Consider the following 57,671-nt stretch of genomic DNA (forward strand, 5'->3'; position numbering starts at 1 on the left):
GGCGACGGCCGGGTCGTAGTAGCGGGCGCCCAGGTAGGTGAGGTCGGTGGAGGCGTCCTCGGTCTTGCCGAGGAAGCCCCGGTCGGTGAAGGGCAGGTCGTCGCCGCCGCGTCGCTGGCCGAAGGGCAGATATCGTTCACGACTGACCGCGCCGGTGGTGTCGTTGACGCCCAGTTGGGTGCTGCCGTGCGCACCGGCGAGCAACCAGGTGGCCCCGGCGGGCTCGCGCATCGCGATCAGCGATCCATCGGCTGCGTTGTAGTAGCGCTTGCCGGTGGCCTGGCCGCCGGCCAGGCGAAGTTCCATCACACCGAGGTAGAGTGTCGCGCTGCCGTCAGGGTCGCGCCGGATCAGACGTTGACCGCCGGCGTCGTACACCATGGCGGTCTGCTTGCCGTCGATGGTGGCCTGGGCGAGCTCGCCGAGTTCGGTCCAGGTGAAGGTGCCCTGCTTGCCGGCGACGGTGCGGTTGGTGAGTTGCCCGACGGCGTCGTAGGCGTAGGTGTCGCTGCCGCCGGGGCGGGCGATGCTGGTGACGGCGTTCGGGCGGACCGCGGTGGGACCGGGGGTGGGATAGGTGTAGGTGGCGTCCTGGCCGTTGTCGGTGAGGGTGGTGATGTTACCGACCCGGTCATAGGCGTAGGCCTGGTTGTAGGCGTCGATGCCCGCACCGTCGCTCTGCCCGGTACATGAGCTCGCGGTGGTGGTGTAGGCGCTTTTGAGCCGGCGCAGCCCGTCGTAGGCGAAGCATTCGGACTGGCCGCCGGTGGCGCCGGGGACGGCCGAGGCGGCGTCCAGGACGCGGGTGAGGCTCCCCGCGACGTCATAGCTGTAGCGGTCGTCTTGGACCGTGTCCGGCGTCGGCGTGTCCGCCTTGGTCTGGGTCGTGGTCCGGCTGAGCCAGTCGGTGGTGGCGTCACGTTCGAGCCGGCGCTTGATCTTGCCGTTGCTCCCGAGCAGTTGGGTGTCCAGCTTCCCGGTCCGGGTGAAGACGGTGTCGTCGACGTAGCCGAACCCGCCGGCCAGATCGGAGGACATGCTCGAGGCGAAACCGAGATCGGTGTAGTCGAAGGTGAGCATCTCGGCAGGCAGGTTCCCCGCGGCGGGCATCCCTTGCCGTCGCAAGTTGCCTGCCGCGTCGAACGCGGCGGTGAAGGTGTAGTCACCGGCCAGGGCATCCTCGACGGCGGGGATGGTGACCTTGGAGGTGGTGGGCCGGTAGTCGCTGTCGTAACCCGTGACGGCCTGGGTGTAGGCATGACCGTTGACGTAGCGGGTGGAGGAGGCCGGGTAGCCCTTGGCCACAGCATCGAAGTCCCACTGGGCGAGCTTGGTGCCGGTGGTGGGGTCACCAGCCCACTGGATGGTCTGCCGGCCGAGGTCGTCGTAGGTGTTGGAGATCTTCTGGCCCTTGCCGTCGATGGCCCAGGTGAGCTGACCGGCGAGGTCGTAGCCGAAGCTGGAGGTGCCTGCGTCGGGGTCGGTGGAGGCGGTGCTGCGGCCGAGCCAGTCGAAGGCGTAGGCGCGGACGTTGCCGTTGGCGTCCGTCATCTTGGTCAGGTTGTCGTTCAGGTCGTAGACGTAGGTGGTGTCGTGGTGGGTGGTGGCATCCGCCCACTCCTCGACTTTGACCGTGCGGCCCAGGGCGTCGGTGACGGAGGCGGACTTCGCACCGATTGGCGGGGTAACCTCGGTGCGTTCCAGCCCGGGGTACGCGGTGGTGCTGCGCCGCAGCTCGGTACCCAGGTGGTAGGCGATCTCGGCGACCGGCCTCTCCTGGCCGTCGTACACGGTTCTGGTCCACTGCGGGAGGCTGGTGAGTGCGGGGTTGAGCAGGCCGCTGCCGGCATCGCCGGCGTTGTGCACCGGCTGGGAGGCCGTCGTGGTCAGGCCCCGCGCGTCGTAGCCGGTGATCGCGACGATCCGGCCTCCGGCAGGTGAGTGGATCTGCGCCTCTCGCGTCCGGCCCAGCCCGTCGTAGTAGCTGTGGCTGGTCAGCCACTTGGCACTGGTGCCGGTGCCGGTCAGTAACCGGCGGATGGTGGTTTTCAGTGCCGCAGTCGGCTGGGTCAGCCCGCCTGCCGAGGGGATGTCGTAGGAGAGGGTGGCGCTGGCCGTACCGCCGGAACGTGGCTGGCCGGGTCCCCAGGAGGTGGTGGTGCGTCCGAGGGCGTCGTAGTCCACCTCGGAGGTCTTGCCGTTGACGTCCACCTGGCTCAGCGTTTCGCCGTGCTGATTGGAGGCGCGGACGGTCTGCGTGTGACCGAGCGCGTTGGTGATCGTGACGCCGGTGGCCGGCCAGCCCAGGGCGGGAGTGTAGGTCGTCCTGGTGGTCTTGTTCAGCGGGTCGGTCATGGTCAGCGACCTGCCGTAGTCGTCGAACGTCGCCTTGACCGTGGAGAACGTGCTCGCGGCGGCGTAAGAGCGCACCTCGGTGACGTTGCCGTCAGTGGGCTTGTTCGTCGCCGGATCGGTACCCGAGTCGTACAAGGAGATGACCTTGCCGATCAGCGTGCCCGCCGTACAGTCGTCACCGGCGCGCTTCTCCACTACGGAGGGGAGTTCGAGTATCCAGCGCCCGGTGTCGGTGTTGCGGGCGTAGGTGGTGCTGGTACAGGTGTTGTCGGCAGCGGTGGTGGTGTCGCCGTAGTCGTTGACCTTGGTCGGGAGGCCGTAGGAGTCGTAGGTGGTGCGCTCATCGGTGTAGCGCCAGCCGGTGGTGACGGCCTCGCGGGAGACTTCGCGGCTGTTGTTGATCATCAACGGGTCGTAGATGCCAGGGCCGGTGCCGGTGGAGGTGCTGACGTACTCGTATCGGGTGGATTCCACCTCGGCGTAGCCGCCGGGTCCCGGGCCGGGTGGAGTGGTCGGTGGCGTGGTCGGCGTGGGGGTAGGTGTCGGCGTGGGGGTGGGAGTGCTGCCACCTGAGCAGAGGCCGAGGTCTTTCCAGGTGGCGTCGGCGCCGGGCTCGGAGAGGGTGGACGCGGTGGCTTCCCAGTGGTGGCTCTTCCAGGTGACCCGCTGGCCCTTGGCATAGACGAAGAGGTTGAGCCATTCGGGGTGCGTGCAGGCCAGCATGCGTGCCGCCGGTCGGCCACTGCCGTGGCCGCTAGCCGCTCGGGTGATGGGTCGTCCGGCGGCGGGCTCGGGTTCGGCGGCGGGTGGAGCCTGAGACGCGGGTGCGGGGGCTGCGGCGGGGGCGGGGTTGGTGATGGTGGTGGCGCGCCAGGTCTGCTCTTGCAGGGTGCGGCCGGCCAGGACGCGGAGGTCGTTGTAGGTGTTGCCGTCGAAGTCGGTGACCTGGGTGTGTTTGGCGGTGCCGTCCGCGCGGGGGTCGTCGTACATGCCGCGGTAGAAGGTGCTGCTGGTGACGCTGAAGTCCTCGGGTGCGGGGCCGCTGCCGGTGATGGTGCGGACCGTCTCATAGCCGCGGAAGTCGTCCCAGTCCTCGACCAGTACCTTGCAGTACTCGTTGGTGGGGCGTCCGCAGACGATCCCGTTCTGGGTCTCGGCCTGGAGGTAGTTGAACGGGCGGGCCCACGCGGGGGTGCCGACGTACTCATACCGGGTCACCACGTCGGGGGATCCGCCGACCTGGTCCTTGTCGGTGACCTGGGTGGTCAGCCACTTCAGGTAGACCGCGCGGGCGGTGCGGGCGATGCCGCCCTCGTCGTAGTAGGTGCCCAGGGTGGCCAGGTAGCAGTCGCGGGCGTTGGCGTCCCAACCGGAGGTGGGGTAGCCGGAGGGGAAGGGGCAGGGTTTGGCCTGGCCGTAGGAGATGTCGGTGCGGCCACCGAGTCCGTTGTAGACGGCGGACATCCGCGGGAAACGGACGCGGGCCTTGCCCTGGGCGTCGTTGTAGTCGGCGCGGTTGTCCAGCAGGGTCGCCTCGAAGTCGACCGGCGGCAACGGATTGTCGGGGCCGGTGCCGGCCAGGCCGACCGGGCGGATGGTGTCCAGCCACAGCACCGGACCGGCCGGCGGCAGCGGGTCCAGGATCTGGGTGTACACCCACTTGTAGCCGAACTCCAGGCGAGTTACCTCGTCCCAGCCGCCGGTGGTGTTGGCGGTGGAGGTGACGATGGTGTTCAGCCGTTTGGTGATGAAGAACGTCGGCCCCAGTCCCGAGCACGTTTCGATCTCGCCGGGCGTCCCGGAGGGGCAGTCCAGCTCATCAGGGGTGTCGTTGTCCCAGGGGACGCCGGAGCTGGGCGGGGTGCCGCGATCCACCGCGTTGTAGACGACCTTCGCGATCGGGGTGGTGCCGGTGATCTGCTTGTTGTGGCCGTATTCGGCCTGCTGCAGGTAGCCGCCCCGGTCATAGGCCAGCCGGGCGTCCATCGGGTCCCACGGGAAACCGGGCTCGCACAACGCCCCGTGGATCATGCAGTACCAGTTCTCCTCCCGCTGGTAGCGGTAGTCGACCAGGTTGCCGTTGGTGTCGAGTTCCTGGTCCAGGTTCCACCGCCACGGCGCGAAGCAGAATCCGGGCAGTTCGCTGCTGCTGTACTTGTCCCGGCACGGTTCCCCGGCGTCGTCGCCGATGAACGGGGTCTGCCACATCGCGTCCCGCCGGTACCCGAACCGGAACGACGTGCCGTCGGCGGTCGTGACCAGCCAGAACGGCTGCTGGGTGACGCCGGAGGTGAGACGTTCGATCTTCCAGCCGTAGTCTTCGGCCGTCTTGTATCCGCCGGTCGCTTTGTCCTTCACGATCGCCGAGGACTTGCCCTCCAAAGAGAGCACCAGGTCGGAGGTGGTGTAGTCGGTGGTCGCCGCGTCGCCGTCGTTCTCATCGGGGGACTCCCAGCACAGGTGCTTCCAGTCCCGCTGCCCGGGGTTCTTCCTGGTCTCGTAGACGTCGTCGGCGCACGGCCGGAACTTCTGCTCGATGAATCCGACGCCGGCGTCCCAGCCCATCCCGGCGACGGAGGCCTGGTTGTTGGTGTAGTTGGTGAGGCTGTCCACCCCGGAGGAGGAATACGAGATCGCCAGGTCGGGGCCGGGCCCGTTGACCGACGGCGGGACCGCGATCGGGTAGGAGTAGGAGAACCCGCCGCCGGACAGCCCGACCTGCCAGGTGCCCGCCGGCTTCAGGTCGGTCGCGGCGAAGTTGGTGGTCCCCGACCCGGGGTCCTCCGCGGCGGCCGCTGCCGCGAGCACGTACACCGACTCCGCTACGCCGGTACCGGCCTCGGCCACCGCCGCGATCCGGCTGTTGCCGGTGTCGTTGCGGACCGGGATCGTCGCAGCCGACCTCGCGGCCTTCGCACACGCCGCGTCCGGCTGCTCTCCCAGCACACACGCCGGCATCCGGATCAACGTCAACCTTGAGGCGGCGTCCCCGGGGAGGCCGCTGCGGAACCCGGCGTAGTCCACCCCGATCGTGACCTTGCCCGTTTTGCTGTCGCCGTCGGTGCGGGCCAGCCGGACCGCCAGCCCCATGCCGCCGAGCCGCTTGGCGACATCCGCGCCGAAGGTCTCCACCCGCGCCTTGGCGGGGGTGTCCGGCCCGGCGGCGGCGAGGGTCACCGGCGAGTTCGCCACCCGCACCGCCGCAGCTCCCAAGTTCACGTCCGCAGCGGCGGCCTTCGGCCATACCGGCGCCGCAGCCTCCCGCTCCGTCAGCGGCGCGTCCTCCGCACCCGTGGTGGCCGCGACCTTCTCGATCTCCCGCCCGTCAACCGACCGCTCCTGCGCGGCCGAGCCGGATAAATCGGGTTGCAGGATGTCGCTCACCACGCCCACGCCGGCCATCGCCACTACCAGCACCAGAGCACAGATCAGCCAAATTCGGACACGCCAAACGTCCACGCCGCAGCCTCCCAATAGCTAAGAAACCCGCGACGCAACGCGTGGCCGTCGCCCAACTCATAAGATCGCGATAAAGACGATCACCTGGACTATTGATCAACGACAGCCGACTGGTCAATGCGATCATCGCGATGCGATGACAACGAAGGGTGACGATACCTAGACGAACTGGTGCGAATGAGACACATCGCCCCAGGTCATCGCCGAGTCAACCGTCATGTCAGTCAAGAACCGCCGTTGATAACGATTCGACCTCGGGGCGGCGCTCGTCGACGCCACCTGCCTCGAACTCACCGCCAAGGCAGGAAGACGGCGGAAGGCACTGGTCCGCACGGAGTCTGGTGGTGGCACTTACGACTTTGTCCTGGCTCACCCGCCCAAGGCGACGGTTGACATACTCCGTCGAGGGTTCACCATCACTGACGACATCGGCGCCGCGATCTTGCGCCTGCGCAGACAGCGCCTGCGCCAACATCACCTGCTGACCGGCGCGGCCAGCCACGTGGCCACTCCAAGTCTCCGCTGCAGGCCCCGATCCTGACACGGGTCGCCTGGCTCCTGGTGACCGGCAGTTATGGCGGCGAGCTCATAGTGCAGCCCTCGTAGCTGTGCTCCCCGCCGTACCGTCCACGACGGCGCAAGCGCCTCCCTCATCACGGGACCGTCCAGCGCAGCGCCCCGGCAAGCCGTCTCCACGGAGATCACTGTCATCTCGGGTCAACCAGTCCCTGAAAAACGAGCTACACCAGGGCGATCGTCGCCAGTTCACGGAGCCGCTCCTTGAAATCAGGCCAGCTCTCGGAGAGCGCAGCTCTGGCGTAGGTAAGGCCATCAAGGCGCCGCGCGTCCCCGTCAAGGGAGCGCAGGCAGTGGCGGATCGCGTTCGCGGCGACCCATCCCGTCCATCGCCAACTGTCCTGTTCTCGCTCAGCATGGGACATACCAGCCCAGTGCTGTCCCAGATCTTCATGCACAGCGTCAATGGCGTCCAGAGCCGCTCCATCGACCGGCCTTCCCTCCCATGCCCCCTGCAGCGCCTCGCTGACTCCAGGTACGGCGTCATGCTGGAAACGGAGTGCCATCTCGTAAACGACGCGCAGCAGAACCGCACGCCTGGCATGTTCGGGAGCGAGGCGGATACGGGCGTCCAGGTCCGGCTCGTGGTGCCAGAAGCCGATCGGCGGCAGATCGGAGGAGATCGGCGTGTCGATGACCACTGCAGGCTGGGGCCGCTCGAACCAGTCGGCATCCAGGTGCGCCCCGGTACGCGACTCCACGATGGCCATGGCCGTAGCCTTCTTCGCCGGCCATGGGACCCCGATCGTACGGTCCAGAGCCACCCACTCCGCGTACAGGCTGCCGGGATCCGAGCCAGACGCGGAGCTCCCCTCGGCGAGGTGGGCGAGAACCTGCCCGTGCGCGGCATAGGACAGATGGACGCTCCCACTGATCGTCCACTCCAAATGCCACACCTGAGCATTCACGCTGAGCCATTGCAGGACCTGAGGAGCCGAAGCGTACGGATAGTTCTGAGTCTGGACGAGCATGGTCGTCGACCCGGAATGATGGAGCCGAACGGCCTCGCGATCCATCGCCTCGTCAACATCGAGCTCCACTATTGAAGGATGCCCGCCGCCGGTCATGCGGGCTGCCGTCTCATCCAGCGAGAGATGCCCGGTAACCGGCCGGACAACCGTCCACGAAAGGCCGTCCGATACTCCGGCAATGCCGTCTTGAAGAAGCTGTGCGTAATGTGCCACTAGCGCTTGGAAGCTCATGCCTATCCTGACGACTGTAGGTAACGAAGGTGGCCATTGTCGCGGCCGACAACGGTGGGCCGTGGCCGTCACCCGGCGTGCCGGAGAACTGCTCAAGCAGGCGGTGGCCCCAAAAGACGCTTCTGCAGGCCGGGTGCCATCTGATCATTACAGTCGCTGAGCAGGCCGGCAGTGTGCAGCAGGACTCTGAGTTGCCCGTCTGCGAGGGTTACCGATTCGGGTGCGCAAGGAGTTCCGTCTGCATGTGGGTGCAGCCCGAGTATGGCGCCCTGGACAGGGACGGCCAATTGCCGCAGCTCGTTGGCACCCCAGCGCAGCAAGTCCTCCGCCGTGGTCAGGAGTTCCGTGCCCCACCGCTCTACTGCGCGTTCGCTGCTGTCGACAGTCACCTGGTCGTCGTCACCGGTAAGCACGCCATCTTCGGCCAGCATGTCGGGCAACCTTCGAGTTCGTGCCGTCTCCGCGTACATTGCGTGTCAGTCGGGACGGGGCCCTGACGACACGTGACGGGGCGTGCGAACACGCACGGAGCACGGCGTCAGCCGCGCACCAGATGTAGGCGAGCGCGGGGTGACAGCCTACGTATGCGGCCAGCAGCCAGAAGACATACAGCACGCATTGTCGGTGGGCCGGTTTATGGTGAGGCAGGACATCGGGAGTGCCCATGGATGATCTCCTCGCAGCCTGTCGTACCCAATTGAGCAACTGGGCGTCAGCGTTCGCCCGTGAGCGAGGCCTGACCGCTCAGGCCTTGCGGCTCCAGCCGCCGCTCGACGTGGACGAGGCCAACGGGCTGATCCAAGCTGTCGGCGCGGGGCTGGTGGAAATACAACCCGATGGAGTGTTCCAGCTCGCCGGCGCGGCACCCGGCAAAGGACCTTACAACCTATTCTCAAGAGGTCCGGCCCCGATACTCAATCGCGAATACTTGGTGCAGATCACGGCCTTCTCCGAGTTGGTAATCGAGCACCGCTGGCCGGCACAGCGGGTGGCGTTCGAGTACGACGCGTTCGATCTGGCGACCTTTGACCAGACTGGACGGCCAGTAGTGGTCGCAGAGGCCAAGCGCGATAGCGCGTCGCTGGACCGCATGCTCAACGAAATGCGTGCCGCGACGATTGGCCAGGTCACAGCGCCGATGGATACAACACAGCGTAAAACCGCCGCGCTGTCGAGGCTCGGTTCGACGGTGTTCTGGGCAGTGGCGCCGGGCGTGCGACGCGCCTTTAACATCGAGATCGATGGGTACGGCGTGCCTCAGCTCAGTCCTCGCGTGGCCCTGCCGGCAGGGCCACGCGCTGATTTGGATTGCCCGGTGTGTGGATCCGAAGACGATGTGCGAGGCAGCCCGCTGCCTGATGGACGCATCCGCCTGATCTGCACCACCTGTGACCATCACTGGTCGCGGACACCCCGAAACCCTTGCCGACGCTGCGGAGCCGCAGATGTCGAAGTCGGCACCTACCGGGGCTGGGCCTACGACGACCCCGATGCCGCCGCTGACGACGTATCCGCACCCTGGCACTACGTCGACTGGAACGTCTACCGATGCCAACGATGCCACCACGTGTGGCAAGCGGGCCACCGCGCTGATCGAAGGGCTGAAGCGAGTTCTGAACTTGCGTAGGTGCGCTGAACCTTCGAATGGCGTTCCCGACGGGAGTTACCGAGGATTGATCACTGGCAAGATTCGGTAAGGCTGAGCAGCACACACATGCGTGTAACCCGAAGCGGCGATATATAGGGGGCGATATGGCTAGAGGGCCGGAGGCCAATGAGTGGCCTTCCCCTCATAGCGTGGAGACCGAACCGGAAGAGGTTTGGTCGTGGTGAGGTGGCCCTGCTACGGGGGGAAACTCAACTCGGGGCACACCATCTGCCAGTTCGCGGACCACAGACGCACGCGAATCCTCAAGATCATCGACTTGGCCGCCCAGCCTTCTGATCCTTCGCTTCCTGATCAGCAGATGACGAGACCCGCCAGCGTGTGCTGACGGGTCTTGGCGTGCAGGTGGCGTGGAGGGTTTAGTCACACGAGCAGGACGGGCTGAGGGGTCGGTCAGGAGGTGGTCGCCGGGTGCGGGTTGCCGAGGTACGGGAACCGGTCCAGGGTGTCGGTGTGCGGCTTCAGTCCGGTGGGCGGGGCCTCGTTCTTGGTGAGGAGCGCGACGCGGATGTTGATGACGTCTTCGGTGAAGGTCCGGCCGTTGGGGTAGGCGGCTGGCTTGGACGGGTCGAAGTGCAGCACGTCCGGCAGGAGGCCGTGCTCGTCGATCGCGGCGATGGCCTCCTCGCGTGAGTAGCCGCCGGTGTGGCCCAGCAGGTGGACGAACTGGTCGGTCCAGTTGTCCCGGTCGTTGACCGGCTCGCCGGCGTTGTAGTCCTCTTTGGTGTCGTTGGTGTTGAAGAAGCTGCTCATGGACGGGTGTCCGGCGCGGTCGGCGTGGACGAGTTCACCGTCGCGCAGGACGCTGCACCGGCCCCAGATGTGCAGTTCGGGGTTGGGTGCCAGTTCCGCGGTCGGCACTTCGATGGCCATGGAGAAGACGTTGGCCGTGAGGTTGGAGTCGACGCCGGTCCACGGGGACTTCCCGCCCAGATGGGGGGCGGTGAAGTTCCGCTTGCCGCTGGTGTCGAACAGGTTCTTGATTCCGTCGTTGTCGAAGAAGAAGGCGTCGCTGCGGCTGCCTGCGGCCACCTTGTAGTCGCCGCTGGTGACCACGTTGGCCTGGGGGGCGAAGGAGACGGCCGCGTCCGACACGATCTTGGCGCCGGCCGCCTCGGGCTTGCGGGCCTCCGCGCCGGTCGCCATGAAGACGCTGTAGGTCTGGGAACCGTCGGACGCTGGCGGGCTGAAGACCCAGCTGAAGGCGATGTCGGTCAGGTAGTCGCCGTCGTTGTCGATGTCCAGGCGGTATACGGCGTCGGGGTGCAGGGCGTCCGCGACGGGATTGGCGTTGAGAATGATGACGGTCCTGCCCGGGTCTCCTGGTGCCGAGAAGGCGTAGAGGTCACACAGGTCGAGACGCTGGTCGCCGAGGGGTGGCCCGAGGCTGAGGCCGGTGAAGTGGTTGGACATGTCATGCCCTTTCGTGACTTGCTCATCAGGCAACCACTGGAACGTTCCAGCAACCATTTCCCGTGGCGCGGTCACGTCCGTGGAGTGGTGTGCGAGTTGATCTCTGCTTGATCCTGTTTCTGCAGGTTAAGCCCTCCCTGCCCAAGTGAACGAGAGGTATGGGCCGGCGGCGAGCCGCTCGGCCCGGCCACGCGTTCCTCGCCTGGTTGGCGCGTTCGTCGGAGCCTTGCGCCGATCGGTGGCGTGAGCCCGCGTGCTCTGGCCCGGACATACGCGAACTGCGGTCTGGGGAGGGGCAGGACCGGCTGGCCGGGCAGCGGGACGTGACGCGTGCCGTGTCCGCCCTCCAGGACGACTTTCCGCGCGGAGCGGGCCGGGTGGAGCTGGGCGTCGTGTTCGCCGAGCACCCGAGCGGGCCCGGCTACGTTGTACCGGCGGTCGGGCTGCGCCTTCCGCCGCCCCGCGACGGCCATCCCCTCCGGCTGACGGACGGCACCGTCGCCCACCTGCCCGCGCCGCCGTGGACCATGGGCTGGAGCTGGGATCCGGGCGGTGGGAAGATGCAGCAGTTTCACCAGGGGCGCCGCCGTGGCTGACCTGTGGGCGCGGGCCCACGAACGGATCGACGCTGGGGACCACGCCACCGCGGCCCGGCTGCTGGAGAAGTTGGACGAACCCGGGGCAGACATCGCCGACGTGGTCGACCTCGACCTCGCCCGCTGCCGACTGGCCGCCGTCTCCGAGGACCACCGCGCCCTCTTCGCACCGGCGCTGGCCCGGATCGCCGAGCGGACCGACGTCGACGGCGACCCCATGCTCGCCCCCACCTGGTACTTCTACCGCGTCACCGGCGACCTGCTGACGTATGGCGCGACGACGGCCGAGCACGTCGGAGAGTGCGCTGAGGTGATCGGGCGCCTGGGCGTCGAGGCGGAGACCGTCGAGATCCTCACGAAGCTGCTGGTGAACCTGCACGCCTACGGCCAGGAAGGCCTGGCGGGTCCGCTCCACCGGTGGGCGGCGCGTCTGGAACCACCCGGGCGCACGGACTGGGACACCTGGCACGAGCTGGCGTACGGACTGCGGACCACCGGTGCCGGGGCCGAGGCCGAACGCATCTGCACCGCCGTCCTCGACACCGCGCCCGACGGCCGTACGCGCGTCGGAGCCGCCGTCACCCTGAGCCTCCACCTGGCGGCCGAGCGGCGCCACGACGAGGCCCGCGTGCCGTCCGACGGATAGAGCCGACCGTGCGCAATGTGAGAAAACAGGGGAATGGACGTCTCAGCTCAGATGTGGGAACGCCTCCTCGTGGCCGGAACCGCACATCAGTTCCGCCCTGGGGACGTGCTGCTCCACCAGGGCGATGCCCCCTCCCACGTAGTCTTGCTGTTGTCCGGCCGTGTCAAGGCGCTGCTCCATCTTGCAGACGGAGAAGTCCTCCTCCTCGGGGTCAGGGGAGCAGGTGAGATCCTCGGTGTGATGGGCGTTCTCAGCGGCAGCGACCGTTCCGCGACGGTCATCGCCCTCGACGTGTGTGTGACACGAATGCTTCCGGCCGAGCGCTTCCTCGCGTTCGTGCGGTCGCCGGAGGAGCAATTGGTGCTGCTCCGGCGGGCCATGCTGCGGATCCGAGAAGTCGAAGCGTGGCGGGCTGAGATAGCGACGCTCCCGGCTCGCCTGCGTGTCGTCCACGCCCTGCTTCGCCTGGCCGTGCCGGTGCCGGGCACACCACTGGAGGTCAAACTCACCCAGTCTGAGATCGGCCATGCGGTCGGGCTGTCGCGAAGCGTCGTCGCCGCCGAACTGGCTCGCTTGCGCGAGAGGAAGATCGTCACGACGGCCGACGGGAAGGTGGTCATCAACGACACGGCGATGTTGCGCGCACTGGCCGCCTCGGGACCAGGCAATGTCTGATTCAAGACACTGTCCCTGACGGTTTCCCTGCATCGTTGGCAGGACCCAACCCTCATCAGGGAGGCCTGGCCATGGAAAAGCACCGCACCCTGCTCACCGTCGACGCCGAGAAGTTCAGCGCGCACCGTGACTCCGAACTGCCGCGTCTCCACATGAAGATCCGCCACGTACTCGCGGCAGCCTGCTCGGCGAGCGGCCTCGCCGGCACCTGGAAATCCGTCCGGTTCCTTGAGAGCACGGGCGACGGGATCCTCGCCATCCTTCCAGAGGAGGCGATCCCCGCACTCGTCGACTCCTTCCCTCTCCGGCTTCAGGACGCGCTGGCCGCGGTGGCTCCAAAACTAAGGGCCGCCGGACTGAGGCTACGCCTGCGCGTCGCGCTGCACGTGGGGCTTGTCGACGACGAGCGAGCCGAGGCGCCGGGCATCTCGGCCGCCACCATCGACGTGTGCCGCCTGCTCGACAGCGCGCCTCTTCGTGACGCGCTACGGCAGAGCGATCCGAATGTGACCTTCATCGCTCTCCTTCTGTCGCAAGAGGTCTTCACCACGTATGTCGCAGGGGGGAGGACCAGGTTGCGGGAGAGCCAGTTCACTCCTGTGCAAGTCGCGGTGAAGCAGTTCTCCCGCACTGCCTACCTGCGTGTGCCCGTTCCCTCCGGCGCGTACGAGCCGGAGCTGGCGGTGGACACCGCCGAGCCCGCTCCAGCCCCATCACCGCCCGCCGGCGGGATCTCACTCAACGGGGTCACCATCAATGGGCAGGGCTCACAGAACATCCTCGGCAACACCGTCAGCGGCGACTTCAATGCGGAGAAGTCATGACCACGATCGAAGACCTCACGATCAACGGTGACGACTCCCAGAATGTCATCGGAAACACCGTTGGACAGAGCCTCATCATCAATCAGATCAAGAACGTGCGCGGCCGTCCCTCGATGTTCCTCTCCGAGAAGTACATCGCCGGTCGTGTGAGGGTCTACGTGCCCGCGCTCAACCACGATCAGATCGCCCATGTCCTCGCCCGGGACAACACGGTCGCGGTATCGGGACCGGACGGGGCGGGCGTGGTCACGACTGCCATCGCGGTGCTACGGCAGGTGCGCCCCGGCCTGCGGATCCAGTGGTTCTCCGCAGTCGAGGACGACGTCGATCAGGTGGCGGCCAAGACTCGGTGCCACGGATACCTGGTGCGTGCCCGCGACGAGGACTCTTGGCGGCTGCGATCCTTCCTGGAGGCCTTGCGCACCTCTGATGGATTCGCCGTCATCGTCGGCACAGCGGTTGAGCTGCGGCGCTTCGCCGACTTCCTGCAGGCTGTCGATGTCGAGCCGCCGCCAGCCGAAAAGGTCTACCACAGTCACCTCGCCCGTCGTGGCCTCGAGGAGTCCAGCTGGCCGTACTGGGGGCGAGGGCTTGAACTGCTGAAAGAGGCCTCCCCCAGTGACGCGCGCCGTCTGGCGTTGCTCGTCGACGAGATCGGGCGGGAGGGGGGTGACGAGTTGGATGTGGAACGTGCTTACTTAAGGTGGGCCGAGGAGCTCGCAACCTGGTTCGGATCGCATCAGAATCTGCTGGACCAGACCTTGATGATCGCTGCGGCCGCGATAGCGCCGGCCGACGAGATCCAGGTCTACGGAGCAGCGCTGTCCCTGGCCCGGCGGCTGGAGATCAAGCCGCCAGGTGGGGGTCTTGCCTGGACTCCGACCAAGAGCCTCATCGACTTGCTGGAGACCGGGCGCGACAACGACCGGGTCTTCTTCCGGCGGCATGGGTACGAGAAGTCGGTCCTACGGCACGTCTGCGTCGAATATCCACTAGCCCGGATGGAATTGCTTTCCTGGCTCTCAGCCCTGCCCACTGATGATGTCCTAGCGTTGGAGGCGCCGCTCAGCCACCGGCTCGTCGGAGTGTTCGCTGACCTTGCCGCCGGCTACAACGCGCCGGAGAAGATCACTCAAATGGCGAGGTCATGGTCCGAAGACAATCACGACCTGGCCTATCTCGTGCTCTCCCAGACCTGCCTTCACCCAGTCGTGGGCGGACGGGTGCGGCAGAAGCTCTACGAGTGGTCAAGGCAACGTCAAACGCCGCAGACCCTGAAACTGACGATCGTCCGGGTCTGCGAGATCCTCGGCCAGACCCACCCGTCGTTAGCCCTGACCAGACTCCGCTATCTGGCGACCTTCGGTAACGAGCAGGTTCGGCAGGAAGTCTTCGAGGTCGCTCGGTCACTTGCCGAGTTCGACTCCGGGACGGTCTTTATGACGGCCCTGCACTGGGCGAGAACTGCCACCGACAACTCTTTCAAGGACGCGTTCAGGCGACTCAACGTTGCGATGCGCCTGTTGCTCGATCTCCTCCCAGACTTCGGTGACGCTGAACTGCGGGCGGTAATGGAAACCCTCGACCAGTTGGTGTCCGACGGCCACCCCCGCCTCCGTTCCTACATTCTTTCCTGGGCCTGCGCGCTGGCCGCCGATCACAGAAGTCCGGTCCTCACCCTGGCCCTGACCCTCGCGGCCAGCGGCGAGGACGGTACACCCAACACCAGAAGGACCTTCGGAACCGATCTCTTCCTATCTCTGGTCATCTCCCGTGACTTCCAAGGTCTCTCGTCGATTCTGACCTCTGCGCCCCCGATCGATCCTCTGATCTACAACTCGCCCTGGCGCATCGCCCTCCATAATCCAGGCGTCTTCTCCCATTTCGACAAGGCTCTGCGCCTGTGGCTGGATACCGCCGCCGCCCGAGAGGACTTGCGACCACCCCTGGTCTCTGCTCTCGTCACCGCCGCCCACTGCGACCCACTCCGCCGCCAACGCCTGATCACCAGAGTTCGGGCTTGGGCGGCCGGTAACCCCTACCGCCGCACCGTCAAGGAAGCCATCCTCATCCGGGCCCTGCTCCCGGAGTGGCACCGCTGGCTGCTGATGCTGTGGGTCCGCCTCCGCACCACCTTTACCCCCGGCATGTAGACGAGTTACGGCAGCCGGTGCGGAGTCCACCACCTATCAGCCAGCGTGCTTGGCTATCTCCGCGTCTTGGTCCCAGGTTAGTGACCTGCAGAGTTGTTCGGGCAGCGTGGTGATGGTGGCGGAGACCGGCTCGGCGGAGTCCTCCACGAGTATCGACATGCCGCTTGAACTGCATGGATCAATTTTTGGCAGGCGCAGGGTGCCCGTAGCCGGTCTTGCTATCGCAGCCATGGGACTCGTCGTCGCACCCGGTGTACAGGCCGCAGACCAAGACGACGTTCTTCGGGGGAAATGGCGCTGCAAGGCCGAATGGACCTACAAGTAACAGGCTCACATGCCGCCACCGAGAGTTGGGCGGCGTCCCTCTCAGTCCTCTCGCCGGCATCGTGACGGGTGACCGCTTCACTCCCTCCGCCTAGTTCTGTCTAGCAAACGGTGTATTTCGGTCTTACATCTATCAACGGGTCGAGGGCGGATATGCGTATCAAATATTCCTCCGTCCAGTTCAAGCCACATGCCGGTACTTTTAGGACGCCGCCGAGTCGATCGGATCGACGGATATCGCATGATTCCAGCGAGCTGCAAGCAATCGTCAACTCTCTTAGCCTAAGATTTATAGGCGGCTACATGGGCTTGGTCGTCGAGTTATTCGATGAGCTTTCACTCGGCATAGGGAGGTCGGATGGCGGACGCTAGCGGATGGTTCGCACTTGGCGGAGCACTCGGCGGTGGAGCAATCGGGGCTATCGCCACGTTGCTCACCAACAGGTGGCAGGCACAAAGTGCAGAAAAGAGCTGGCAAGTCGAACGAGAACGACAATTACGTCAAGAGCGGCGGGAGACATACGCGAAGTACTGGACTGCTTGGAACTCGCTGATCCGAGTGCTTGAGAACTTCTACACCGACCAAGCGGACGGAACTCTGAAACGGATAGGAGGCGCTGAGGCGGAGTGGCGTCAGACCATCGATCCCATGTTCATTATATGTGGTCAAGACGTCCTCCAGGCAGGAATCGCTCATGTCAAGGTCACTGAGATCAGGATCGCTGCCGCCTTAAGGGGTAACCTGACGGATGGGGCTGGCAAGTCTCGCGCTCTGAGCCGCGCCATGCGAGCGGACCTGGGCGTTTGACGCACTGCGCGGCGCTACCGTCGAAGCCAGGACAGACCCTTTAGACCGACCATGGCGCGCATTGAATGGCACATGCTAAGAGCAAGCCTGATTCGCACTGGCAGTAGGAGTTACAACAGATCGGCGCAAGTGGCTACCTGCTGGTCGTTCACGTGCGACGATCGGAAGCTCAGACAGCTAGGCACCAGACAAATGCCTCACATCTGGAGCTTATTATGCTCGGTCCGTGACCGTTTCTTGACTGTAGCTTGGTATCCGTCGGATGCTGAGCTGAGGCATGTCCCGGTGCCCCGGCGTGGAGGGAATGTCTGGTGCAGAGTGACGTCACGCGGGCTCATTACGACCGTTTGGCCGATACCTATGACGAAAACTGGGCCTACAGCCCTGAGTTCATCGCATGGATGACCAGCGGCATCCTCGCGCGGTTGAAGCTCGCCCGAGCCGATCGCGTGCTAGATGTGGGATGCGGAACCGGCCTGTACTCCTGTGGCCTCGCGGAGCAGGCTGACGTGGTGGTCTGTACCGACCCCTCCAGCGGAATGCTGGCCCAGCTTCCCAACGATGAGCGCCTCCTCCCTGTGCATGCGGGAGCCGAAGACCTCACCCAGGGACGGGTACGGCTGCCGCACGATGGCTACGACGCCATCCTTCTCAAAGAAGTGGTTCACCATCTCCCCGACCCATCCCAGGTCCTCTCCGATCTCAGCGGACTCTTACGGCCGGGCGGCCGGATCCTCGTGGTGATGCTGCCAATGAGCATCGGCTACCCCCTGTTCGACGCCGCGCTGCGACTCTTCCAGGAACGGCAACCGGACCCGCAGGCCATCGCCACCGCCCTCACCGACGCCGGACTGAACGCCGACCTCACCTACGAGGAGTTCCCCCTCGCCTTCACCGTCGAGCGCTACGCCCGAATGGTCCGCAGCCGCTACATGTCGCTGCTGTCCAGCTTCGACGATGCGCAGATCGAGGAGGGCATCGCGGAGATCCGCCGCCGGCATCCCGGCCCCGAACTCCGCTTCCCCGATCGATTCGCCTTCGTCACAGGAGTGAAGGCATGAGCAACGTGGAGATCGACACCCGGCTACACCAGCTCCGCAACGAGCTGGACGACCACTCCCGGGTAGCCAGCCACCTCGGCCTGGACTTCGAACGCCCGATCAAATCCATCGGCGACGGCTACCCCGAGAACGCGATCGCCCTGGTCGGCAAAATCACCGAACGGATCCTCAAACAACTCTGGCGCCACCACAACATCCCCGGCGACCCCGGCGGCAAAGCCCTCAACGAACTGATCAAAGGCGCCCAGCCGTACATCCCCAGCAGCAACGTCCTCGACGCACTCCGAGACGTACAACGGCTACGCAACCGCTCCACCCACGACGGCTACGAAATCGCCGACGAGGATGGCCTCACCGCGGTCCGCCGGCTGCTGGACGTACTGGCGTGGTTCAGCAGCACCGGCAGCGGCATCCTCAGCGGCGACGTACCCAAACTCGCCCCCGAAGTGGCCGTCAAAGCCGAGTTCCTCGCCGGGCTGTACCTGACGCTGGACTTCAAGCCGGTCAAACGCTTCGAACTCTCCCGCAACACCCTCTACCAGCTGTTCTTCCGCGAACACGGCCTCCGCAGCGAATACATCGAACTACTCCTGAGCAAGAACGTCGACGATGTCATCCAAGTCCTGGACGCCACCGGCGGCGAGCTGCTGCAAACAAAGCTCCCCAAACTCACCCGCTTCCTGATCCTGGACGAACACGACAACGGTCAGGCTCCCAGCCCGCTGAGCGAGGACTACCGGGTCCTCACCTACGAGCGGTTCATGGACGCCTTCGTCGACCTGGACCGGCACCTCACCGACGTCATCAGCGCCTACCCCGCCCTGATCGGCCCAGAAGCGCTCACCGTCTCCGGCGATCTGCTCACCACCGACGAACGCACCGGCGAACAGCAGATCTCCAAAGTCGGCGCCGCCCACCAACTCCTGGACGAAGTAGCCGCCACCGGCGGAAACCTCCTCATCGTCGGCCGCTCAGGCAGCGGCAAAACCACCCTGCTCAAACAACTCGTCGCCCGCTCGGCGACCGCGAGCCGCCGCCGATACCGCTTCTACCTCGACATGAGCCTCAAACGACACGACGAGGACTTCCGCGAGTTCCTCACCCGCACCCTCGCCCCATACATGACGGTGGAAAGCGGCTACGTCTTCAAGGTCTTCCACTACTTCGCCCGCTCCGGATCGGTGCTGTGCGCGCTGGACGGCATCGACGAAGCCGTCCCCTCCATGACCCAGGCCGGGTTCCTGGAACTGTTCACCGAACTCGCCCAGGTCCTATCCGCCGAATCCGCGGTCATCACCACCTCCCGCGTCTCCTTCCTCGAAGATTCCCCCCAGGTCCGGCGCCTGCTGGACGGCACCCCATGATCTCCGAGAAACTCGTCCAGCAGCTGCACGCCCAGGGCGTGAACCCACTGCTCGTCCCCCGCTTCTCCGCGCTGCGCCTGCACGACGTCACCACCACCGCCGCGACCCCGCTGGAGTTACGCCTGGCCGAGGCACTCGACCGCCCCCCTGGCGACCTTCCGCATCTGGCCGATCTGGCCTGGCAGCACATCACCCAGGTGACCGGCTCAGCCGACCTGGCCCCGATCACCGCCTACTTCGGGTCGGCGTTCCTCCGCGACCAGGCCACGTTCAGCTTCGTCGACATCGTCAACCACCTGGGCATCGAGGTGTTCGAAGGCGGACGCCTGACCTACGACACCTTCCGCCTGTGGCCACTGTTCCGCCCGGCCGGCCCGTCCGAGGTGGCCTTCGCCCATTCGGCCTACCAGGAACTCCTCGCCGCCGAATACCTCCGCCACCCACCCAACCTCGACTCCGCCCCCACCACCCCGCGGCTGACCGAGCAGGTACGCGAGTTCCTCCACCGCCGATCCCAACCACCCCCCGACCCGGCCGGGGACTGCGTGCTGCCCACCGGAACGTACCTGGTCGGACCGAGCCACCACCTCATGCTCAAACGCATCGACCAACCGGTCCGCTTCGACCGGTTCCCCGTCACCGTCGCCCGCTACAACCAGTTCCTGCAAGCCGTACGGCGCGACGGCTCCCAGCAATGGGACCACCCCGACAAACCCGCCGAGTTCTCCCACGAACCCTGGCAAGAACGCCTCCGCCTGCAGGACTACTTCACCAACCCCGCCTACGCAGACCACCCGGCGATCTGCATCAACTACTGGAGCGCCTACGCCTACGCCCGCTTCGACGGCAAACGCCTCCCCACCAGCCTGGAATGGGAAGCCGCCGCCCGAGGCACCGACGGCCGGCTGTTCCCCTGGGGCGACCACATCGACCTGAACCTGGTCAACTCCGCCGACACCTGGAGCGGCCGCCCACTGATCACCTACGAAGCATGGCGGGAAGAACTCGACCGCGGCCGGCTCGGCCAAGCCATGCCCGGCCCCGTCGACGCCCACCCCGGCAACATCTCCCCCTTCGGCATCCGCGAAATGGCCGGCAACGTCTGGGAGATCACCGGCACCGTACTGCACGACCTCAACGAAGTGATCATCTGCGGCGGCTCCTACGACAACCCCTTCCGCGCCCTGCAAACCTCCAGCAAGGGCCTGTCCCGCAGACGCGGCTGCAGCAACGCGGTCGGCTTCCGATGCGTGGAGGACCTGTGACCAGCAACGACCCCGCCCAGCGGTTCGGCCACATCGTCGACCGCATGCCCCTAGGCAGCGGAACCGGCGGCCGCCAAGGCACCTACATCGTCCGCGACGCCGACACCGGCGACCACTGCTCCTTCATGTACGCCGACATCGTCACCGAAGGATTCCGCACCATCCGCACCGGCGAACGCGTCCGCTTCACCACCGACCCCGCCAACCCCGAACACGCGCGCTACGTCGTCCGCCTGGACCTCCCCGACGTCGAGGACTACTACCGGTGACCCGACTCGCCCGCCAAACCCTCATCGTCATCTACGAAGCCCGCTTCCCCAACACACCCACCTGGACCCCGGGCCCGCTGATCTTCCAGCACCGCCACGTCCGCTCCACCACCCAGGCCCGCAGCGACTACTACAGCGCCAAAGCCGCCCGCATCCTGTACGGCACCGCCGACCAGCCACGCCGCTGGCACAACCCCGCCACCCACACCACCGGCGACATCACCATCACCGGAGTCGAACTCCTCCGCGCCACCGACCAACCCGACGCACCCGGACTCATCGCCATCCACCTGCGCCCCCGACCAGGAACCCTCATCGAACTACTCCGCTCCCTGGCCGGACGCCGCGACGCACCCCCACCCGGCTTCGATCCCCAAGACCTCCTCGACGGACAAGCCAAAGTCGAAAGCGGCGGCCGCCCGTTCACCGTCTCCTTCATCACCCCAGCCGGCCAAGGCCTGCCACGGCTCTACCGCCACCCCCGCTACTGGCGCTGGCCCGCCCCCAGCCAATGGCTGTGGGCCATGGCCTCCCGCACCACCCACACCGACTACCCACCCGACCCCAAGAACCTCGAACCCGCCGACGCAGACGTCATCCGGCTCTCCATCGACTGGCACGCCGTCGTCCTACGCGACGCCATGGCCGTCACCGGCCTACGCCCCGACCAAGGCGCAGGCGACACCTTCTTCGGCTACGCCGACCTCTACCTACGCTCCATCTACCTCGACGCCATCCTGCTCGGCATCCTCCAAAACCAGGCCCTCACCCAGCTCGAAGCCCGAATGACCACAGCCCTGGACTCCTCCATGGCCACCACCATGACCCACCTCGAACGCGAGGTCAGCACCTTCCGCCACCAACTCTGGTCCCAGCACCTGACCCCCCGCAGAGCCCCCAACCAACTCCTGGCCGCCTACCAACGCGAACACGCCCTACGAGAACGCTTCGAACAGATCCTCACCGAAATCAGCGACTACAACCGGCTCACCCGCGACGACGAAACCCAACGAGTCAACAGCGCCGTCGTCCTGTTCACCCTCGTCACCGTCCCCGCCGGCATCGCCCTCGCCCTCCTACAAGTCCTCGAAACCCAAGACCCCCGACTCATCACCACCATCATCGCCACCTGCCTCATCCTGACCGCCCTACTCCTGCGAACCCGCTCCGCCCGCCTCGCACTCCACGCCCTCCGCCGCAGATTCACGCCCTGACTCAAGCTACGTTTCTCGAGCGCTCCAAGCTCAAGACTTACAGGCCCAAATTCCGAATGAGTTACCGATATCGAGTTCATCGTCAACCCGGCGCGAATCTAGCATGGCGTTCTGTTCAGCCTATCGACCGCATTCTCATACAAGGTCGAATTATTCCTTTGATGGTTACAGGTCGAATGCTCGCAAGGATTATGGGGTATCCGTAGAGGCGCTCCAGCTCAAGCCGTCGCTTGCGGCGCCTCTCGAAACCAACTGTGCAGCTATGGGATCCCGTCACCGGGCACCCCGTCTACGGTCCGCTCACCGGTCATACCAGCTGGGCGAACGCGGTGGCGGCGGTGCCACTCCCGGACGGGCGAACCCTGCTCGCCACCGGCGGCCAGGACGGGACGGTACAGCTGTGGGACCCTGCCACCGGCTGGCCCGTTGGTGAACCGTTCACCGGCCACACCGGCGCGGTGCTCGCGGTGGCAGCGGTGCCGATGCCGGACGGACGGACCCTGCTCGCCACCGGCAGCGACGACGGAACGGTGAGACTGTGGGCCCCCGTCACCGGCCACCCGGTCGGCGACCCGCTCATCGGCCACATCGGCGGGGTGCTCACGGTGGCGGCGTTGCCGATGCAGGACGGACGCACCCTGCTCGCCACCGGCGGCAAGGACAGGTCGGTCCGGCTATGGGATCCGGTCATTGGTCAGGCCGTCGCGTGTCTGAGCATGGGGTTCGATTGCTGGGCGATGACGGGAGTGGAGGGCGCCCTAGTCGTGGCTGGCACAGGAATGGCGGTTCTGGTGTGGGCCGACGGCCCGGTGGCGTAACGCAGGAGATCGTTTTGGCGATGCGGTACGGCCGTAGCGGTGGGGCGGGCCCGAGCCGGTGGGGTGGCCGCTGCGGTTCCCGGGGTTCGCGCCGATGCTGCATGGGTTCGAGCCGTACACCGCGCTGGTGGCCAAAACACGGCAGACGGTGGCCGATCCGGCGGCCGTGGCAGAGTTTCTCAACGACTGCCGATTGTCGTCGCTGGACAGGTGGCTCATCCGGATCCAGGGTCGGGATAGGCGCCGGGGCCGGTGAGGAAGTGTTCGGCGAAGGTGCGGTGCGCGAGCCGGTAGACGCTCTGGCCAGCTTCGGCGTCCAGCATCACGTACGGGGCTGCCTGGTGGAGTAGGTGGTCGATGTCGAGTTCGGTAACGGGGTGCTCATGGTTGAGGGCGGTGGCCACGATGGTCCAGATGCCGTCGGTGCGGGGCAGGCCGCGGCCGCGGGATAGAGCGAGTGCTTCCAGCAGTGGGCGGGTGGCGGGCCGGTCGCGGGTGAGCCGGTCGACGGCGGCGGTAAACAACGCCCGGTGGTCCTGTTCCAGCAGGTCACGCAATTCCTGGTGGAATTCCGGGGCGAGCAGGTGCGGGGCGGCGATGATCTCGTACACGGCCAGGCGGGCGTAAAGGAACTGCCGGTTCATGCCTTGGATGAGGGTGGCGGCACCGGTGACGGCGGCGTCGGTAGCGGCCAGGTACCCCTGGTCGCGGGCGGTCGCCAGCCGCAATCGTACATACTCGCCGACCGCCTGGGGGTCGCGTTCCACGCGCAGCAACTCGGCGGTACGGCCCAGCGCGTCCAGCAGGTCCTCATCGGCGGTGTCGGGCAGGTCGGGGCCCTCCCGGGTGGAGGACCGGGTCCCGGCCACCACCCGCACCCCGGGCAGGGCGGCCACGCGGCGCAGGACGGACCCGGCGATGGAGATCGGGTCCTCGGCCTCGTCCAGCGCGTCGGCCAGCAGCGTGAACGGCCGTTTTGCGCTGCCCTGCCCGGCGCCGGAGCCCGTCCGATCGGCAAGGCCGGTGAGGAGCCATTCCACGTCGCCGCCGGGCCCGGTCCCGGCCGGGGGACGGCCCAGGCCGGTGTCGGCGGCGAGGCGTTCGATGAGGGTGGCGGTGTTCATCCCGGTCAGGTGAATCACGCTGTCGAAGCCGCTCTGGGGCGGAAATTCACCGGCGGGGGCCGGGGTGAGCAGCCGGTGGGCGATGAGCAGGTCGCGCAGCGGCGGGGTGGTGTGCACCAGGACGTGCCCGAGCAACGCCGACTTGCCCGACCCGGCCCGCCCAGTTACCACCAGCATGCCGGTGTTCTTAGTGCGCAGCCAGACGGCGATTCGGGCCCGCTCGGCGTGTCGGCCGACGAAGTACCAGGCCAGTTCGCTCTGCTCACTATCGTGCGCGGTGGCCAGTTCGGCGCCTTGCGCCTTGGCCAGGAAATGGCTCCGCTGATCGGCGGGCAAGGCAGCGATGAAGGTCAGCAGCTGGGTGTACACCTCCATGGTGGCGCTGACCGCGGTGGGCAGTACCCGCGCCGGGCGGCGGATCGGGTCGGCCCGATATAGCTCCAGCTCCGTCCCGCCGCTGTATTCCAGCCGGTCGCGGAGCTGGCGCAGCAGATCCTCGGGTTTGATCTCCACGTCGTTGACCAGGTAGGCGGCCAGCGCCCCGTCCAGTGCGGCGGCGAACGCGCCGAGTTCCCCAGCACCGTCCGGGGCGCCGACTCCGAGCACCGCGCACCGGATCGGCCGTTCCCGCGAGCGGATCAGTTCAGCGGCGACCAAGTCGGCGAACCGGGCGCCGCCGCAGGCCTCGATCACCACGATCGCCCACGCCCCCTCCCGCTCCTGACGGTGCCGAATCCACTCGGTGATGACAAAGTCAGCGATCTTGACCGGGTCGATGCCGCCCAGGCGCATCGGGTCCGGGGAGTCGTAGATGGCCAGCCATGCGCCTTGGTCATCGACGCTGCCGTGCCCGGCCCAGAACAGCACCGATCCGTCCAGCGGCCGGCCGGAGCGGGTCCATGCTTGCAGCCGCCCGGTGACGGCGGCGAAGTCACGTGCTCCTCCGGCTGGCACCGGCCACGCCACCGGGTCACCGCCGATGCCGGTCAGCGTCTCCTCCACCCGCGCCGCGCACGCGTCAGCCGGTAACGGCGGGTAGGAGGGGGTGGCGTAGTCGCTGTGCGGTAGCGACACCACGGCGAACAACGGCTTCGTGTCCTGCGCGTTGCCGGGGGGGCCGTCGCCTGGCTTGTTGTCGGGATAGCCGGGTGCGGGGGTCGTGGTGCTTGGCATGCTCAGTTCTCCTCGGCCCGCCCGGCGTGCGCGATGTGGCCCTCGGACGGCGGATCCTCGGCGGTGGCCAGCACCAGTTCGGTGATCGCGGACAGGCCGCCGGTCTTGACCCCGATCCGGAACAGGCCTGGGCGGGGCAGCCGCAACCGCCCGGCCAGGTGGTCGGTACGGCTGCGCAGCGTCGGCGGCAGCAGCCCTCGCCCAGCGGTGAGTTCTTCGACGCGGACACTGACCAGTGCCGGATCGGCCGTGCCGCGCACGATCATCTCCCACTCTTGCCCGGCCGTGACCACGTCGGGGACCTCCAGGCCGAGCTGGACGTCACCGGCCAGCCACGGGCCGCGTTCGCGGGAGGCGATCACGGTGCAGGCGTGGATGATGCTCTCGGCGCGGGCAGCGAGCGCGCCGTGCGACTGTGGCAGGAACAGCGGCCGCAGCCCGGCCGGGCACGCCGCATCCTGGTACACCGTGCCGTCCCCGCCCGCATCGGACCGGACCACCCCACCCGACTCGCTCGGACGCAGGCTGTATCGGGCCGCCCGTAAACCCTCCCCGGTCAAGGTTACCGATTGAAGGGTGGGCTGCCGTACCCCGACCAGCGGCCACAGTTCCGGCCACCCCGCCTGCCCGCCAGCGCCCAGCAGCCGGGCCCGCCGCTCCAGCGCCTGCCCGGCCAGCTCCGCATCACCGCCCAGGCCGGCCACATCGGCCGCGGTCAGCCGCCGCGCCGATTCCCCCTCATCTACGCACCGGTAGGTCGGCAGCAGATCATGCAACCCCGGCATCCCACCCGCCAGCGCCCGCAGCCGCGCCCGGGGCAGTGGGAGTGGCGTGGCCCGGCCGCTGTCCAGCAGCATCGCTGCCTTCACCGACCCGTGGAACGGGGTGCCCAGCGTCACCACCGCTCGCACCTCTCCGGCTCCGCCGAGCAGGTGGGTGAAGTAGGACGCGATCAGTCCGCCCATCGAGTGCGCCACCAGCACCAGCCGCGCCTGCCGACTCCCCCTGGGGTGCGCCCGCCACGCGTCAAGATGCCGCTGCGCGGCATCAGCCAGCAGGTGCGCGTTGTACTCGATCGACAACCGCCAGTCGTAGGGAAACTCCACCACCGCCGCCGGATCGGCCACCGCCTGCCGCGCCTTGGCCACCAGCGCGGTGTACGGCTCGAACCCGCGCAGCATTGGCGCGAACGCCGGAAACCGCAGCAGCCGCCCCACCCGGATCCGGCCCGCCCCACCAGAACGCTCCCGCTCATCCACCCGCAACGCGGCCAGTGAGGAACCACCCGCCCACGCCCGCGCGTACCACCCCGCCTCCTTCAGGCCCCACAACATCCGCCCCGAAGCGCCCTCGATCAGCTCACTGCCCATGATCCCGGGCAACACCAGCACCGCATCCCGCCCCACCACCAAATCCACCCTTGCCACCTTATTTCCGCTCTTCGTTCACTGATCGCCATAACTTTGGCTCCCGCCAGGGCCCCTACCACCACCCAGCCGAAACGATCCCTGGGGTTACACCACCGGGCCGTCCGACCACACCAGAACCGCCATCTCTGTACCAGCCATGACCAGAGCGCCTTCCACTACCGTCATCGCCCAGCAATCGAACCCCGTACTCAGACACGCGACGGCCTGACCAGTAACCGGATCCCACAGCCGCACCACCCTGTCGCCGCCGCAGGTGGCAATTAGGGTCCTCCCGTTGCCCAGTGGCACCGCGGCCACCGCGCGCACCATGCCGGCGTGGCCGGTGAGTGGGTTACAGGCGGGGCGGCCGGTGACCGGATCCCATAGCCACGCCGTCCCGTCCTGGCTGGCGGTGGCGAGCAGGGTCCGCCCGTCCGGCAGCGGCACCGCCGCCACCGCGAGCACCTCGCCGATGTGGCCGGAGAGTGGGCCCTGAGCGAGGCAGCCGGTGACCGGGTTCCACAACCGCACCCCCCAGTCCCTACCACCGGTGGCAAGCAAGATCCGCCCATCCGGTAGCGACACCGCCGCCACCGTGTAAACGGCTTCGGTGAGCGGGCCACCGGCGAGGCGGCTGGTGACCGGATCCCATAGCCGCACCGTCCCGTCCTGGCTGGCGGTGGCGAGCAGGGTCCGCCCGTCCGGCAGCGGCACCGCCGCCACCGCGAGCACTTCCCTGGTGTGGCCGGTGAGTGGGCCGCCGAAGGGGCGGCCGGTGACCGGATCCCACAACCGCACCGTCCCGTCATGGCCGCCACTGGCGAGCAGGGTCCGCCCGTCCCGCAGCGGCACCGCCGCCACCGCGAGCACTGGACCGGTGCGGTTGGTGAACGGGCCGCCGACGGGCTGGCCGGTGGCGGGGTCCCATAGCTGCACCGTCCCATCGATGCTGCCGGTGGCGAGTAGGCTCCGCCCGTCCGGCAGCGGCACCGCCGCCACCGCGAGCACTGGACCGATGTAGTCGGTGACCGGGTCCCACAACCGCATCACCCAGTCCTTACCATCGGTGGCGAGCAGGACCCGCCCGTCATTCAGCGGCACTGCAGCCACCGCACGCACCATGTCGGCGTGACTGGAGAGCGAACCGCCGATGGGCTGACTGGTGGCCGGGTCCCACAACCGCACCGTTCCATCATTGCCACCGGTGGCGAGCAAGGAGCGCCCGTCCGGAAGCGGCACCGCCGCCACCGCGCGCACCTCGCCGATGTGGCCGGTAAGCAGACCGACGGGCTGGTCGGCGACCAGATCCCACAGCCACACTGTCCCGTCCTTACTGCCGGTGGCGAGTATGGTCCGCCCATCCGGCTGTGGTACCGCCGCCACCGCAACAACCGGACCGGTGTGGTCGGTGAGCGGGTCACCGGCGGGCTGGCCGGTGGCCGGGTCCCACAACCGCACCGTTCCATCGTTGCCACCGGTGGCGAGCAAGGAGCGCCCGTCCGGAAGCGGCACCGCCGCCACCGTGCGCACCAGGCCGACGTGGTCGGTGAGCGGGTCACCGGCGAGCTGGCCGGTGGCCGGGTCCCACAACCGCACCGTCCCGTCCCGGCCGCCACTGGCGAGCAAGGCCCGCCCATCCGGCAGCGACACCGCCGCCAGCGCGTGCACCGCCTTGGTGTGGCCTGTGAGCGGACTGCCGACGGGCTGGCCGCTGACGGGATCCCACAGCCGCACCGTCCCGTCCTGGCCGCCACTGGCGAGCAAGGCCCGCCCATCCGGCAGCGACACCGCCGCCAGCGCGTGCACCGCCTTGGTGTGGCCTGTGAGCGGACTGCCGACGGGCTGGCCGCTGACGGGATCCCACAGCCGTACCGTCTCATCGTTGCTGCCAGTGGCGAGCAGGGCCCGCCCGTCCGGCAGCGGCACCGCCGCCACCGCGGACACATAGCCGGGCTGGCCGGTGAGCGGGCCGCCTGCCGACCGGCCGGTGGTCGCGTCCCACAGCCGCACCACCTGGCCGCCGCCGCTGCCGGCGGCGAGCAGGGTCCGCCCGTCCGGGAGCGGCACCACCGCCACCGCATTCACCGAACCGGTGTGGCCTGCCAGGACCAGGTGCAGCGGATCACGGCGTAGCCGCCCCCAGCGCAGCCGCCACCCCGCCATCCCCGGCTCGTCCTCCGGCGGAACCTGGCCGACGTGGCGCAGAGCGGCGAACTCGCGGACACACCGCCGGCTGCCTGGCGAGGTGACCGCCAGCAGATGATGCGACCCCATCACCGCAGCGATCCACGGCGGCAGATCCGCCCGCCCAAACACCGTACGAAACGCCTCACCCGCCACCGACCTGGGGTCGATGGCGTCCAGCACAGCCGGGCGCGCGCCCAGATCCTGCCACGCGTCCCCCTCGGCCACATGCTCCGCCAGATACTCAACCAGGTAAGGATTCAGCGGCTGCGACGCCTGCCGACCGGCCGAGTTCAGCAACGCCACCGCGATACGACGATGCCGCTCCCGCAACCAGGAACCCGTCCCTTCCAGCCGCCCCGACTCGGCAACCACCCCCGGCCACCACCCTCCCACCAGCCGCCACACCAAACCAGAGCTCGATCTACACCGACATATCTCCGACGATCATTCGACCGCTACGGCCTAGGGAGCGCCACACCGTTGAACGGTGCGGAGCAGGCGAGCTCCTAGGGGTGGGGACGAGAGCTGCTCGCCCCCGCTCTCCGGTTGCCCGCGCGTGGTCGCCATGCCTTTTGTGGGCGCGGTTCAGTAGGCAATCGATCACCAACTCATCCAGGCCACAGCGGCGTCGTCGTGCGCTTTGCCGTACGGCGCCTCCTGGCGCCGCTCTTACTGCCGCACCAAAGCGATCAACGCCCCTGACCCCGCCGCGGCCGCTGCGGACACGATCTGCTCCCAGCTTTGGCCGTACCACTCCACCAGCCGAATCACTCCATCGGTGGCCAGCAATGCCCCGGTCACCGTGGCCAGCTCGACCGACCCGGACGGTGCCTCATACGCCGCCTCCGGCACCGTCGACGCCATCCAGAACCCGCCCGGTTGAATCCTCAGCGAGCGCACCAGCTCAAGGCGGTACGGCCAGCAGCCGGGCAAGGTTCGAACTCGTCCATGAGAGTCCGGGTTCCCTAATGGCCCGGCCGATGGTGAACGGTTGGTGCTGAGCAGGTCGACCAGGACTTTCTGAAGACAGACCTGGCGCAGATAGCTGACGATGATCAGGACGCGGTCGGCATCCGTCAGCAGGGTTTGCCGTGGGCCCCGGACGCTTTCAAGCGCCAAACGATGGCTTTCCGGCATTCGATACGGGTAGGTGGATACCCCGCTGGTCACAGCGGAGTATCCATATCAACCGAGACGCGCGGTGTGGATCATGGAAGCGGTTTGTTCTGCGGCGGCTTTGGCTACTTCGGTGTAGACGCTGGTGTACGTATCGCGTGTGAAGGTTGAGGAGGTGTGGCCGAGGGTCTCTTGGACGATCTTCACGTCCAAGCCGGCGGCGAGCATGAGGGAGGCGGCGCCGTGGCGTAGGTCGTGCAGCCGGATCGGGGGTAGTCCGGCGGTGTAGGCCAGCCACTGGAACTGGTCGGTCGCATGGTGCGGGTGCAGGCGGGAGCCGTCGGGGTTGGTGAAGACGAACCCGGAGTCCACCCAGGCGGGACCGGCGGCCAGCCGTTCCGCGGCCTGCTTGATGCGATGGGCTTTGAGGATCTTCAGGGTCTCTTCGTCCAGGGCGATGACTCGGTCGGATGCCTCGGTCTTGGGAGTGCCCTCCACGGTGTTCCAGCCGAGTTGGGTGATCTGCCAGCAGATTCCTACTGTGCCCGCCTCGAAGTTGACCTCCGTCCAGCGCAGTCCGCACGCCTCGCCCCGGCGCAGTCCGCGCAGGGCGATCAACCGGTACAGCGCGAACAGCCGATGCTTGGCGGCCTCGGCGAGGAACACGCTCGTGTGCGCGGGTGTCCACACCATCACCGGCGACGGACGCGGAATCGCGATGTAGAGCTCGACCACGCCGACGCGTCTACCCGCCCGCCGTTCACGTTCACCAGCCAGGCGTTCAGCGTGGTCAGCCTGCCACTGCTTGACTCGCTCGGCCGTCCACACCTTCGGCTTGGCGTTGCCCTTGTCGGGCAGTTCGATGACCGCTGCCGGGTTGAAGTCGATCCACCGCTCCTGTTTGATCGCGATGTTCAGCGCGTGCCGCAGGGTGGCGCGGATCCGGTGCTTGGAGGACGGCCCGACCACCCGCCGGTACTTCACCCTGGCACGCAGCTCCGGGTCACCGCTGGCGCGGGCTGCGCGGATGACGTCGTTGTACTCCTCGATCGCCTCGAACATGTCGGCCACGTCGGCCACCCGCAACCGGTCCAGCCGGATACGCCCGAGGTAGGGCTTCAGATACAGCCGGACGTGGCTCTCGTAGCTGCGCCGGGTGGTGGGCTCGATCTTCTTCTTCCGTTTGAGGAAATCCTCCAGCCACTCCCCCACCGTGATCTGGACCTGCAGATCCTGCCCCTTGCGGACCTTGCGCCGCACGATCTCCGGCTCGGGCAATGTCCGCGTCTGCTTGACCGTGGCCACGATCAGGTCGGCTATCTCGATCCTGGCCTGCGGGTCATCCTCGTAGGCGATGGCCAGCAGTTCCCGGGCCTGCCCCAGTTCCGCTTCGGCGTCTTGCACGGTGGTGAATCCGCCTCTGCGCAAGGGCGCGCGCCGCTTGCCCTCACCCGTGGGCGGCAGCTCGATCTGGTAGTACCAGCTGCCGTGCCGGTTACTCCAGCCGCCGCCTGCCCGCCGCAGCTTCGGGCAGGTACGGCCGCGCTCCTTGCCTGCCTCGTCCCGGCACGAACAGCGTTTGAAGGTGTAGCCCTCCGCCATCGTCGCTTCTACTCCTCAGCACGGCCGCGCGGACCGTAGGTCAGGCCGCCGTGGTCGTCATCCAGGCCGAGCAGGGTGAGCAGTTCGGCGGTGGGCACCAGATAGGTCCTGCCCGCACGGATGATCCGGCAGGGGAAGCTGCCGGCTTTGGCGAGCTGGTAGCTCTTGGTGCGTCCCAGGCCGAGCGCCCGCCCCGCGGTGACCAGGTCGACCACAGCTGGCAGCGTTCGGATCTGTGCCGACGTCAGACCGGGCCTCATCACCTCTCCTCCAGGGTGCGAGTAGGCCAGCCGGTCGTCGGCTCACCCCACGCCGCCCTCTCTGCGCTGCAGCCGGGATCGCCGTGCTGCATTGGGGCGGTGCGGGACAGGCAGCATCGACGCCTACCTCGGTGCGGGTGGTCAAGCCCAGTCCGCTGGTTACGCCTGGCCATGCGGCGGGTCACGGCGTCCCTCGACCCCTGAACCCGCCGCCGGGAATGGGAGATGAAGCCGGCTTGTGGAAGATGAGCAGGTCTTCGTGGGCGATGGCGTGGATGGGCAGACCACGCGCCCAGCCCTTGCGGGCTTCATGGAGCTGAAAGAACGAGGCCCGGTTCAACACCCTGCCCTCGTTCAGGCCGCAAAGCAGGCACGGCACGGCTTCCGCTTCGATCGCCGCACCACCATCGGAACGGGCGGCACGCATTGCCCATTCCATTTCAGCCGGAACCAAGAAGCGGGCTGACGCCCCCCTCAGATGATCAAGGATCGATAAATGAGAGGTGGTAAATATTTCAGATGCACAGCCACCACCTGCAACCTGATACTTGATGCCTCCCAGATATATGATGGGTCCGGATTGCCCAGCGTCGAAGCAGCTGGAATCGTGCATATACACGGACAAGCGCGATAAACCACCCATGAAGGGCCGACTCGGTGCAGACAGAAGAAGATTGTCTTGGGCGTTCCGGCCTGAAACCGCCTTGCGAACTCCAGGCCAGCTAGTAGCAGCCCCTCGAACGCCCGCGCTGGTTCAGGTGACTTTGTAGGCGGGAACTGACTCCACTAGACGGTCAGCGAGGGGGCCAGCACCCATCGGACGAAAGCGATGTCAGTGAGGTTTTCTCAGTGGTGATCACTTTCAGATTCCGTTGAGAACGCTGGTGGTGTGGGAGAGGCCGCTGATGCGGCTGGGGCTGAGCGTGACGTGCGGCGGGGTGCGTCATCGCTGCTTGAGCTCGGCGGCAGTCGCTCGCCGAGTGCCCGCGCATGCCGCGCAGCGGGCGCGGAAGATCAACCGTGCGTTGGCGGAGCTGTCCCCGCACGCGCATCCGGAGTTGGATGTCGAGAGCCGTTCGAGCTGCTGGTGACCACCGAATGGTTGGCGAGTCCGGCAGCGTAGTACGCCAGTCCGCCTCCATGTATCGTCCGGATTCATGGCTGACCTGGCAGGGCGCTGGCGGGAGTTGAACAAGGCTTACTGGGACGAGCGGGTGCCCATTCATCTGGGCGCGGCCCTCTACGACATGGAGGAGTTCCGCGCCCGGCCCGATTCGCTGAAGGACTTCGAGACGGCCGAGGTTGGGGATGTCAGGGGCAAGCGCCTGATCCATCTGCAGTGCCACTTCGGTCGGGACACGCTGTCGTGGGCGACACGAGGAGCACAGGTCACCGGGCTGGACTTCTCTCCACCCGCGATCAAAGCGGCTTCACGACTCGCGACCGAACTCGGCATCGACGCACGCTTCCTGACCGCGGACGTCTACGACGCGGTCTCGGCGGTCGAGGGGGAGACCTTCGACATTGTTTACGCCAGCTTCGGGGCGCTGAACTGGCTTCCCGACATCAGCCGCTGGGCGTCGGTGGCCGCTGAACTACTCGCTCCCGCTGGGTGCCTGTATCTTGCGGAGTTCCATCCCTTCAGCTTCGTCCTCGACGACGAGACCGCAAGCACGGTCACGCACGACTACTTCGATGGAGGTCCGGAAGCCTCGGGAGGCCCCGGCACCTACGCCGACGAGGCGGCAATGACCGAGCACGACGAGACCGTCGAGTGGCGGCACAGTCTTGCGACCGTTGTCTCGGCGATCGCCGGAGCTGGGCTACGGATCCAGTTCCTCCACGAGCACGACCACACCTTCTACCTCCAACGCCAGTCGCTTGAGCGCCACGACGGCGACGTCTACCGGCATCCTGAGGGCGCTCCGCGCATCCCCCTCACCTACTCGATCCGCGCCGAGAAGGCTTGAACCACTCGATCCAGCGCGGATCGGATATGCGGGCCCGTGCTCGGACAGACGTAAAGCCCCTGGTAGGACAGGTCTCACCACAAGATCATGTCCGTAACCACCAGAGGCTACACGTTGATCACCTATGTTGCCACGCTCGATGTCCCGCGCCATGTCGTGGACTACTGTCCCGTCTGCTGGCCGCGCACCGGCGGCGGATCGGCACTCCGCGCGGCAGCCGGGCGCTCGGTCCGTTTCGCCAAGCCGTGCTGGTCCTGCGCTGGTTCCGCGACCGCGGCTGCGTGCACTGCCTGGCCCGAGACGCCGGCGTCTCCCAGGCCACCGGCTACCGCTACCTCCACGAAGGCACCAGGTCCTGGACCGCTGCCGACGCGAGGGCATGAGTCACGTGATCCTCGACGGCACGCTGATCGAATCGGACCGCCTCGCCGGCGTCCGCGAGAACGGCAACGACCTGTGGTTCAGCCAGAAGCACAAGGCGTTCGGCGGCAACGTGCAGTTCCTCTCAGCCCCGAACGGCACGCCGCTATGGGTCTCCGATGTCGCGCCCGGCTCCACGCCCGACATCACGGCCGCCCGCATCCATGCACGTCCCGCGCTGCGCAAGGCCGCGGCCGACGGGCTGCCGACCCTGGCCGACAAGGGCTACATCGGCGCCGGGATCGGCATCCTCATCCCGGTCCGCCGCCCGAGGGCCAATCCGAGCAGGCCCTGCATACAGACACACGAACCACGAACAGCCTGATCAGGGGCATCCGTGCGCTCGGAGAACGCGCTGCCGCCGAGCTCAAGCAGCGCTGGCGCACGCTGCAGCACGTCACCATCAGCCCCAGCCGGATCGGCGACATCGCCCGAGCCGCCCTCGTCCTCAACCGAATCTGGAAATGATCACCGTTGAGAAGACGTCAGTGAGTTCTGGTACCAAGCGCCTACCGTGAGTGAGAGGGTCCGGATGCTCCCGTTGGTGAAGGGGCATCCATGGCGGACAAAGGCAAGATCGAACTGTTCGCGGCGATCCGGCGTGATTCTCGGCTGGGCCTGTCGGGCCGCGCCTTGGCGCGCAAGTACGGCGTGCACCGCCGGACCGTTGCCCAGGCGCTCAATTCGGTATGGCCGGCCCCTCGTAAGCTGCCGCCGCCTCGCCCGCAACACCGTCATCGAGGGCGGCGCCGCCCTTGGCATCGACGTCGAAGTCTTCCGCCGCGATCCTGCCACCAGGGGATTCGCCGCACTCGATCGCGGTGGTCGTCGACGACGATGCTCCCCCGGGAGGGACGAGACGACCTGCTGGACATTTATGCCCACATGTTCGTCGAGCGCCCCTCGCAGAAGGCGATCGTGATCGGCCACAAGGGGGAACGGCTGCGCGACGTGGGCTCGCGGGCCCGCAAGCAGATCGAGGCGCTGCTGGGGACACGGGTATACCTGGACCTGCGCATCAGCGTGGCCAAGGATAGGCAACGCGACCCGAAGCAACTGCGGCGGCTGGGCTTGTACGACTGAGTCAGCCGCCACCACCTCCGCGGTCGTGGAGACGGTGGCGATGCGCGGGAAGATGTAGTCGAAGGCGAACTCGTGGGCCCGCGCGTCCAGCGCGGTCACCGCGTCTTCAGGGACGATGACCTGGAAGCCGAACTCGTCGGCGAACCGCGCCGTCTGCTCGACGCCGAAGTTCGTGGCGATCCCGGTGATGATCAGAGTGTCGATGCCGCGCGAGCGCAACGCCTTCTCCAGCCCGGTGTCGTGGAAGGCGCACCGCCTCGGCCAGGTCGAGGGAGCGGGCCACCACGGCGGGACCGGCATGCGGCGCCGTGGGCTGCTCGACGATGCGCGTCATCAGGTCGATGAGGATGAGCGCGGTACGCCGGGGGTCCAGCTTGTCCATGATCGACATCGTGGTGGTCACTCGACGCGCGTCAGGACGGTGTCCTCGGCCAGGAAGATCCGCCCGTCGGGGTGGACCGCCAGGTTCTGCGCCGGCCGGTCGAGCAGCAGCTTGCCGGTACGGCCGGCCAGGTCGATCACGAACAGCAGGTGCCGCTGGACCAGAGCGTAGATCCGGCCGTCCGCGGCCGGACGGGCGAGCTCGCCCGCGGTCGAACCCGTGTCCGGGGCCAGCTGCAGGCGGTGCACCACCTGCCGGGAGGCCACGTCGAAGGCGAAGAGCTGCCCGTCGGCGAGTCCCCACAACAGGCCGGTGGAGTCCTGGAGGAGCGCCGGGATGGCCGGGGCTCCGGGGACCGGCGTCATCTCGAAGGTCTTGCCGGCCGAGACGGTCCAGCCGAACAGGCGGGCCTCGGGCTGGGTTGGCGTGGGCGTCGAGTAGCCGCCGTGAATCGACGTCCCGCCGACGATCGTGCCGTCCTGGTAGGCCAGGCTGACGATGGACTGGTCGGTGACTACCGGCAGGTGGACGGCTGCCGCCAGGGTGGTCTTGTCGACGATGACGAGGGCGCCGTTCAGCGTGGTCCCGTCCGGCATGGTGCCGTAGGCCAGGTCGGTGCCCGCGTCGGTCATCGCGCGGATGCGTACCTGGTGCTGCGCCTTCAGATCGGTGATCTTCACCGGGTTGTCGGCCGTCCCCGGCGGGCCGGGCGCGTACTCGGGGCTCGACCAGGGCAGGGACGGGTCGTAGCGGTACAGCCGGGAGTCCGGGTACCCGCCGATCCAGACGGCGCCGCCGATCTCGCGGATGCTCTCGATCTGCCCGAAGCTGTGATAGTCCGCCTGTCCGGTGCCGGGATCGATCTCGGCGAAGCCGCTGAGGAACCCGCCGGCGTACACGGTCCCGCTCTGACCGGCGTGCAGCGTGAGGATGAGGACCGGGTCGCCGGGCACGTCGGTCTGGACGAGCTCGCCGCGGCCGGTGATCGGGTTGTGCCGGAAGAGCGCGCCGCGCCACAGGAGCCCGGTGACCGTCTCGCCGGGCCAGTCGCGCGTGCCGAGGTCGGCCCATCCGATGCCGCGGTTGTTGGCGACCCGGCCCATGATGTCGGGGCCGACCGCGGTGAGTTCCCCGGTACGCGGCTGGTAGCGGGTGAGGCGGTTGTTCCGGGTGAAGTAGACCTCGCCGCGCCGGCCGGGCGAGGAGACGTCGAGGCCGGCGACGCCGTCGATGAGGTCGATCCACTTGCCGGCCGAGATGTCGTAGACGCCGAGCTTGCCGTTGATCGCGGTGCCGAAGCGGGCGTAGAGCTTTCCGGCGTAGGCGTTGAGGTCGTTGACGAGTTGCCCGGTCCCGTCGCCGAGCCCCTCGGGGAGGGGGAGCTCGCGCTTGGCGCCGGTGTCCTTGTGGATGGCGATGACGTGGGCGTCCGGCAGGGTCCCGGCGTAGATGTAGGACCCCCAGACGGCGATGCTGCGGACGTACTGGAGGCCGGGCAGGAGCTGGCCGTAGTCACGGACCCGGCCGGTGCGGTGGTCGTAGCGGAAGACGCGGCCGCCGGGATAGGTGCCGCCGTAGAGGCGGTCCTCATCGTCGATGGCCAGGCGCCAGATGTAGTGCTCGGAGGGGAGCGGGCGGCCGAGGTTCTCCGGCGTGCTGTCCGGGCCCGGCTTGCGGCGGTAGAGGGAGCCGGTGTCGTAGGTGCCGACGTAGAGGGTGCCGTCGCGGGTGGCGACGACCGCGTACGCGCCCGGCGACCCGGTCAGCGGCTGGGTGAGCACCGTCTTGGCGGTGGCGGGGTCCACGGCGTTGAGCTTGGCCGGTTCGCCGGTGGCGACCGACCACAGGACCTTTTTGCCGTGCGGGCCGGGCGCCATGGCGCCGCCGACCAGCGTGACGTCCTGGAGCGGGGAGCCGAGCGGCGTGACGGACACGGCGCGTGCCGGGGTCGGGATGAGGGCGGCGCCCGGCGCCAGGATCGCGGCGGCTAACAGGCTGCGGCGGGTGAGCATAGCGGGGTCCTCCATCTTCGGCCGGGACCGAAAGGCCCGTTGGCAGGAGATCTGTGGCACCCGTGAGAATATCGGTATGGACCGAAAGTATGTCAATGCCTCTAAGGGGTCCTAACAGAAAGATCAGCGGACGAGGCGTCGCCAGCAGATGATCGCTGCGGCGAGAGTCATGAAGGCTTCGTGGATGTCGTCGCGGATCTCCCAGCGGATGCGCAGGCGGCGGAACCAGTGCAGGAGCGCGATCGTCCTCTCGACCACCCACCGATGAACGCCCAGGCCGGAGCCATGTGGGGTGCCACGCCGGGCGATGATGGGCTTGATGCCGGTGCGCCAGACCAGGCGGCGGTACTTGTCGTGGTCATAGCCCCGGTCGGCGTACAGGCAGTCGGGCCGCTGACGCGGTCGGCCGACGCGGCCGCGTACCGGCGGGATGGCCTTGATCAGGGGCATGAGCTGGGTGACGTCGTTGCGGTGGCCGCCGGTCAGGGAGACGGCGAGGGGGATGCCTCCTCCTTCGGTGATGACGTGGTGTTTCGAGCCCGGTTTGGCGCGGTCGACCGGGCTCGGGCCGGTTTTGGGCCGCCCTTGAGCGCCCGAACATGTGAGCTGTCGATCACCGCCTTGGACCAGTCGAGCTGGCCGGCGGCGTGCAACTCGGCGAACAGGAGCTGGTGCAGCCGGTCTCCTCCGACGTCTCGCCGCGCAACCCCGCCTTCAGCACCGCCATCACGATCAGGAAGTTCCAGGGCGGCTCCACCGACATGGACACCGTCTACACCGGCCTGGTCAAGGACGGCAAGACCGACGTCGTGGCCTTCTACGTCAACACCCAGAAGTTCGCCGGGTTCGAGGTGCGCGGGCCGCAGGTGCCGGGCGGGCTGGCGGTGTTCGGCGTCAAGCAGGGCGTGAGCATCCCCGACGGCGGCCGCTTCGCGCTGTCGCTGGTGGGCAACCGGGCCGCGATGTACGCCGACACCGGCTCGGGGTGGCGGCTCGTCACCGCCGCCACGTGCAGCACCTGCCCGACCTCACCGACCCAGACGTGCGCGCCGGTTACCGGTACGGCTTCGGCGCACGCGGCGACGCCGGGCCCGCGCCGCTGCTGCTGGACGCGGTGGAGGGAAGGAGCATTTCGTAGAACGGCGGGCCGGACCGTTGACAATTACGGACCGGCCCGTTATTCCCTTGCTATGCGCATCCTCTCCGTCGTGCTGTCCACCTTCTTAGCCGCCTCGCCGGTCCAGGGGACCGTCACCGACTTCGGCGTCCAGTCCGCCGCGCTCACCGTCCACGAGGGCCACTTCGGCACCAGCCAGGACGGCCGGCCCGCGGTCTTCGCCATCCAGATGGGCACCCCCGGCGTCGTGGCCGAGGTGGACCCGGTGACCCGCGAGCTGCGTGACACCGTGCCCCTGCCCGGCTCGTCGGGCGGCTGGGGCATCACCCAGACCGCCGACGGCACCGTCTACGCTGGCACCTATCCCAACGGCCACCTCTACTCCTTCAAGCCCGGCGCCGACGTCGCGACCGACCTCGGCCAGGTGGTGCCCGGCGAGACGTACGCCTACGGCCTGCAGGCCGGGGCGGACGGCACCGTCTACGGCGGCACCTACCCCGGGGCGCACGCCTTCTCCTACTCGCCGTCGGCCGGCTTCCGCGACCTGGGCGCGATGTTCCCCGGCCAGCAGTACACCGTGGACGTCGCCGTCGACACCGACCGGCAGCTGCTGTGGGCGGCCATCGGCTCGGCTGGCCACCTGATCAGGCTGGACCTGGCCTCCGGCGAGAAGCGCGACATCTGGCCCGAGGCCCTGCGCGGCGATGCCAGCTACCCCTACGACATCAACCTCGTGGCCGGCAAGCTCTTCGTCAAACGCAGCAAGAACCAGGCGCTCGTGCTCGACCCGGACACCGGGGCCGTGCTGGCCGACGGGTTCACCATGAACTCGCGCGGCACCACCAAGACCGCCGCCGGCGGCTACGTCTACTTCACTTCCAGCGGCGCGCTGTGGCGTTACGACCTGGCCGCCGACCGGCCCGAGCCGGTGCCCGGCCCGGTGAACGCGGGCGGCCCCGCGGTCGGCTGGGGCTTCGTCGACGGCAAGCTCTACGCCGCGATCGGCAACTATGGCGGCGACGCCTTCTCCTACGACCCGGCCACCGGCGCCGCCGAGCGCTTCAAGCTGCCCTTCCCGCACCAGCCCATCGACATCGCCAACATCACGGCGGGGCCGGACGGCAGGATCTACACCAACCTGTTCATCAACGGCAACCTCGCCGTCCTGGACCCGGCCACCGGCACGGTCACCCAGCTCGGCCGGACCGGGCAGACCGACGGGTGGTTCTGGAAGGACGGCAAGCTCTACCTCGGCGTCTACCCCAACGGCTCGATCATGCACTACGACCCGGCGCAGCCCTTCGTGTCGGGCACGAACCCGCGCGAGCTGTTCCGCCTGATCGGCGACGGCCAGAACCGCCCCGTGGCGTTCGCCTCCTCCGGCAGCAAGGTCTACATCGGCAGCACCCCCGACTACGGCCTGTGGGGCGGCGCGCTCACCGTCTACGACGAGACCACCCGCACCCACACCGTCCTGCGCGCGCCCGTCACCGACCAGGGCGTCACGTCCCTGGTCGTCCTGGGCGGCACGCTGTGGGGCGGCACGTCGATCAACGGCGGCGGCGGCACCACACCGAGGGCGACCGAGGCTAAGCTGTTCACCTACGACCTGGCCACCGGCGCCAAGCGCTCTGAGTACACCCCCGTCCCGGGCGCGCGGACGATCACCTCGCTGATTGAGGGGCCGGACGGCCTGCTGTGGGGCCTGGCCGACGGCACGCTCTTCCTCGCCGACCCGGCCACCGATGAGGTGGTACGACGGGTGAAGCTGAGCACCGGCTCGGGCAGCGTGCCCGACGAGCTGCACCTCAACGCGGACGAGCACGTCTACGCCGCGCTGGACGGGAAGCTGCTGCGGATCGACCCGCTGTCGAAGGAGGTCACGGTGGCGGTGGAGTCGGGCGTTCACCGGAGTGCGCAGGACGGGGCCGGTAACGTCTGGTTCCGCAGTGGCACGAAGGACGCCGACGGTGCCATCCAGGGTGGTGCTCGGCTGCTGCGTTACACGCCGCCTGTCGATGCCTGTCCGCGTTCGGACTTGTCGCCGACGGTCACGATCAAGGATCGGGACAGCGGGGTCGCCAACCGGTACCGGGCCGATGGGTGCACGGTCGAGGATCTCATCGAGGACGAGAAGTATTCCGGTGGGCAGCTGGTTACCCATGTGGCCAGGAAGAGTGCGGAGCTGGCGGCTTCTGGCCTGATCACGGCTCGGGAGGCGGGGCGGATCATCGCAGCAGTCCGCTAGCCGCCACCTCGACACCAGCCACCCGCTGACCATCACCCGCTGGCCGCCGCCCCGCTGGCCGTCATCGGGTGGTGGTCACCCGACAGCTGGCCACCCCGGAACCCCACCCGGAAACCCCCGACCCCACCCGGCCCCAGACCCCGCCGCCCGACCCCACGCCGCCCCCGGGCCGCCCGACCCGGCCTCCGGCGCTCGCCCTCCGGCCCGGGCCTTAGTGCGTGTTTGAGAAGATCGTTCATGTTCGGCGTGGCGGTGTGACGACGAGAGCCGGTGCCGTCAGAGTGGCCCGATACCCCCTGATCGCTACCCCTCGGACCTGACCGACGCGCAGTGGGAGCTGATCGAGCCCTTGCTGCCCGAGCCGAACGCCGGCGGGCGTCCGGAGAAGCATTCGCGCAGGGAGATCGTCAACGCCATCCTGTACGCGGTGCGCTCGGGCTGTCCCTGGCGATATCTGCCCACCGACCTGCCGCCCTGGCAGACCGTGTAGCCCATCCAATCCGAGCAGCGGGATGCCACGAACAAGGAGAAAAGCAATCTCCGGTCATTTCCCAAGGGGTTCTCGTGGACGATCCACCGCCGAAAACGTGCGCCCAGCGAATCGTTGTCGGCCGCGCGGGCGAACTGCCGGCGTGGCTGCTCAATGGTATGTTCCGCCTACGTCACGAAGTGTTCTACGAGCTCCTGCGCTGGGACGTCGACAGCGTTAACGGCATGGAACGCGATTTCTACGATGACTGCGATCCGGTCTACGTGATCAGCTATCGGGTGGACTGCCAGGAGGTCACGGGGTGCTGCCGGCTGCTGCCCACCGACGGCCGTTACATGCTCCCCGAGGTCTTTTCCGAGACGTTGCGCGGTGGCCGGGCTCCTCGTGATCCGGCCATCTGGGAGCTGAGCCGCCTGGCCACCGGGCGGGCCTCGTCTCGTTCCCTGGCGGCGGGTCTCGGCCCCCTCGCCCGTGCGCTGCTCTGGAGGGCGTTCCGCTGGGTCGATCAGCACGGCGAAGCGGTGGTAGCGGTTTCGGGCGTAGCTCTGGAACGCAGCGTGAACGCGATGGGTGTTCCTACCCGGCGATTAGGCGACGGTAAAGCGTCGCGCCTTGGCAAGCTTCTCTGCTCCGCCTACATCACATCGGCCAGGGATTTTCTGGAAAACGCGCCTCCGGTTCCGGAAATGGAGGCTGATTGTCGTGGCGGTTGTCTGGCCGCTCGGGGCTGAGTGCGTGTTCGAGAAGATCGTTCATGTTCGGCGTGGCGGTGTGACGACGAGAGCCGGTGCCGTCAGAGTGGCCCGATGCCCCCTGATCGCTACCCGCCAGCCAAGACCCGCCCTCGGTACCGATCTCGCTGATCGAGCTCTCCAACCACGTCATCCTGCACAAGTTCACGTCGCCGGCTTGGCTGAAGCATCTACAGAAGGCGAAGACGGCTCTAGCCGAACTGAGCTCGGCGAAACTGGCCGCGCTCACCCCCGGAGAGGCCTATATCTGGTCTGGCACCGCTACAGAAGTCGCGTTCACCCAGAGCGCCGTCAAGGTACGCCTCCGACCCCGGATCACTCGTCACGGCGGAGGGACACGGACCGCAGTCGAATAGTCGACTTGCCGAGCTCGACCGCTCACGCCTGAGTCGGCTCCTCAACCAGCGGCGACGTCAGTGAACCGCCCCTTTGACCGCCCACCCGCAGGGCGACCCCGACACACGTTGTCTGACGATTGTCCGGACCTTCCAAAGACAACGGCCTTCCCAAGGCAAATCGGGAAGGCCGTTGTCTGTCTCCCCGAGCGCTTGGGAGGTGGCAAGACGGCCATCAACCAGCTGACTTTCACATTAGGACGCGAGTGTGTGACAGTCCGTCCCGGAGACGACCGAGACCCACACCATCAGAGGGACCATCATCCATTGCCAGGACGGCGATGTGGCCATCGGCGAGGCGACCCTACTCTCGCGGCGCAGGCGGCTCTTCAAGTGGTCGATGTACAAGATCTGTACGCGCGAGCCCGCTAGGAGCCCGCAGGGCCTAGAACAAAATTCCAAAAAGCCACTGACCCGCGCGTTTGCGCAGGTCAGCAGCCTAGTGAAGGGTGCGCCGCCAGGGACTCGAACCCCGGACCCGCTGATTAAGAGTCAGCTGCTCTAACCAACTGAGCTAGCGGCGCTGGCGTCAGTAAGCCTACAGGACTTCGGAGGGGAGTTCGTACGACTTTGTTGGCGTGGCGGACAGTGGGCGGCCTTACCTGGGCGCTAGGTGGACGTGGCGGGGGGCGGCGTTTGGTGGGAGGGGTGGGGGTAGTCCAGGTTGCTCAACGGATCGAAGGGAGAGTGCTGCGATGACACCGCAGCTCTGGACGTACCGAGCCGATGTGCATGACACCGGCAAGAACCTTGACGTCGTGGGATACGACGTGGAGGCGACGGACGGGAAGATCGGGTCCGTGGACGACGCGACCTATGACGTGGGTCAGAGTTACCTCATCGTCGACACCGGCCCGTGGATCTTCGGGAAGAAGGTCATGCTGCCGGCGAGCACGGTGACGCAGATCGATCCGCAGGAGCGGAAGATATACGTCGCCCGTACCAAGCACGAGATCAAGAGCGCTCCGGAGTTCGACGCGTCCGCCTTCAAGGAGACGGCCTACCGGGATCGGCTCGGTGAGTACTACGGCCGGTTCCCGCACATCTGAGTGACCGGCAGCCAAGACCAGAGGGCCGCGCCTCCCCCGGGCGCGGCCCTCGCCGTACCGGAATCACCGCGAAGCGAGTTCCATCTCGACCCCGGGCGCCGCCCTCGCCGTACCGGAATCACCGCGAAGCGAGTTCCAACTCGACCCCGGGCGCCGCCCTCGCCATACCCGAATCACCGCGAGGCGGGTTCCCATTCGACCCGACGGCAAGGCGATCGACGAACCGCCTGACCCGGACCGCGAGCACCGAGGACGACACGACGCCGCGCATCATCCCCATCAGCGGGATGCCGGGCATCGGCAACCCGTACAAGGACATCCGCCGATCGCGACGGCCCTCGGGAGCACTCACGACATACCCGACCAGGCAACCGACGGCGAGATGTGGGGAGGGCGTACGGCGGGTCAGGGCCAGATGGGCTCTTCGGAGACCTTTACCGGGTCGACCACGATGCCCAGCCGTTCGATCAGAGTCAGGAACGTGTAGGCGTAGGGCGAGGGGGCTACCACGGAGGCCACCCGGTCCCAGTCCACCTGTTCGCGGAGGGCGCGGACCTGAGGGAGGAGGGAGCCGTAGTCACAGCTGTGCTCCGACAGCGGCAGCAGCCAGGAGATCACCAGGTCGGTCGCCTCCAGCACGGGGAGGATCACCGCGGACGCCTTCAGGGGCTCGGCCCGCTTGATCAGTTCGGGCGTCACGGCGCGGTCGGCGATACGGAAGATCAGGTCGACGAGCCGCCCCTCGTCGTACGCCTTGACCAGCCAGTCTTCGGGCGGCTTCAGGGTCTTGAAGCCGAGTCGGGTCAGGGTCTCAAGCGCGGCGGGCACATCATCCTCGACAAGGACGAAGTCGACGTCGTGGAGGGAGGGGGCGGCACCGCGGGCGTAGGCGGCGCAGCCTCCGGCGAGGGCGAATCTGATGTCCGCCTCTTTGAAGCTGGTCCCGGCGCGTTTGAGGGTTTCCAGGATGGCGTCGGTGACTTCGTGGCTGTGGCTGCCCATAATGAACGGCTACCCGGACCGAACATGACCATGCCCCGGCCGCCCTCCACGATGTACGGCGACCCGATCCAACATGACCATGCCCATCGGCTTCGCGTCAGGGATAGCCCCTCCATTCTGACCATACCCACGTTCCACGGGCTCCCTACGACCAACCCCGCTCTCAGACCGGACATACTGACGCTCCACGGAAAACCGCACCACCAGGCCCAGGCATGACGGAACCTCCCCCAGGGGCGTCGGCGGGAAGATGCGATCGAGGTCGACGCCACCTCGCACGGAGGTGTGGACGACACGCACGACCCGCGCGTTGGTCGGGTGGAGCGCACCTACGTGGTGCGGTCGTGCGCGGGGGTGGGCGCGTTACAGGAGCCGGTGGGACGCGGCCGTGCCCGGCCCGGGGAGTGCGATCGGCCGGGGGGCGCCACCCCAACAACCCCACGCCCCCACTAAACCACCATAAATCCCATTAAATCCCCAAGAAACACGGCACTGTGCCCCGATCGAACATGGCCGATCGCCGGCCGGGTAGTCGGTGGCCACCTCTGGGAAGGAAGGTATGTGATGGCTGCTCAGCCGGGAGAAAGTCACAAGGAGAGGATCGACCGGGAGCTCGGCGAGTTGTTGCAGGGCCTTCGGGTGGCGGTGACGGGTGTCCAGGTGTTGTTCGCGTTCCTGCTCACGTTGCCGTTCGCGGCGGGGTTTCCGAAGGTCGACACGGTCGGCCGCTGGCTGTTCTTCGTGTCGCTGATGAGCGCGGCGTTCGCCTCGGTGTGCTTCATCACGCCGGCCGCGCAGCACCGGGTGTTGTTCCGCACCGGGTTGAAGGAGTTGATGCTGCGCCGGGCCAACGCGCTCGGGGTGACGGGGGCGGTGTTGCTGGCGGTGGCGATGACGAGCGCGGTGGCGCTGGTGGTCGAAGTGGTCATCAACTCCTGGCAGGCCGCGCTGTTCGGGGCGGCGGTGGCGTTGACGAGCGGGTGGCTCTGGATCGGGCAGCCGATCACCGACATCTACCGGCATCGCGAAACCGATGATGTTAAGTCCTGATATGTGAGGGCAGTACCGCTGCCATGGCTACCTTGCTTTGGATCATCGCAGTCGTACTCGTCATCGCCGGGATCTACGTGATCCTGGCCAGGCGCGACCTCCTCTGGGGGATCGTGCTCATCGTCATCGGGTTCCTGGTGGGGCCCGGTGGTGTCAGCATCTTCAATGTCTGAGGTCAGGAGGGGGCGGCGCAGGCCGTCCCCTCCTGGTCAGTGACCGTCCCCTCCTGGTCGGTGACCATTCAAGCTCCTGGTCAGTGACCCGTTCAAGCTCCTGGTCAGTGACCCAAGCTCCTGGTCAGTGACCGTTCAGGCTGTAAACCCCATAGGCCCGGCCGAGCACCGGAAGCGCGACGTTGCGTACCCGGATGCCGCCGGGCGTCATACCTTTCTCGGTACCGAGATGGGCATGGCCGTGCAGGATGAGGTCGGCCCCCTCCGCGTCGACGGCCTCGGCGAGGAGATAGCTGCCGAGGAAGGGATAGATCTCCTTCGGCTCCCCCTCCAGCGTGTCCTTGACCGGCGAATAGTGCGCGAGCACCACCCGGTGGTCGGCCTGCAACTCCTTCAGCGCGATCCGCCACCGTTCGGCGATGTCCTTGGTGTGCCGGACGAACTCCTTGGTCTCCGGCTCGCCGAACTCACTGGCGCACTTACCGGCGAAGCCGCCCCCGAATCCCTTGCCCCCGACGATTCCGAGCCGTTCCCCGTGGCAGACGAGAACGGTGGAGGCGTCGTCCAGGACGGTGACTCCCGCGTCGTTCAGCAACGCGGTGATCGTGTCCTGGGCGTCGGAGTGGTAATCGTGGTTGCCGAGCACGGCGACTACGGGGATCGGCAGGTCACGCAGCTCGTCGGCGACGACCTTGCCCTCCTCCACGGTGCCGTGCCGGGTGAGGTCGCCGGCCAGCAGCAGAACGTCGGCTCGCTCCTCGATGCCCGCCAGTCGCTCGCGGAACTTGCCGCGAACGTCCTCGCCAAGATGGATGTCGCCCACGGCGGCGATACGGGCCTTCACAGGCTCTCCTCCTCTCCCGGGTCGCGGATCTCGACCACGGTGATCTCGTTGCGGACCTTCAGCTCGGGCGCGGCCTCACCGGCGACTCCGGCGAGCCTCGTACGTCGCTCCTCCGTGGAGACTTTCCCGCGCAGGAACAACTGGTCGCCGCGGACGTCCACCCTGATGCCCAGCTCATGAGTGTTCTCGCCTTCCGCGAGTGCGCGCTGCACACGGGCGGCTACGTACTGCGGAGCTTCGTGGGCCATCTTCGCTCCCCTCACCAGGAAATACCCGGGAAACTCCCCGTGCCCCTGGTTCGGCGGCTGAAACTGGGGGAAACAACCCCGGGAACACAGTGCCTAGGACGCAGGCACGCTCACTGGCTTCGCCATGCCAAAGGGAGCGTGTATGCACGTCTTCGGTGAACCGTATCCGGGTACGCATGCCCTGGTGCTGCGCGCGTCCGGCCTCGGTGGTCTCCTCACCGCGCTGCCCGCGCTGCGCGCGCTGCACAGGTCCGGGCAGCAGATCGTGCTCGCCGCGCCCGCCGAGCTGATCGACGTCGCCCCGCTCACCGGCGCCGTCAAGGCCCTGCTTCCGACCAGGGCCGGCGAGGTCACGGGGCCGACCGGCTGGAAGGGCGATCTGACGGTCAACCTCCAGGACGCGGACCCGCGTACGCATCGGATGCTGCTCGACCTGCCGGCGTCCGACATGTGGGGTTACGGGACTCCTGACGGTCCCCGGTGGGACGACGACGAGGACGACGTCCAGCGCTGGTGCCGCCTGATGGAGTGGTACGGCGTGCCGGCGGACCCGGGTGACACGGCGTTGCCCGTGCCGCTGTGCGCGAGTCCCGCCTACCGCTCGGTGGTGATCCATCCCGGCGGCTGGCCCGAGCACCGGTTCGCCCTGGTGGCCGACCTGCTGTCCACGAAAGGGCTGCGGGTGGTCGTCACCGGCGAGCGCCGGGACCGCGCCCCCGCGACGAGGATCGCCGCCCAGGGTTTCCTGCCCGCGCATGCCGTACTGGCCGGCCGTACCTCGTTGCGCGGACTGTGCGCGCTGGTCGCGAGCGCGCGGCTGGTGGTCAGCGGGAACGCGGCGCTCACCCGGCTGGCCGCCTCGTACGGCACGCCGTCGGTCGTGGTCACCGGGCTGGACGTCGACGAGGCGCTCGACGAAGCCCGCATGGCGCTCGCCGGGTATGAGGGGCAGGGCCCGGGGTACAGGGTGCGGATGCCCGCGAACAGAAGGAGGGGAACATGACCGACCGTCACGAGAGGCCGACCGCGCCTTCGACGCCACGCGACGTGGTGCACATCCGGCTCGGCTCGTTCGTCCTGGTGTTCCTGGTCGCCATCGGAGTACTCGGCTTCGTGTCGGGGGCCACCTGGTTGCTCGTCGTGGCAGGAGTGCTGGCCCTGGTCACGATCGCCGACATCGTGCTCGCCATCCAACGGCAGGGCACCCGCGAGAGGCAGGGGGACGGCAGTGCCGGATTCGAGTGAGGCCGAGGTCGTCCCGTTCCCGACGACAGAACGACGTCCGGGAAGGCTCGAAGGCAAGGTCGTGGCGGTGACGGGGGCCAGCGGCGGTGTCGGCAGGGCCGTCGTGCGGCGGCTCGGCGCGGAGGGCGCGACGGTCGCGCTGATCGCCCGGGGTACGGCCGGCCTGTCGACGGCGGCCGTCGAGGTGGGCGCGTCGGGCGGCAGCGGACTGGTCTACGAGGCCGACGTCGCCGACTTCGAGCAGGTCAGGATCGCGGCGATGCGGATCGAGAACGACCTCGGCCCGATCGACGTCTGGATGAACGTGGCGTTCTCCTCGGTCTTCGCCCCCTTCACCGAGATCACCCCCGAGGAGTTCGAGCGGACCACGGCGGTCACCTATCTCGGCTACGTCTGGGGAACCCGGGTGGCGCTGGACCTGATGCGCCCCCGCGGCCGCGGCACGATCGTGCAGGCCGGGTCGGCGCTGGCCTACCGGGGCATCCCGCTGCAGTCGGCGTACTGCGGGGCCAAGCACGCGGTCAAGGGCTTCACCGAGTCGGTCAGGACCGAGCTGCTCAGCGAACACAGCCCGATCAACATAACGATGGTCCAGCTTCCGGCGCTGAACACGCCCCAGTTCGACCGGGTGTCGTCGAAGCTGCGCCGCCACCCTCAGCCGGTGCCGCCCATCAACCAGCCGGAGGTCGCGGCGGACGCGATGGTCTTCGCCGCCTGCCATCCGGAGCGCAAGGAGTACTGGGCGGGGGCCTCGACGGCCGCCGTCCTGCTCGCCCAGCGTGTCGCGCCCGCCCTGGTCGACCGCTACCTGGCCCGTACCGGCGTCCAGTCCCAGCAGGCCGGCGACGAGGAGCCCTACGGCGTCTCGAACCTGTGGGAGGCCGCCGACGAGGAGCACGACTACGGCGCGCACGGCGGCGTCGACTCCCGTGCGGTACGGCGCGGCCCCGCCGTCTGGCTCTCCCAGAACCGGCGACCGGCCGCCGCGGCGATCGGCGCCGGCGCGCTCGCGCTCCTGCTCGCGGCGGCGCGCAGACGCCGGCGTTAACGGCAGACCACCACGGCGCGCAGACGCCGGCGTTAACGGCAAACCACCACGGCGCGCAGACGCCGGCGTTAACGGCAAACCACCACGGCCGAGCAACCTACGGCACGTCCCGCCGTCCGGCTTCCGACAGCGAACCACCCGGCCGGCGCAGGGCTCCGGCGGCGGAGCCCGACCGCCCGCCGCCCGGCCTGCCAGAGAACCGGCGGCTCCCCTGAAGCGAACACCACCGTCCAGTTCGCCCGGAACCGGCAGCGGGTGCACGAGGCGAACCCGACCACCGCGCACTCCGCCACCCTGACCGCGGGGGTACGCGAACATCGGCGTCAGAGCAGGTTTCCGTTGTGCACGAGGGGTAGTCGAGGGGTCCGGCAAGTAAGAGGGGAGCCTCTCATGCCCGAGCGTGACCTCCGTTTTCTGTGCGATCTGGCGGCGCAGTTGCGGGTGGACTCCATCCGCAGTTCGGCCGCCGCGGGGTCAGGCCACCCGACCTCGTCGATGTCTGCCGCCGATCTGATGGCCGTGTTGATCTCGTGTCATCTGCGCTACGACTTCGACCACCCCGACGCACCCGGAAACGATCATCTGATTTTCTCCAAGGGGCACGCGTCGCCACTGCTCTATTCGCTCTACAAGGCGGCGGGAGCCATCTCCGACGAGGAGTTGCTGACCTTCAGGACCAGGGGCAGCAGGCTGGAGGGGCATCCGACGCCCCGGCTGCCCTGGGTGGACGTGGCCACCGGCTCACTCGGCCAGGGCCTGCCCGTCGGAGCCGGCATCGCGATGGCCGGTCGCCGGTTGGACCATCTGCCTTTCCACGTGTGGGTGCTGTGCGGGGACAGTGAGCTGGCCGAGGGGTCGATCTGGGAGGCGGCCGAGTACGCCGGTCACGAGGGGCTGGCCAACCTGACGGCGATCGTCGATGTGAACCGGCTGGGCCAGCGCGGCCCGACCAGGCACGGTTGGGACACCGGAGCCTACGCGGCCAGGTTCGGCGCGTTCGGCTGGCACACCGTCGAGATCGACGGTCACGACCCGGGCCAGATCGACTACGCGATGTCCGACGCCCGCAACGTACGGCGGCGCCCCACCGTGATCCTGGCCCGCACGCGCAAGGGTGAGGGCGTCAGCATCGTGGAGAACCGTGAGGGCGCGCACGGCAAGCCGCTCGCCGACGCGGAGCACGCGATCGCCGAACTCGGCGGCCCGCGCGACATCGTGGTCGAGGTGCGCAAGCCGGACCCCGTCAAGGAACCCGACGAGATCGCCCGGTCACCGCTGAAGCTGCCCGCGTTCGACGTCGGGGAGAAGGTCGCGACGCGCACCGCGTTCGGCGAGGCGTTCGCCGCCCTCGGCGCGGCGCGCGGCGACGTGGTGGCGCTCGACGGCGAGGTGGCCGACTCGACGAGACTGCAGGCGTTCGCCGACTCGCACCCGGACAGGTTCTTCGAGATCTACATCGCCGAGCAGCAGTTGGTGGCCGCCGCCGTCGGCATGCAGGTGCGGGGGTGGGTGCCGTTCGCGGCCACGTTCGCCGCGTTCTTCTCCCGGGCCTTCGACTTCATCCGGATGGCCGCCGCCAGCCGGGCCGATCTGCGGCTCGTCGGTTCGCACGCGGGTGTCGCGATCGGGCAGGACGGCCCTTCGCAGATGGGCCTGGAGGACATCGCGATGCTGCGGGCGACCCACGGCAGCACGGTGCTCTATCCCTGTGACGCCAACCAGACGGCCAAGCTGGTCGCCGCGATGGCCGACCTGCCGGGGATCAGCTATCTGCGCACGACCCGGGGCGACACACCGGTGATCTACGACGCCGGCGAGGAGTTCCCGGTCGGCGGGTGCCGGGTGCTGCGCAGCACTCCCGAGGACCTGGCCACGGTGGTGGCGGCCGGGGTGACCGTGCACGAGGCGCTGGCGGCGGCCGACGCGCTGGCCACCGACGGGATCGACGTCGGGGTCATCGACCTGTACTCGGTCAAGCCGCTGGACACGGACGCCCTGCGCGCGGCGGCGACCACCACGGGCACGCTGATCACGGTGGAGGACCACTGGCCCGAGGGCGGGCTCGGCGAGGCGGTGCTGTCCGCGGTCGCCGATCTCGGCCCCCGCGTCATCAAGCTCGCCGTACGCGGCCTGCCCGGCTCGGCCACGCCGGAGGAGCAGTTGCGGGACGCCGGCATCGACAGCACCGCGATCCGCGAGGCGGTCAGGCGGCTGCGCTGAACCGCACGGCCACGAAACCTGAACGGCCCGTCCTGGGAGGGGGCGGGCCGTTCAGCCGTCGAGAGGGTCAGCGGGCCTTGGCGGTGGCCCTCCGGTTGGCCTTCATGATCGCGTCGACGAGTTCCGCTTTGGTCATGCGGGAGCGTCCGGTGACGTCGAGGCGCTTGGCCGTGTCCATCAGGTGCTCCTTGGACGCCGACGCGTCCACGCCCTCGGCGGTCTTCCCGGCCCTGGGCGTGCTCCTCCTCGCCTGCTTGTCGGAGGGGCCCTTCCCGCCGGCCTTCTTCTCCCAGTGGTCGCCGATCTTCTCGAAGGAGTGCTTGAGCGCGCTGAACGCGGTGCGATGGGCCCTCTCGCCCTCGCCGTAGGTCTGCACCGCGGAGTCGTGTGCCTTGATCCACGTCTCCTGCGCCTGCTTCGGCGAGCGGCGCAGGGTGGACGGCAACTCTTCACGTGCGGGCATCGTTTTCTCACCTCCTGAGTTCAGGCTCGCCTGCCCGTCATGCCGGCTCTTACACCGTGGGGTCGTCGTAGCGCCGCTCCTCGTACACGCGGCGGGTGCGGCGGGGGTCGTCGACGCCGGTGACGACCGTACGCCGGGCGATGCTGATCCGGTACAGGCCGAACAGCAGCCCGGCCAGACCGCCGATCATCAGAATGACGCCGACGATGTTCACGTCGATGCCGGCGAGCTGGAACTCGACGGCCCAGGTGAGGATCGCGCCCAGCATGATGAGGACGATGCTTCCGGCGATGGTCATGGATTTACCTCCTTGAAGCCAACGCTTTGCCTCTATCCCCTCCACGATTCTCAAACGTCACCCGGTAGAAGATCACTGTCCGGGGGAGAAGGAGGGTGCGGTCGGCATGTCCCACCACACCGGAGGTGACCTTGAGGCTTCTTCCCTCCTCCGCACCCATCGTCATAGTCGGGCTCATGGGTTCGGGGAAGACCACCGTCGCGACGCTGCTCGCCCGGCGGCTGGGCCGCGCGGTGCGCGACAGCGACCCTGACATGCGTGCGCGTTACGGAGCGACGGCGGCCGAGATGGCCGAGCGGGACGGCCCGGACGTGCTGCACGAGCGGGAGGCGGCGCATCTGCGCGAGTCGCTCGCGGACCAGCCGCCCTCGGTGATCGCCGCCGCCGCGAGCACGCTCGACCACGATGACATCCCCGACCTGCTCGCGTCGGCCGTGGTGATCTGGCTGGACGCGCCCGACGCGGTGCTGGCGGAGCGCATGCACTCCAGCGAGCACCGCCCGCACTTCGAGGCGGATCTGGTGGCGATGCTGGCCAAGCAGCGTGCGCAGCGGGCCGCCCATCTCAGCGAGGTGGCCGATCTGACCTTCGACGTCGCCGCGCTCAAACCGGAGGAGATCATCACCAAGGTGCTCGACGCCCTCGACTGATCACCCTTCCAGCACGAACCAGACGACCTTCCCGCCGTCGGGGTCCGCGACGACCCCCCAGTCGCGCGCCAGGGTGCCGACGATCAGCAGCCCGCGCCCGCCGGTGGCGTCCAGGTCGGCGACCGACGCACGTGGCCGCCCCGCACCGTCGTCGGCGATCTCCGCGTAGACCCGGCGCTCGTGGGCGGTGAGCGTGAGGCGTACGGCGGTGCCGCCGTGCAGCACCGCGTTGGTGACGAGTTCGGTGACGATCAGCGCGCAGTCGTCGGCCAGTTCGTCGCGGCCGAGGTGATCGCGGACCAGTCTGCGCGCGGCGCCCGCGCTGGTCACCTCGCCCGGGAAGAAACACTCGACGGTGTGCACGGGCACGTGCTCCACCCCCTCGGCTACTGAGGTCGGAAGGAGGTAGGGCACGTCGGCCTCCAGAGAGTGGGAGCGCTCCCATTAACAATAGGTAACAGACGGGGAGGTTGTGAACCCTCCCCGTGAGTTACTTAACCGGTTCCACCGTCACCAGGGCAAACCAGCCTCCGGCCGGCTGAAAGTTTCATGGAACGCGCCCAACGATCACCGCTCGTCGCCCGCCGCCCCGACCACCAGGCGCGGGCCCTCCGCGGGCTCGTCGGGCATCTCCACCAAATCGGCGACCACGCACGAGATGTTGTCGGGACCGCCGCCGAGGTTGGCCAGCTCGATGAGCCGGTCGGCCACTTCGTCGAGCTCCACGAACTGCGTCAGCACCTCGTGCAGCGTCTCCGGGCCCAGCACGGCCGTCAATCCGTCGGAACAGAGCAGGTAACGGTCGCCCGCCTCCCCCTCGCGGACCCGCACGTCGGGATCGCCGTCGCCGGTGCCCTCCAGCACCCGCAGCAACATCGAGCGGCGCGGATGGACCGACGCCTGCTCGGGAGTGATCCGGCCGTCGTCGACCAGGGTCTGGACCAGGGTGTGGTCATGGGTGATCTGGTAGAGCGCGCCGTCTCGCAGCAGATAGGCGCGTGAGTCACCGATGTGGCCAAGGGCGAACTTCGCACCGTCCCAGAGCATCGCAGTGAGGGTCGTGCCCATCCCCCGCAACCCGGGGTCGGTCTCCGCCATGTCTCCCAAAGTGTGGTTGACCTCGGTGACCAGGGATTTCATCACCGTGAACAAATCAACAGGAACCGCGTCACCCAAGCTGTCGTCCAGCGCCGAGACGGCGGCTATCGCGACCGTGCTGGCCACCTCGCCATGGGCATAGCCACCCATCCCGTCGGCGACGGCGAGCACCCGCGGGCTCGCGTACGCCGAATCCTCGTTCTGCTCTCGGCGACGGCCGACGTCAGAGGCGGCGGCGTAGCGAAGGTTGTGTGCCATACCAGTAGTAAATCACTGGTTGAGTCGCTTCACAAGCAAAGAGGTCGTAGACCGCCAGGACATGGTGAACTAGTCTGGCCGCCATGAGCAGCGACAGTACCGTCAACGCGGGTGACATCGCCCGTCTCGCCGATGTGGGGCGAGCCGCGGTGAGCAACTGGCGCCGCCGCTACGACGACTTCCCGCAGCCGGTGGGCGGCACCGCGGCCAGCCCGCTCTTCTCCCTCACGGAGGTCGAAGGCTGGCTGCGCAAGAACGGCAAGTCGTTCGAGGTCTCGCTCGGCGACCGGGTCTGGCAGCGGCTCCGGGCCGCCGGTGACGACCTGCGCCTGCCCCACCTGGTCGGCGGCGCGGGGGCGCTGCTCCTCTTCCTGCACCGCGACCCGGGCGGCTGGCGGCAGGCCGGCGACCTGGCGGGGCTCTCGGCCGCCGTCGCCGCCGCCACCGGCGACCTGCCGCAGGCCCCGATCGCCGGGCTCGACCTGACGCTCGCCGGACTGATCGCCGACCTCGCCGCCGAACTGGGCCCCGCCGAGGCCTTCGAGCTGCTGTGCGCGCGGTACGCCGAGGCCCACTCCCGCCGGCTCGACGTCACCCGCGGCGAGATCGCCTCGCTGATGGTGCGACTGGCCTGCGGCGGGGCCACGACCGTGCTCGACCCCGCGTGCGGCACCGGCACACTGCTCATCGCCGCCGGGGCCGCCCGCTCCCTCGGCCAGGACAGCAGTGACACGGCCGCGCTCATCGCGGCCGTCCGCCTGCTGCTGCGCGGATCCCACGCAGAGATCATCGCAGCAGACGCGCTCAGAAGTGACGGGTTCGCGGGCAAGAGTGCCGATGCCGTGATCTGCGACCCGCCGTTCAACGAACGTGCCTGGGGATTCGACGAGCTGACCGGCGACCCCCGATGGGAGTACGGCCTGCCGCCACGCGGGGAGTCCGAGCTGGCCTGGGTCCAGCACTGCCTGGCCCGCGTACGGCCGGGCGGCACGGTGGCGATCCTGATGCCCTCGGCGGCCGCGAGCCGGCGTCCCGGCCGGCGGATCCGCGGCAACCTGCTGCGCACCGGGGCACTGCGGGGCATCGTGAGCCTGTCGCCCACCGGGCCCGACCTGTGGCTGCTGCGCCGTCCCGCCGCCGGTGAGCGCCCGCCGTCCCGGCTGCTGGTGATGGACGCGGGCGAGGAACTGGACGGCGTGGAGCCCGCCTGGCTGGCCTACTCGCGCGATCCCGAGGCCGATCCGCCGGGTGCCGGCCGTACGATCCGGATCATCGATCTGCTCGACGACGAGGTCGACCTCAGCCCCGCGCGGCACCGGCCGAGGCAGCGCGGGGCGGAGCTGACGCGCGAGTTCGCGGCGGCGCGCGAAGGGTTCCAGACGGCCTCGGCGCTGCTCGCCACGGCCTCCCCCGCGCTGGATCCGGCGAACCGGGCCGCGGAGCCGCTGATGGTGTCCGTCGGCGAGCTGGTCAAGGCCGGGCTGGTCGCCATCCACCAGGCTCCGTTCAAGATGGTCGCCGACCAGGGCGACGTGCCCGTGCTGACGGCCGACGACCTCACCGCGGACGGCCCGCCCACCGGCCGCACCCGCCGCGTCCCCGGCCTGGTGAGGCTGGAGGCGGGTGACATAGTGACCACGTTCTTCGGGGTGGTCAGGGTTCTCGCCGAGGGCGGTCCGGCGCTGGGGCCCCAGCTCACCGTGTACCGCGTCGATCACGAGCGGCTCGATCCCGACTTCCTGGCCGGATTCCTGCGCCTGGCGGGCACCTCGGGGGCGGGAAGGGCCCACCCGGGCGCCAGCCGCGCCGACGCCCGCCGGGCGAGGGTGCCACGCCTGCCCCTGTCGCGGCAGCAGGAGTACGGCGGGGCGTTCCGTCAGCTGGTCGCGCTGGAGGCCGGTCTGCGTGAGACGGCGGCGCTGGGGCAGACACTGGTCCGGCTAGGCTTCGAGGGACTGGTCGACGGCTATCTGGAGCCGCCCGACCAAGGAGGTGTACCGTTCGGCTGAGTGTCCACGGGAGGACCGGAATGGTCATCGGCGATCGGTACGAGCTGGACGACCTTCCTCTGGGCCAGGGCGGCATGGGCGCGGTCTACGCGGGCCACGACAGGCACCTCGATCGGAAGGTCGCGGTCAAGTTCCTGCGGGTTCCCGGCGGCACCGACACCGAGCTGGAGCAGCGCTTCACCCGCGAGGCCCGCATCCTGGCCAGGCTCGAACACCCCGGCGCCCCGGTCCTGTACGACTTCGGCGCCTCCGACGAGCGGCTGTACCAGGTGATGCAGTTCATCGACGGGGTCACCGTGGCCGACGTGGTCAGCGAGCACGGGCCGCTGCCGGTTCCGTGGGCCGCCGCGATCGCGGCTCAGGCGTGCGCGGTGCTGGCGGCGGCGCACGCCCTGTCGATCTTTCATCGCGATCTCAAGCCGACCAATCTGATGCTCTGCCCCGACGGCAGCGTCAAGGTGCTCGACTTCGGCCTCGCGGTGCTGCGTGAGGCCGACACCGCCCAGTTCACCCGGATCGGGCAGATCCTCGGCACCCCCGCCTACATGGCTCCGGAGCAGATCCAGCGCGGCCTGGCGAGCCCGCGCAGCGACCTGTACGCGCTGGGCTGCGTGCTGCACGAGATGCTGACCGGCACCCAGCTCTTCACCGGCCCGACCGAGTACGCCGTCTTCGAGAAGCAGGTGAACGAGCCCGCTCCCCCGGTGCGCGGTGTCCCCGCCGGGCTCAACCGGCTGATCGCCGACCTGCTGGCGAAGCAGCCGGAACGCCGTCCCGCCGACGCCGGCACGCTCTACGACCGGCTCCAGCCGTACGCCGTCGGGCTGGCGATGCTTCCCGGTTTCCTCACCACGCCCACGGTCCCGAGTCCCGGCCGGATGTACGCGCGGATGGTGGGCCGGGTGCTGTCCGGCCCATGACCGGCCCGTCCGGTCACGGCGGTAGACGCCGTCACCCCACCACAGGTCAGTCCCACCAGAAGGACCAGGCGTTGGCGCCCTGGATCTGCTCGGCGTAGTCGATCAGGTTGCCCGGACCCTGGAGGATGCTGTCGGGGCAGAACGCCCAGTGCTCGGCGGCGACGTGCAGGGCGTGGGCGGGGGTGACGGGCGGGGCGGCGACGCTGAGTTCCAGGGTGTTGAAGCCGAGGCCGACGACGCGGACGGCGAACCGCTCCTCCCAGGTGCGCACCACGGCGGCGAGCGGCGGGGTCCACTCGTTGTGGTGCAACGCGCCCTGCCAGCCCATCACGGCCATCGCGTCGGCGCCGCGCTCGACGGCGGCCAGGCCGAGCGGCATCCCGCGTACGGCCAGCAGCCCGGCGTACCAGTCGGCGATGGCGTCCGGGTCGGCCTGGAGGATGCCCGGCTCGGCCAGGCCGGGGCAGTCGCGGCCGAAGGGGGCCAGTTCCGCGAGGTGGTCCTCGGGGGCCTGTTCGACCCAGTCGGACCACACCTCGGCCATGAACGCGGCGGGACGGTAGTTGTCGATCTCGCTCGGCGGGTCGGGCGCGATCTGGCCCGCCGACCACGGCTGCACGGACTCTTCGAGCAGGACCGGCCACAGGCCGGAGAGCCGGTGCTCGGCG

The 57,671-nt window shown here is 68.2% G+C and carries 47 protein-coding genes, 1 tRNA gene and 5 pseudogenes (2 of these 53 cut by a window edge); 30 read left to right on the forward strand and 23 right to left on the reverse strand.

The window, feature by feature from the left end:
• The 4 genes from MBA17_RS50295 to MBA17_RS07425 form a co-directional block, all read right to left on the reverse strand.
• Positions 1 to 5,814 carry the 5' portion of a polymorphic toxin-type HINT domain-containing protein gene (locus MBA17_RS50295; protein WP_238495530.1) on the reverse strand. 1,281 nt of this gene lie to the left of the window's left edge, so the window shows 5,814 of its 7,095 coding nt (coding positions 1–5,814); its start codon is at positions 5,812 to 5,814; its stop codon lies beyond the left edge, outside the window.
• A gap of 220 nt (positions 5,815 to 6,034) precedes the next feature.
• On the reverse strand, positions 6,035 to 6,316 hold the full coding sequence (locus MBA17_RS07415) for a hypothetical protein (protein WP_238495531.1): 282 nt from the start codon (positions 6,314 to 6,316) through the stop codon (positions 6,035 to 6,037).
• A 238-nt stretch (positions 6,317 to 6,554) separates the two neighbouring features.
• Positions 6,555 to 7,592 carry a hypothetical protein gene (locus tag MBA17_RS07420; protein ID WP_238495532.1) on the reverse strand — a complete coding sequence of 346 codons (1,038 nt, stop codon included), beginning with the start codon at positions 7,590 to 7,592 and terminating at the stop codon, positions 6,555 to 6,557.
• A gap of 92 nt (positions 7,593 to 7,684) precedes the next feature.
• The gene (locus tag MBA17_RS07425; RefSeq protein ID WP_238495533.1) at positions 7,685 to 8,023 is read right to left on the reverse strand and encodes a hypothetical protein; all 339 of its coding nucleotides are present in this window, start codon (positions 8,021 to 8,023) and stop codon (positions 7,685 to 7,687) included.
• A gap of 233 nt (positions 8,024 to 8,256) precedes the next feature.
• Here MBA17_RS07425 and MBA17_RS07430 point away from each other — a divergent pair, with 233 nt between their 5' ends.
• Complete coding sequence (locus tag MBA17_RS07430; protein WP_238495534.1) at positions 8,257 to 9,219, forward strand: hypothetical protein; 963 nt, start codon at positions 8,257 to 8,259, stop codon at positions 9,217 to 9,219.
• A gap of 432 nt (positions 9,220 to 9,651) precedes the next feature.
• Here the strand turns inward: MBA17_RS07430 and MBA17_RS07435 are convergent, their stop codons facing one another.
• Positions 9,652 to 10,671: a DUF4331 family protein gene (locus tag MBA17_RS07435; protein ID WP_238495535.1), complete on the reverse strand. Its 1,020-nt coding sequence runs from the start codon at positions 10,669 to 10,671 to the stop codon at positions 9,652 to 9,654.
• Positions 10,672 to 10,994: 323 nt separating this feature from the next.
• Here MBA17_RS07435 and MBA17_RS07440 point away from each other — a divergent pair, with 323 nt between their 5' ends.
• The 12 genes from MBA17_RS07440 (at position 10,995) to MBA17_RS07495 (ending at position 22,688) form a co-directional block, all read left to right on the forward strand.
• The gene (locus MBA17_RS07440; protein WP_238495536.1) at positions 10,995 to 11,267 is read left to right on the forward strand and encodes a hypothetical protein; all 273 of its coding nucleotides are present in this window, start codon (positions 10,995 to 10,997) and stop codon (positions 11,265 to 11,267) included.
• Positions 11,260 to 11,913 carry a hypothetical protein gene (locus MBA17_RS07445; RefSeq protein WP_238495537.1) on the forward strand — a complete coding sequence of 218 codons (654 nt, stop codon included), beginning with the start codon at positions 11,260 to 11,262 and terminating at the stop codon, positions 11,911 to 11,913. Before MBA17_RS07440 ends, MBA17_RS07445 begins: the two co-directional genes overlap by 8 nt.
• Before the next feature lie 51 nt (positions 11,914 to 11,964).
• Complete coding sequence (locus MBA17_RS07450) at positions 11,965 to 12,588, forward strand: Crp/Fnr family transcriptional regulator (protein ID WP_274385030.1); 624 nt, start codon at positions 11,965 to 11,967, stop codon at positions 12,586 to 12,588.
• 71 nt (positions 12,589 to 12,659) lie between these two features.
• Entirely contained in the window at positions 12,660 to 13,412 is a 753-nt protein-coding gene (locus MBA17_RS07455; RefSeq protein ID WP_238495539.1) for a hypothetical protein, read from the forward strand.
• Positions 13,409 to 15,565, forward strand: coding sequence for a hypothetical protein (locus tag MBA17_RS07460; protein WP_238495540.1), 2,157 nt, complete (start codon positions 13,409 to 13,411; stop codon positions 15,563 to 15,565). Before MBA17_RS07455 ends, MBA17_RS07460 begins: the two co-directional genes overlap by 4 nt.
• Before the next feature lie 682 nt (positions 15,566 to 16,247).
• Positions 16,248 to 16,697: a hypothetical protein gene (locus MBA17_RS07465; RefSeq protein WP_238495541.1), complete on the forward strand. Its 450-nt coding sequence runs from the start codon at positions 16,248 to 16,250 to the stop codon at positions 16,695 to 16,697.
• Between the two features lie 311 nt (positions 16,698 to 17,008).
• A complete protein-coding gene (locus MBA17_RS07470) occupies positions 17,009 to 17,758 on the forward strand; it encodes a class I SAM-dependent methyltransferase (protein ID WP_238495542.1) in 750 nt (249 codons plus the stop codon).
• Entirely contained in the window at positions 17,755 to 19,122 is a 1,368-nt protein-coding gene (locus MBA17_RS07475; RefSeq protein ID WP_238495543.1) for an NACHT domain-containing protein, read from the forward strand. Before MBA17_RS07470 ends, MBA17_RS07475 begins: the two co-directional genes overlap by 4 nt.
• Complete coding sequence (locus MBA17_RS07480; RefSeq protein WP_238495544.1) at positions 19,119 to 20,387, forward strand: formylglycine-generating enzyme family protein; 1,269 nt, start codon at positions 19,119 to 19,121, stop codon at positions 20,385 to 20,387. Before MBA17_RS07475 ends, MBA17_RS07480 begins: the two co-directional genes overlap by 4 nt.
• Complete coding sequence (locus tag MBA17_RS07485) at positions 20,384 to 20,656, forward strand: hypothetical protein (protein ID WP_238495545.1); 273 nt, start codon at positions 20,384 to 20,386, stop codon at positions 20,654 to 20,656. The genes MBA17_RS07480 and MBA17_RS07485 overlap by 4 nt, the downstream gene beginning before the upstream one ends.
• Positions 20,653 to 21,870: a hypothetical protein gene (locus tag MBA17_RS07490; protein WP_238495546.1), complete on the forward strand. Its 1,218-nt coding sequence runs from the start codon at positions 20,653 to 20,655 to the stop codon at positions 21,868 to 21,870. The genes MBA17_RS07485 and MBA17_RS07490 overlap by 4 nt, the downstream gene beginning before the upstream one ends.
• 254 nt (positions 21,871 to 22,124) lie before the next feature.
• A complete protein-coding gene (locus tag MBA17_RS07495; protein ID WP_238495547.1) occupies positions 22,125 to 22,688 on the forward strand; it encodes a WD40 repeat domain-containing protein in 564 nt (187 codons plus the stop codon).
• 215 nt (positions 22,689 to 22,903) lie between these two features.
• Here MBA17_RS07495 and MBA17_RS07500 read toward each other — a convergent pair whose 3' ends face one another.
• The 6 genes from MBA17_RS07500 to MBA17_RS07530 all read right to left on the reverse strand — a co-directional run bounded on the left by MBA17_RS07500 (position 22,904) and on the right by MBA17_RS07530 (position 31,559).
• Complete coding sequence (locus MBA17_RS07500; protein ID WP_238495548.1) at positions 22,904 to 24,985, reverse strand: hypothetical protein; 2,082 nt, start codon at positions 24,983 to 24,985, stop codon at positions 22,904 to 22,906.
• 2 nt (positions 24,986 to 24,987) lie between these two features.
• Positions 24,988 to 26,403 carry an esterase/lipase family protein gene (locus MBA17_RS07505; protein ID WP_455432712.1) on the reverse strand — a complete coding sequence of 472 codons (1,416 nt, stop codon included), beginning with the start codon at positions 26,401 to 26,403 and terminating at the stop codon, positions 24,988 to 24,990.
• A gap of 96 nt (positions 26,404 to 26,499) precedes the next feature.
• Positions 26,500 to 28,953: a WD40 repeat domain-containing protein gene (locus MBA17_RS07515; RefSeq protein WP_238495549.1), complete on the reverse strand. Its 2,454-nt coding sequence runs from the start codon at positions 28,951 to 28,953 to the stop codon at positions 26,500 to 26,502.
• 297 nt (positions 28,954 to 29,250) lie between these two features.
• The gene (locus tag MBA17_RS07520; RefSeq protein ID WP_238495550.1) at positions 29,251 to 29,751 is read right to left on the reverse strand and encodes a hypothetical protein; all 501 of its coding nucleotides are present in this window, start codon (positions 29,749 to 29,751) and stop codon (positions 29,251 to 29,253) included.
• A 15-nt stretch (positions 29,752 to 29,766) separates the two neighbouring features.
• The gene (locus MBA17_RS07525; RefSeq protein ID WP_238495551.1) at positions 29,767 to 31,299 is read right to left on the reverse strand and encodes a tyrosine-type recombinase/integrase; all 1,533 of its coding nucleotides are present in this window, start codon (positions 31,297 to 31,299) and stop codon (positions 29,767 to 29,769) included.
• A gap of 8 nt (positions 31,300 to 31,307) precedes the next feature.
• Positions 31,308 to 31,559: a DNA-binding protein gene (locus MBA17_RS07530; protein ID WP_238495552.1), complete on the reverse strand. Its 252-nt coding sequence runs from the start codon at positions 31,557 to 31,559 to the stop codon at positions 31,308 to 31,310.
• A 238-nt stretch (positions 31,560 to 31,797) separates the two neighbouring features.
• On the opposite strand from MBA17_RS07530, the gene MBA17_RS07535 reads away from it, so the two are divergent.
• The 4 genes and pseudogenes from MBA17_RS07535 to MBA17_RS07555 form a co-directional block, all read left to right on the forward strand.
• The gene (locus tag MBA17_RS07535) at positions 31,798 to 32,025 is read left to right on the forward strand and encodes an L-2-amino-thiazoline-4-carboxylic acid hydrolase (RefSeq protein WP_238495553.1); all 228 of its coding nucleotides are present in this window, start codon (positions 31,798 to 31,800) and stop codon (positions 32,023 to 32,025) included.
• Between the two features lie 691 nt (positions 32,026 to 32,716).
• A complete protein-coding gene (locus tag MBA17_RS07540) occupies positions 32,717 to 33,529 on the forward strand; it encodes a class I SAM-dependent methyltransferase (RefSeq protein WP_238495554.1) in 813 nt (270 codons plus the stop codon).
• A gap of 114 nt (positions 33,530 to 33,643) precedes the next feature.
• Positions 33,644 to 34,417: pseudogene (locus MBA17_RS07550) on the forward strand (transposase family protein).
• A gap of 338 nt (positions 34,418 to 34,755) precedes the next feature.
• Positions 34,756 to 35,032, forward strand: a pseudogene (locus MBA17_RS07555) (KH domain-containing protein); the annotation flags it as partial.
• 75 nt (positions 35,033 to 35,107) lie between these two features.
• Here the strand turns inward: MBA17_RS07555 and MBA17_RS07560 are convergent.
• The 3 genes and pseudogenes from MBA17_RS07560 to MBA17_RS07570 form a co-directional block, all read right to left on the reverse strand.
• A pseudogene (locus tag MBA17_RS07560) lies at positions 35,108 to 35,332 on the reverse strand (cysteine hydrolase family protein); the annotation flags it as partial.
• A gap of 99 nt (positions 35,333 to 35,431) precedes the next feature.
• Positions 35,432 to 37,426: a PQQ-like beta-propeller repeat protein gene (locus MBA17_RS07565; protein WP_238495556.1), complete on the reverse strand. Its 1,995-nt coding sequence runs from the start codon at positions 37,424 to 37,426 to the stop codon at positions 35,432 to 35,434.
• Between the two features lie 123 nt (positions 37,427 to 37,549).
• Positions 37,550 to 38,103: pseudogene (locus MBA17_RS07570) on the reverse strand (IS5 family transposase); the annotation flags it as partial.
• On the opposite strand from MBA17_RS07570, the gene MBA17_RS07575 reads away from it, so the two are divergent.
• The 3 genes and pseudogenes from MBA17_RS07575 (at position 38,074) to MBA17_RS07590 (ending at position 42,012) form a co-directional block, all read left to right on the forward strand.
• The gene (locus MBA17_RS07575; RefSeq protein ID WP_238495557.1) at positions 38,074 to 40,791 is read left to right on the forward strand and encodes a YncE family protein; all 2,718 of its coding nucleotides are present in this window, start codon (positions 38,074 to 38,076) and stop codon (positions 40,789 to 40,791) included. The pseudogene MBA17_RS07570 and the gene MBA17_RS07575 overlap by 30 nt on opposite strands.
• 289 nt (positions 40,792 to 41,080) lie before the next feature.
• A pseudogene (locus MBA17_RS07585) lies at positions 41,081 to 41,278 on the forward strand (transposase); the annotation flags it as partial.
• Positions 41,279 to 41,355: 77 nt separating this feature from the next.
• A complete protein-coding gene (locus MBA17_RS07590) occupies positions 41,356 to 42,012 on the forward strand; it encodes an acyl-homoserine-lactone synthase (RefSeq protein ID WP_238495558.1) in 657 nt (218 codons plus the stop codon).
• An 866-nt stretch (positions 42,013 to 42,878) separates the two neighbouring features.
• Here the strand turns inward: MBA17_RS07590 and MBA17_RS07595 are convergent.
• Positions 42,879 to 42,952: transfer RNA gene (locus MBA17_RS07595), tRNA-Lys, on the reverse strand.
• 171 nt (positions 42,953 to 43,123) lie between these two features.
• Here MBA17_RS07595 and MBA17_RS07600 point away from each other — a divergent pair.
• Entirely contained in the window at positions 43,124 to 43,477 is a 354-nt protein-coding gene (locus MBA17_RS07600; RefSeq protein WP_238495559.1) for a PRC-barrel domain-containing protein, read from the forward strand.
• 405 nt (positions 43,478 to 43,882) lie between these two features.
• Here MBA17_RS07600 and MBA17_RS07605 read toward each other — a convergent pair whose 3' ends face one another.
• Positions 43,883 to 44,479, reverse strand: a complete 597-nt coding sequence (locus tag MBA17_RS07605; protein WP_238495560.1) for a nucleotidyltransferase family protein — start codon at positions 44,477 to 44,479, stop codon at positions 43,883 to 43,885.
• Between the two features lie 564 nt (positions 44,480 to 45,043).
• Between MBA17_RS07605 and MBA17_RS07610 the strand changes: the two genes are divergently transcribed.
• Together MBA17_RS07610 and MBA17_RS07615 are read left to right on the forward strand one after the other, a co-directional pair.
• Positions 45,044 to 45,529 carry a DUF6328 family protein gene (locus MBA17_RS07610; RefSeq protein ID WP_238495561.1) on the forward strand — a complete coding sequence of 162 codons (486 nt, stop codon included), beginning with the start codon at positions 45,044 to 45,046 and terminating at the stop codon, positions 45,527 to 45,529.
• Between the two features lie 23 nt (positions 45,530 to 45,552).
• Positions 45,553 to 45,702 (forward strand): GPGG-motif small membrane protein, encoded by a 150-nt coding sequence (locus tag MBA17_RS07615; protein ID WP_238495562.1) that lies wholly within the window; start codon positions 45,553 to 45,555, stop codon positions 45,700 to 45,702.
• Positions 45,703 to 45,826: 124 nt separating this feature from the next.
• On the opposite strand, the gene MBA17_RS07620 is transcribed toward MBA17_RS07615, so the two are convergent.
• Positions 45,827 to 46,546, reverse strand: a complete 720-nt coding sequence (locus tag MBA17_RS07620) for a metallophosphoesterase family protein (RefSeq protein WP_238495563.1) — start codon at positions 46,544 to 46,546, stop codon at positions 45,827 to 45,829.
• Positions 46,543 to 46,794, reverse strand: coding sequence for a BON domain-containing protein (locus MBA17_RS07625; protein ID WP_238495564.1), 252 nt, complete (start codon positions 46,792 to 46,794; stop codon positions 46,543 to 46,545). The genes MBA17_RS07620 and MBA17_RS07625 overlap by 4 nt, the downstream gene beginning before the upstream one ends.
• A gap of 142 nt (positions 46,795 to 46,936) precedes the next feature.
• Here MBA17_RS07625 and MBA17_RS07630 point away from each other — a divergent pair, with 142 nt between their 5' ends.
• The 4 genes from MBA17_RS07630 to MBA17_RS07645 all read left to right on the forward strand — a co-directional run bounded on the left by MBA17_RS07630 (position 46,937) and on the right by MBA17_RS07645 (position 51,307).
• Positions 46,937 to 47,797 (forward strand): glycosyltransferase family 9 protein, encoded by an 861-nt coding sequence (locus tag MBA17_RS07630; RefSeq protein WP_238495565.1) that lies wholly within the window; start codon positions 46,937 to 46,939, stop codon positions 47,795 to 47,797.
• Complete coding sequence (locus MBA17_RS07635) at positions 47,794 to 48,039, forward strand: hypothetical protein (RefSeq protein WP_238495566.1); 246 nt, start codon at positions 47,794 to 47,796, stop codon at positions 48,037 to 48,039. Before MBA17_RS07630 ends, MBA17_RS07635 begins: the two co-directional genes overlap by 4 nt.
• Positions 48,023 to 49,087 carry an SDR family oxidoreductase gene (locus MBA17_RS07640; protein ID WP_238495567.1) on the forward strand — a complete coding sequence of 355 codons (1,065 nt, stop codon included), beginning with the start codon at positions 48,023 to 48,025 and terminating at the stop codon, positions 49,085 to 49,087. The genes MBA17_RS07635 and MBA17_RS07640 overlap by 17 nt, the downstream gene beginning before the upstream one ends.
• A 390-nt stretch (positions 49,088 to 49,477) precedes the next feature.
• A complete protein-coding gene (locus MBA17_RS07645; RefSeq protein WP_238495568.1) occupies positions 49,478 to 51,307 on the forward strand; it encodes a transketolase in 1,830 nt (609 codons plus the stop codon).
• A gap of 67 nt (positions 51,308 to 51,374) precedes the next feature.
• Here the strand turns inward: MBA17_RS07645 and MBA17_RS07650 are convergent, their stop codons facing one another.
• Together MBA17_RS07650 and MBA17_RS07655 are read right to left on the reverse strand one after the other, a co-directional pair.
• Positions 51,375 to 51,770, reverse strand: coding sequence for a ChaB family protein (locus MBA17_RS07650; protein ID WP_238495569.1), 396 nt, complete (start codon positions 51,768 to 51,770; stop codon positions 51,375 to 51,377).
• A gap of 49 nt (positions 51,771 to 51,819) precedes the next feature.
• A complete protein-coding gene (locus MBA17_RS07655) occupies positions 51,820 to 52,068 on the reverse strand; it encodes a DUF6458 family protein (RefSeq protein ID WP_238495570.1) in 249 nt (82 codons plus the stop codon).
• A 125-nt stretch (positions 52,069 to 52,193) separates the two neighbouring features.
• Between MBA17_RS07655 and MBA17_RS07660 the strand changes: the two genes are divergently transcribed.
• Positions 52,194 to 52,718 carry a shikimate kinase gene (locus tag MBA17_RS07660; RefSeq protein ID WP_455432713.1) on the forward strand — a complete coding sequence of 175 codons (525 nt, stop codon included), beginning with the start codon at positions 52,194 to 52,196 and terminating at the stop codon, positions 52,716 to 52,718.
• Here the strand turns inward: MBA17_RS07660 and MBA17_RS07665 are convergent, their stop codons facing one another.
• Entirely contained in the window at positions 52,719 to 53,132 is a 414-nt protein-coding gene (locus tag MBA17_RS07665) for an ATP-binding protein (RefSeq protein ID WP_238495572.1), read from the reverse strand. It lies immediately after the preceding gene.
• Positions 53,133 to 53,285: 153 nt separating this feature from the next.
• Positions 53,286 to 54,074 (reverse strand): PP2C family protein-serine/threonine phosphatase, encoded by a 789-nt coding sequence (locus MBA17_RS07670; protein WP_238495573.1) that lies wholly within the window; start codon positions 54,072 to 54,074, stop codon positions 53,286 to 53,288.
• An 83-nt stretch (positions 54,075 to 54,157) separates the two neighbouring features.
• On the opposite strand from MBA17_RS07670, the gene MBA17_RS07675 reads away from it, so the two are divergent.
• Both MBA17_RS07675 and MBA17_RS07680 read left to right on the forward strand, forming a co-directional pair.
• A complete protein-coding gene (locus MBA17_RS07675) occupies positions 54,158 to 56,083 on the forward strand; it encodes an HsdM family class I SAM-dependent methyltransferase (protein ID WP_238495574.1) in 1,926 nt (641 codons plus the stop codon).
• Positions 56,084 to 56,103: 20 nt separating this feature from the next.
• On the forward strand, positions 56,104 to 57,003 hold the full coding sequence (locus MBA17_RS07680; protein WP_238495575.1) for a serine/threonine-protein kinase: 900 nt from the start codon (positions 56,104 to 56,106) through the stop codon (positions 57,001 to 57,003).
• 46 nt (positions 57,004 to 57,049) lie between these two features.
• On the opposite strand, the gene MBA17_RS07685 is transcribed toward MBA17_RS07680, so the two are convergent.
• Positions 57,050 to 57,671, reverse strand: the 3' portion of a protein-coding gene (locus tag MBA17_RS07685) for a DUF4253 domain-containing protein (protein ID WP_238495576.1). Its footprint extends 206 nt past the window's final position; 622 of the gene's 828 nt are visible here — the last part of the coding sequence; its start codon lies beyond the right edge, outside the window — the gene reads right to left on this strand; its stop codon occupies positions 57,050 to 57,052.

The organism is Dolomitihabitans soli, assembly GCF_022213955.1.
GTDB lineage: Bacteria > Actinomycetota > Actinomycetes > Streptosporangiales > Streptosporangiaceae > Streptosporangium_A > Streptosporangium_A soli.

Coding starts and splice junctions, on each gene's coding strand:
- MBA17_RS07525 (WP_238495551.1), bottom strand. CDS start 31,299: ATGGCGGAGGGCTACACCTTCAAACGCTGTTCGTGCCGGGACGAGGCA.
- MBA17_RS07475 (WP_238495543.1), top strand. CDS start 17,755: ATGAGCAACGTGGAGATCGACACCCGGCTACACCAGCTCCGCAACGAG.
- MBA17_RS07565 (WP_238495556.1), bottom strand. CDS start 37,426: ATGCTCACCCGCCGCAGCCTGTTAGCCGCCGCGATCCTGGCGCCGGGC.
- MBA17_RS07635 (WP_238495566.1), top strand. CDS start 47,794: ATGACCGACCGTCACGAGAGGCCGACCGCGCCTTCGACGCCACGCGAC.
- MBA17_RS07420 (WP_238495532.1), bottom strand. CDS start 7,592: ATGAGCTTCCAAGCGCTAGTGGCACATTACGCACAGCTTCTTCAAGAC.
- MBA17_RS07435 (WP_238495535.1), bottom strand. CDS start 10,671: ATGTCCAACCACTTCACCGGCCTCAGCCTCGGGCCACCCCTCGGCGAC.
- MBA17_RS07450 (WP_274385030.1), top strand. CDS start 11,965: ATGTGGGAACGCCTCCTCGTGGCCGGAACCGCACATCAGTTCCGCCCT.
- MBA17_RS07430 (WP_238495534.1), top strand. CDS start 8,257: ATGGATGATCTCCTCGCAGCCTGTCGTACCCAATTGAGCAACTGGGCG.
- MBA17_RS07625 (WP_238495564.1), bottom strand. CDS start 46,794: ATGGCCCACGAAGCTCCGCAGTACGTAGCCGCCCGTGTGCAGCGCGCA.
- MBA17_RS07465 (WP_238495541.1), top strand. CDS start 16,248: ATGGCGGACGCTAGCGGATGGTTCGCACTTGGCGGAGCACTCGGCGGT.
- MBA17_RS07460 (WP_238495540.1), top strand. CDS start 13,409: ATGACCACGATCGAAGACCTCACGATCAACGGTGACGACTCCCAGAAT.
- MBA17_RS07610 (WP_238495561.1), top strand. CDS start 45,044: ATGGCTGCTCAGCCGGGAGAAAGTCACAAGGAGAGGATCGACCGGGAG.
- MBA17_RS07645 (WP_238495568.1), top strand. CDS start 49,478: ATGCCCGAGCGTGACCTCCGTTTTCTGTGCGATCTGGCGGCGCAGTTG.
- MBA17_RS07500 (WP_238495548.1), bottom strand. CDS start 24,985: ATGCCAAGCACCACGACCCCCGCACCCGGCTATCCCGACAACAAGCCA.
- MBA17_RS07655 (WP_238495570.1), bottom strand. CDS start 52,068: ATGACCATCGCCGGAAGCATCGTCCTCATCATGCTGGGCGCGATCCTC.
- MBA17_RS07600 (WP_238495559.1), top strand. CDS start 43,124: ATGACACCGCAGCTCTGGACGTACCGAGCCGATGTGCATGACACCGGC.
- MBA17_RS07680 (WP_238495575.1), top strand. CDS start 56,104: ATGGTCATCGGCGATCGGTACGAGCTGGACGACCTTCCTCTGGGCCAG.
- MBA17_RS07425 (WP_238495533.1), bottom strand. CDS start 8,023: ATGCTGGCCGAAGATGGCGTGCTTACCGGTGACGACGACCAGGTGACT.
- MBA17_RS07670 (WP_238495573.1), bottom strand. CDS start 54,074: ATGGCACACAACCTTCGCTACGCCGCCGCCTCTGACGTCGGCCGTCGC.
- MBA17_RS07455 (WP_238495539.1), top strand. CDS start 12,660: ATGGAAAAGCACCGCACCCTGCTCACCGTCGACGCCGAGAAGTTCAGC.
- MBA17_RS07530 (WP_238495552.1), bottom strand. CDS start 31,559: ATGAGGCCCGGTCTGACGTCGGCACAGATCCGAACGCTGCCAGCTGTG.
- MBA17_RS07615 (WP_238495562.1), top strand. CDS start 45,553: ATGGCTACCTTGCTTTGGATCATCGCAGTCGTACTCGTCATCGCCGGG.
- MBA17_RS07650 (WP_238495569.1), bottom strand. CDS start 51,770: ATGCCCGCACGTGAAGAGTTGCCGTCCACCCTGCGCCGCTCGCCGAAG.
- MBA17_RS07630 (WP_238495565.1), top strand. CDS start 46,937: ATGCACGTCTTCGGTGAACCGTATCCGGGTACGCATGCCCTGGTGCTG.
- MBA17_RS07675 (WP_238495574.1), top strand. CDS start 54,158: ATGAGCAGCGACAGTACCGTCAACGCGGGTGACATCGCCCGTCTCGCC.
- MBA17_RS07480 (WP_238495544.1), top strand. CDS start 19,119: ATGATCTCCGAGAAACTCGTCCAGCAGCTGCACGCCCAGGGCGTGAAC.
- MBA17_RS07540 (WP_238495554.1), top strand. CDS start 32,717: ATGGCTGACCTGGCAGGGCGCTGGCGGGAGTTGAACAAGGCTTACTGG.
- MBA17_RS07605 (WP_238495560.1), bottom strand. CDS start 44,479: ATGGGCAGCCACAGCCACGAAGTCACCGACGCCATCCTGGAAACCCTC.